The organism is Vreelandella lionensis (assembly GCF_002087295.1).
In the GTDB taxonomy this organism is placed as follows: Bacteria; Pseudomonadota; Gammaproteobacteria; order Pseudomonadales; family Halomonadaceae; genus Vreelandella; species Vreelandella lionensis.
Genome location: NZ_MWVI01000019.1, coordinates 1 through 57,671 on the forward strand (window position 1 = coordinate 1; position 57,671 = coordinate 57,671).

At 57.6% G+C, this 57,671-nt stretch carries 33 protein-coding genes, 2 tRNA genes and 19 pseudogenes (1 of these 54 running past the window's edge); 24 read left to right on the forward strand and 30 right to left on the reverse strand.

Going from position 1 to position 57,671, the window contains the following annotated elements:
• Positions 1–50 precede the first annotated feature (50 nt).
• Positions 51–1,251, reverse strand: a pseudogene (gene tyrS / locus B4967_RS02355) (tyrosine--tRNA ligase).
• Between the two features lie 116 nt (positions 1,252–1,367).
• On the opposite strand from tyrS, the gene B4967_RS02360 reads away from it, so the two are divergent.
• Positions 1,368–2,510 carry an anhydro-N-acetylmuramic acid kinase gene (locus tag B4967_RS02360; RefSeq protein ID WP_083023438.1) on the forward strand — a complete coding sequence of 381 codons (1,143 nt, stop codon included), beginning with the start codon at positions 1,368–1,370 and terminating at the stop codon, positions 2,508–2,510.
• A gap of 12 nt (positions 2,511–2,522) precedes the next feature.
• On the opposite strand, the pseudogene B4967_RS02365 reads toward B4967_RS02360, so the two are convergent.
• Both B4967_RS02365 and B4967_RS02370 read right to left on the reverse strand, forming a co-directional pair.
• Positions 2,523–3,666: pseudogene (locus B4967_RS02365) on the reverse strand (PilT/PilU family type 4a pilus ATPase).
• A 45-nt stretch (positions 3,667–3,711) separates the two neighbouring features.
• Positions 3,712–4,755, reverse strand: a complete 1,044-nt coding sequence (locus B4967_RS02370; protein ID WP_083023325.1) for a type IV pilus twitching motility protein PilT — start codon at positions 4,753–4,755, stop codon at positions 3,712–3,714.
• A gap of 33 nt (positions 4,756–4,788) precedes the next feature.
• On the opposite strand from B4967_RS02370, the gene B4967_RS02375 reads away from it, so the two are divergent.
• The 6 genes from B4967_RS02375 to B4967_RS02400 all read left to right on the forward strand — a co-directional run bounded on the left by B4967_RS02375 (position 4,789) and on the right by B4967_RS02400 (position 9,480).
• Positions 4,789–5,487: a YggS family pyridoxal phosphate-dependent enzyme gene (locus B4967_RS02375; RefSeq protein ID WP_083023327.1), complete on the forward strand. Its 699-nt coding sequence runs from the start codon at positions 4,789–4,791 to the stop codon at positions 5,485–5,487.
• 88 nt (positions 5,488–5,575) lie between these two features.
• Positions 5,576–6,403, forward strand: coding sequence for a pyrroline-5-carboxylate reductase (gene proC / locus B4967_RS02380; RefSeq protein WP_083023329.1), 828 nt, complete (start codon positions 5,576–5,578; stop codon positions 6,401–6,403).
• Between the two features lie 100 nt (positions 6,404–6,503).
• Positions 6,504–7,097: a YggT family protein gene (locus B4967_RS02385; RefSeq protein WP_062360581.1), complete on the forward strand. Its 594-nt coding sequence runs from the start codon at positions 6,504–6,506 to the stop codon at positions 7,095–7,097.
• Between the two features lie 73 nt (positions 7,098–7,170).
• Positions 7,171–8,367 carry a homoserine O-succinyltransferase MetX gene (gene metX, locus B4967_RS02390; RefSeq protein ID WP_083023331.1) on the forward strand — a complete coding sequence of 399 codons (1,197 nt, stop codon included), beginning with the start codon at positions 7,171–7,173 and terminating at the stop codon, positions 8,365–8,367.
• A complete protein-coding gene (gene metW / locus B4967_RS02395; RefSeq protein ID WP_083023333.1) occupies positions 8,367–8,963 on the forward strand; it encodes a methionine biosynthesis protein MetW in 597 nt (198 codons plus the stop codon). The genes metX and metW overlap by 1 nt, the downstream gene beginning before the upstream one ends.
• Positions 8,964–9,018: 55 nt before the next feature.
• Positions 9,019–9,480, forward strand: a complete 462-nt coding sequence (locus B4967_RS02400; protein WP_083023335.1) for a DUF4426 domain-containing protein — start codon at positions 9,019–9,021, stop codon at positions 9,478–9,480.
• Here the strand turns inward: B4967_RS02400 and sfsA are convergent.
• Positions 9,477–10,205 (reverse strand): DNA/RNA nuclease SfsA, encoded by a 729-nt coding sequence (gene sfsA, locus B4967_RS02405; RefSeq protein ID WP_083023336.1) that lies wholly within the window; start codon positions 10,203–10,205, stop codon positions 9,477–9,479. The genes B4967_RS02400 and sfsA overlap by 4 nt on opposite strands.
• Positions 10,202–11,362, reverse strand: a complete 1,161-nt coding sequence (locus B4967_RS02410; RefSeq protein ID WP_083023338.1) for an aminotransferase class I/II-fold pyridoxal phosphate-dependent enzyme — start codon at positions 11,360–11,362, stop codon at positions 10,202–10,204. The genes sfsA and B4967_RS02410 overlap by 4 nt, the downstream gene beginning before the upstream one ends.
• A 186-nt stretch (positions 11,363–11,548) precedes the next feature.
• On the opposite strand from B4967_RS02410, the pseudogene dksA reads away from it, so the two are divergent.
• From dksA to B4967_RS02460, 11 genes and pseudogenes are all read left to right on the forward strand, one after another.
• A pseudogene (dksA, locus tag B4967_RS02415) lies at positions 11,549–11,987 on the forward strand (RNA polymerase-binding protein DksA).
• 118 nt (positions 11,988–12,105) lie between these two features.
• Positions 12,106–13,005, forward strand: coding sequence for a tRNA glutamyl-Q(34) synthetase GluQRS (gene gluQRS / locus B4967_RS02420; RefSeq protein ID WP_083023340.1), 900 nt, complete (start codon positions 12,106–12,108; stop codon positions 13,003–13,005).
• Position 13,006: 1 nt separating this feature from the next.
• Positions 13,007–13,183 carry a hypothetical protein gene (locus tag B4967_RS18110; RefSeq protein ID WP_192859188.1) on the forward strand — a complete coding sequence of 59 codons (177 nt, stop codon included), beginning with the start codon at positions 13,007–13,009 and terminating at the stop codon, positions 13,181–13,183.
• A pseudogene (locus B4967_RS02425) lies at positions 13,173–16,117 on the forward strand (ATP-binding protein). Before B4967_RS18110 ends, B4967_RS02425 begins: the two are co-directional and overlap by 11 nt.
• Positions 16,095–17,479: pseudogene (locus tag B4967_RS02430) on the forward strand (sigma-54-dependent transcriptional regulator). The pseudogenes B4967_RS02425 and B4967_RS02430 overlap by 23 nt, the downstream one beginning before the upstream one ends.
• A gap of 894 nt (positions 17,480–18,373) precedes the next feature.
• Positions 18,374–19,762: a polynucleotide adenylyltransferase PcnB gene (pcnB, locus tag B4967_RS02435; RefSeq protein ID WP_083023342.1), complete on the forward strand. Its 1,389-nt coding sequence runs from the start codon at positions 18,374–18,376 to the stop codon at positions 19,760–19,762.
• A complete protein-coding gene (folK, locus tag B4967_RS02440; RefSeq protein ID WP_243470283.1) occupies positions 19,755–20,282 on the forward strand; it encodes a 2-amino-4-hydroxy-6-hydroxymethyldihydropteridine diphosphokinase in 528 nt (175 codons plus the stop codon). The genes pcnB and folK overlap by 8 nt, the downstream gene beginning before the upstream one ends.
• A gap of 152 nt (positions 20,283–20,434) precedes the next feature.
• Positions 20,435–21,225 (forward strand): annotated as a pseudogene (gene panB / locus B4967_RS02445) (3-methyl-2-oxobutanoate hydroxymethyltransferase).
• 21 nt (positions 21,226–21,246) lie between these two features.
• Entirely contained in the window at positions 21,247–22,107 is an 861-nt protein-coding gene (gene panC / locus B4967_RS02450; protein ID WP_083023346.1) for a pantoate--beta-alanine ligase, read from the forward strand.
• Positions 22,108–22,140: 33 nt separating this feature from the next.
• Positions 22,141–22,521: an aspartate 1-decarboxylase gene (panD, locus tag B4967_RS02455; RefSeq protein ID WP_083023348.1), complete on the forward strand. Its 381-nt coding sequence runs from the start codon at positions 22,141–22,143 to the stop codon at positions 22,519–22,521.
• Positions 22,522–22,731: 210 nt separating this feature from the next.
• Positions 22,732–23,932 (forward strand): annotated as a pseudogene (locus tag B4967_RS02460) (acetyl-CoA C-acetyltransferase).
• A 53-nt stretch (positions 23,933–23,985) separates the two neighbouring features.
• Here B4967_RS02460 and B4967_RS02465 read toward each other — a convergent pair.
• The 16 genes and pseudogenes from B4967_RS02465 to rlmE form a co-directional block, all read right to left on the reverse strand.
• Positions 23,986–25,155 carry an MFS transporter gene (locus B4967_RS02465; protein WP_083023349.1) on the reverse strand — a complete coding sequence of 390 codons (1,170 nt, stop codon included), beginning with the start codon at positions 25,153–25,155 and terminating at the stop codon, positions 23,986–23,988.
• Between the two features lie 88 nt (positions 25,156–25,243).
• Positions 25,244–27,408 (reverse strand): annotated as a pseudogene (gene pnp, locus B4967_RS02470) (polyribonucleotide nucleotidyltransferase).
• Positions 27,409–27,547: 139 nt separating this feature from the next.
• A pseudogene (gene rpsO, locus B4967_RS02475) lies at positions 27,548–27,805 on the reverse strand (30S ribosomal protein S15); the annotation flags it as partial.
• Positions 27,806–27,924: 119 nt separating this feature from the next.
• Positions 27,925–28,845 carry a tRNA pseudouridine(55) synthase TruB gene (gene truB, locus B4967_RS02480; RefSeq protein ID WP_083023353.1) on the reverse strand — a complete coding sequence of 307 codons (921 nt, stop codon included), beginning with the start codon at positions 28,843–28,845 and terminating at the stop codon, positions 27,925–27,927.
• On the reverse strand, positions 28,845–29,258 hold the full coding sequence (gene rbfA / locus B4967_RS02485; protein ID WP_083023355.1) for a 30S ribosome-binding factor RbfA: 414 nt from the start codon (positions 29,256–29,258) through the stop codon (positions 28,845–28,847). The genes truB and rbfA overlap by 1 nt, the downstream gene beginning before the upstream one ends.
• A 17-nt stretch (positions 29,259–29,275) precedes the next feature.
• Positions 29,276–31,824, reverse strand: a pseudogene (gene infB, locus B4967_RS02490) (translation initiation factor IF-2).
• Between the two features lie 27 nt (positions 31,825–31,851).
• Entirely contained in the window at positions 31,852–33,366 is a 1,515-nt protein-coding gene (gene nusA, locus B4967_RS02495) for a transcription termination factor NusA (protein ID WP_083023356.1), read from the reverse strand.
• A gap of 70 nt (positions 33,367–33,436) precedes the next feature.
• Positions 33,437–33,901 carry a ribosome maturation factor RimP gene (gene rimP / locus B4967_RS02500; protein ID WP_279384637.1) on the reverse strand — a complete coding sequence of 155 codons (465 nt, stop codon included), beginning with the start codon at positions 33,899–33,901 and terminating at the stop codon, positions 33,437–33,439.
• A 296-nt stretch (positions 33,902–34,197) separates the two neighbouring features.
• A tRNA-Met gene (locus tag B4967_RS02505) sits at positions 34,198–34,275 on the reverse strand.
• Positions 34,276–34,422: 147 nt separating this feature from the next.
• Positions 34,423–34,509 (reverse strand) — tRNA-Leu (locus B4967_RS02510).
• Positions 34,510–34,543: 34 nt separating this feature from the next.
• Complete coding sequence (gene secG, locus B4967_RS02515; protein ID WP_083023360.1) at positions 34,544–34,903, reverse strand: preprotein translocase subunit SecG; 360 nt, start codon at positions 34,901–34,903, stop codon at positions 34,544–34,546.
• Between the two features lie 4 nt (positions 34,904–34,907).
• Positions 34,908–35,658, reverse strand: a pseudogene (gene tpiA / locus B4967_RS02520) (triose-phosphate isomerase).
• Positions 35,659–35,787: 129 nt separating this feature from the next.
• Positions 35,788–37,137, reverse strand: a complete 1,350-nt coding sequence (gene glmM, locus B4967_RS02525) for a phosphoglucosamine mutase (RefSeq protein ID WP_083023362.1) — start codon at positions 37,135–37,137, stop codon at positions 35,788–35,790.
• A pseudogene (folP, locus tag B4967_RS02530) lies at positions 37,134–38,051 on the reverse strand (dihydropteroate synthase). The gene glmM and the pseudogene folP overlap by 4 nt, the downstream one beginning before the upstream one ends.
• Before the next feature lie 107 nt (positions 38,052–38,158).
• Positions 38,159–40,157 (reverse strand): annotated as a pseudogene (gene ftsH, locus B4967_RS02535) (ATP-dependent zinc metalloprotease FtsH).
• A 227-nt stretch (positions 40,158–40,384) separates the two neighbouring features.
• Positions 40,385–41,033 (reverse strand): annotated as a pseudogene (gene rlmE / locus B4967_RS02540) (23S rRNA (uridine(2552)-2'-O)-methyltransferase RlmE).
• A gap of 113 nt (positions 41,034–41,146) precedes the next feature.
• Between rlmE and yhbY the strand changes: the two are divergent.
• A pseudogene (gene yhbY / locus B4967_RS02545) lies at positions 41,147–41,474 on the forward strand (ribosome assembly RNA-binding protein YhbY).
• A gap of 102 nt (positions 41,475–41,576) precedes the next feature.
• Here the strand turns inward: yhbY and greA are convergent.
• The 3 genes and pseudogenes from greA to carA all read right to left on the reverse strand — a co-directional run bounded on the left by greA (position 41,577) and on the right by carA (position 46,502).
• Positions 41,577–42,053 (reverse strand): transcription elongation factor GreA, encoded by a 477-nt coding sequence (greA, locus tag B4967_RS02550; protein WP_083023363.1) that lies wholly within the window; start codon positions 42,051–42,053, stop codon positions 41,577–41,579.
• Positions 42,050–45,280, reverse strand: coding sequence for a carbamoyl-phosphate synthase large subunit (gene carB, locus B4967_RS02555; RefSeq protein WP_083023365.1), 3,231 nt, complete (start codon positions 45,278–45,280; stop codon positions 42,050–42,052). The genes greA and carB overlap by 4 nt, the downstream gene beginning before the upstream one ends.
• Before the next feature lie 75 nt (positions 45,281–45,355).
• Positions 45,356–46,502 (reverse strand): annotated as a pseudogene (gene carA, locus B4967_RS02560) (glutamine-hydrolyzing carbamoyl-phosphate synthase small subunit).
• A 564-nt stretch (positions 46,503–47,066) separates the two neighbouring features.
• Here carA and B4967_RS20640 point away from each other — a divergent pair.
• Both B4967_RS20640 and B4967_RS02565 read left to right on the forward strand, forming a co-directional pair.
• Entirely contained in the window at positions 47,067–47,462 is a 396-nt protein-coding gene (locus B4967_RS20640) for a solute carrier family 23 protein (RefSeq protein WP_340638671.1), read from the forward strand.
• Positions 47,426–48,424 carry an NCS2 family permease gene (locus B4967_RS02565; protein WP_340638672.1) on the forward strand — a complete coding sequence of 333 codons (999 nt, stop codon included), beginning with the start codon at positions 47,426–47,428 and terminating at the stop codon, positions 48,422–48,424. The genes B4967_RS20640 and B4967_RS02565 overlap by 37 nt, the downstream gene beginning before the upstream one ends.
• A gap of 199 nt (positions 48,425–48,623) precedes the next feature.
• On the opposite strand, the pseudogene dapB reads toward B4967_RS02565, so the two are convergent.
• Positions 48,624–49,430: pseudogene (dapB, locus tag B4967_RS02570) on the reverse strand (4-hydroxy-tetrahydrodipicolinate reductase).
• Positions 49,431–49,545: 115 nt separating this feature from the next.
• Positions 49,546–49,827: a DUF2218 domain-containing protein gene (locus B4967_RS02575; protein WP_083023366.1), complete on the reverse strand. Its 282-nt coding sequence runs from the start codon at positions 49,825–49,827 to the stop codon at positions 49,546–49,548.
• 172 nt (positions 49,828–49,999) lie between these two features.
• Between B4967_RS02575 and B4967_RS02580 the strand changes: the two genes are divergently transcribed.
• Positions 50,000–50,944, forward strand: a complete 945-nt coding sequence (locus B4967_RS02580; protein ID WP_083023368.1) for an HNH endonuclease — start codon at positions 50,000–50,002, stop codon at positions 50,942–50,944.
• A gap of 68 nt (positions 50,945–51,012) precedes the next feature.
• On the opposite strand, the gene dnaJ is transcribed toward B4967_RS02580, so the two are convergent.
• From dnaJ to grpE, 3 genes and pseudogenes are all read right to left on the reverse strand, one after another.
• Positions 51,013–52,167 (reverse strand): molecular chaperone DnaJ, encoded by a 1,155-nt coding sequence (gene dnaJ / locus B4967_RS02585; RefSeq protein ID WP_083023369.1) that lies wholly within the window; start codon positions 52,165–52,167, stop codon positions 51,013–51,015.
• Between the two features lie 109 nt (positions 52,168–52,276).
• Positions 52,277–54,209: pseudogene (gene dnaK, locus B4967_RS02590) on the reverse strand (molecular chaperone DnaK).
• A gap of 152 nt (positions 54,210–54,361) precedes the next feature.
• Positions 54,362–54,991 carry a nucleotide exchange factor GrpE gene (gene grpE / locus B4967_RS02595; protein WP_083023372.1) on the reverse strand — a complete coding sequence of 210 codons (630 nt, stop codon included), beginning with the start codon at positions 54,989–54,991 and terminating at the stop codon, positions 54,362–54,364.
• Positions 54,992–55,190: 199 nt separating this feature from the next.
• On the opposite strand from grpE, the pseudogene recN reads away from it, so the two are divergent.
• Positions 55,191–56,865: pseudogene (recN, locus tag B4967_RS02600) on the forward strand (DNA repair protein RecN).
• Between the two features lie 124 nt (positions 56,866–56,989).
• Here the strand turns inward: recN and fur are convergent.
• Positions 56,990–57,442, reverse strand: a complete 453-nt coding sequence (gene fur / locus B4967_RS02605; protein WP_083023440.1) for a ferric iron uptake transcriptional regulator — start codon at positions 57,440–57,442, stop codon at positions 56,990–56,992.
• A 72-nt stretch (positions 57,443–57,514) separates the two neighbouring features.
• Between fur and B4967_RS02610 the strand changes: the two genes are divergently transcribed.
• Positions 57,515–57,671: the 5' end (the start) of an outer membrane protein assembly factor BamE gene (locus tag B4967_RS02610; protein ID WP_083023374.1), read on the forward strand. The gene runs 308 nt beyond the window's last position; 157 of the gene's 465 nt are visible here — the first part of the coding sequence; the start codon lies at positions 57,515–57,517; its stop codon lies beyond the right edge, outside the window.

Below are 57,671 nucleotides of genomic sequence, written 5' to 3' on the forward strand. Positions count from 1 at the left end.
GATTCGCGGCCGGGTTGGCAAGAGCTAATGTGAAAAAGTTTTCAGAAAGTTCACACCAGGGTCACGCGAGCGTAACGCTTCTTGCCCGCTTGAATCACATACACTTTACCAGTGGTCAGCATGGTGTCTTGAGCAACGACCTCACCATCCACTTTGACACTGCCATTTTTCAGCATGTCTTTGGCTTGTGCGCTGTTCTTGGTTAACCCTGAGCGATTCAGAACCGTCGCAATCGGCGCCTGCTCACTGCCTTCAAAATCAACGTCTACTTCCGGCAGGTCTTCCGGCAACTCACCATCGGCCAACTGGTTACCCGCCGACTTGTGCGCATTCGCGGCGGCTTCATCACCGTGGTAGCGGGCGATGAGTTCGCGGGCAAGCTCCATTTTCACATCGCGAGGATTCGCACCCTGCTCCACACTCTGCTTCAACGCCTCAATCTCTTCGTTCGATTTCAGCGAGAGCAGTTCGAAGTAACGCCACATTAAGCTGTCGGGCATGGAGACAAGCATTATTGAACATGGAACCCGGTGCTTCATCCACGCCCACGTAGTTGCCAAGCGACTTGGACATTTTCTGCACGCCGTCCAAACCTTCTAGCAGGGGCATCGTGATGACCACCTGAGGCTCCTGGCCGAAGTGCTTTTGAATCTCGCGCCCCATGAGCAGGTTAAATTTCTGATCGGTGCCCCCCAGTTCGATATCAGCTTCTAGTGCGACGGAGTCATAGCCCTGCACTAGCGGGTAAAGAAACTCGTGAATCGCAATCGGCTGATTCGCTTTGTAGCGCTTCTCGAAGTCATCACGCTCCAGCATGCGAGCCACGGTGCTTTGTGCTGCCAGCTCAATCATTTTGGCAGCCGTTAACTCGCCAAACCATTCCGCGTTGAAGCGCACCTCGGTCTTTTCCGGATCGAGGATTTTAAACACCTGCTCTTTTTAGGTTTCCGCGTTCGCCTTGACGTCGGCTTCGGTCAGCGGCTTGCGGGTGACGTTTTTACCGGTCGGGTCACCTATGCGGCCAGTGAAATCACCAATCAAAAAGATAACGGTGTGACCAAGATCTTGGAACTGGCGCATTTTGGTCAGCAGTACGCTGTGGCCCCGGTGCAAATCAGGTGCTGTAGGGTCGAACCCTGCTTTAATACGCAGCTTGCGACCGGACGCGAGCTTTTTACGCAGCTCGTCTTCTACCAGGATTTCATGCGTACCTCGCGACAGCAGCGCTAACGCCTGATCCACCTCACTCATTGCCTCTCTCCATGTACTATGTGCCGTTAAAGGCGTTTAAATAATCAATAGTGGGCGATGTTATCACGCTCCACCGCCTTGGTTGAGCCTTCACCCCGTTTTGGATGACTCGCATGATGAAAACCGCTTCCTCCACACCGACGGCCTACTATATTGGGCTCATGTCAGGCACCAGCTTGGACGGCATTGATGCCGCCCTGGTCTCTATCACTCCTGGCACGCCGCCTAAGCTATTAGCCACGGCTGACGTTGCCATGCCCGATACGCTGCACGCGCAGCTACTGCACCTGTGCCACGCGCCAGCAGCACACTTTGCCGAACTGGCCGCCGCCGAGGATGCCTTTTGCCGCCTCCCGGCCCAGGCCGTTACAGCACTATTAACGGAACAGGGGCTCACCCCGGATCAGATTACGGCGATTGGCAGCCACGGCCAGACGATTGAGCACGCGCCGCAAGGTCACCAGGGTGGTCCGGCGTATACGCTACAGCTAGATAACCCGAGCCTGCTGGCAGAATTGACGGGGTGTACGGTGGTGGCCGACTTTCGCCGCCGGGACTTGGCCGCTGGCGGCCAAGCAGCGCCTTTAGCACCCGCCTTCCACCAAGCGCTGTTTGGGCAGCGCCCAGGCGAACAGCTCGTGCTGAATCTGGGCGGCTTTGCCAATCTTCCGTGGCTTCCTCAAGAGCAGGAGCGCGCCGTGGTGGACTTGGATACCGGCCCGGCGAACGTGCTGCTGGATGCCTGGTTTGCCAAGCATCACACCGGGCGATTTGATGAGAACGGCACTTGGGCGGCCAGCGGGCAAATCGACCAAGCGCTGCTCGCCCGCCTGCTGCAAGAACCCTTTTTTCATCAGCCACCGCCGCGCAGCACCGGGCGCGAACTGTTTCACTTAGCGTGGTTGAGCGACCACCTCACTGGCAACGAAGCCCCCCGTGATGTTCAGGCAACGCTAGCCGAACTGACGACGGTGAGTGTCGCGCAAGGGGTGGCCCAACTGCCGCTAAGCCAGCCCAGCGCCACGCTGTTGGTGGGTGGTGGCGGTGCTCATAACGCCTATTTGATGGAAAGGCTAGCCGCGCACCTTCCTAAGGTCACGCTGCTCTCCCCCGCCACGCTGGGCTGGCCGGAAGATTGGATTGAAGCAGGAGCCTTTGCTTGGCTCGCCCACCAACGCCTGCACGGGCTACCCGGCAACCTGCCTTCCGTGACCGGCGCCAGCGGCCCGCGGGTATTGGGCGGCATTTACGCCCCCTAGCGGCGAAGGCCATCAATAATCGTCACCGTCGCGCAGAGCAAGAGGAGACGGCACCTGCGCGTCTAACGGCTTACCGCTGGCAGCGGCGTCGCCCTGCTTGATCATCAGCCGCAGGTCGTTGGCGGAATCCGCATGGGCCAGCGCCACTTGCTGGCTGATTTGGCCCGCTTGATAAAGCGCATAAAGCGCCTGATCGAAAGTTTGCATCCCCGCGTCGCGGGAGCCTGCCATGGCCTGCTTCAATTCATCAATACGCCCTTTACGGATCAGATCCACCACCCGTGGCGACGAGAGCAGAATCTCAATCACCGCACAGCGGCCGCCCTGCTGAGTAGGCAGCAGCTGCTGCGCGACCACGGCACGCAGATTCAGCGACAAATCCATCAGCACCTGCTCGTGCCGCTCATGGGGAAAGAAGTGAAGGATGCGCTCCAACGCCTGGTTGGCGTTGTTGGCGTGCAATGTCGCCAGACAAAGATGCCCGGTTTCCGCGAAAGTGAGGGCGTGCTCCATAGTCTCGCGGGTACGCACTTCACCAATCAAAATCACATCCGGCGCTTGGCGTAGCGTATTTTTCAGCGCCACCTCGAAGGATTCCGTATCCACCCCCACTTCGCGCTGATTAACGATGCCACGCTGATGCGGATGCAAGTACTCGATGGGGTCCTCAATGGTGATGATGTGCCCACCGACTGAGGCGTTGCGCTCCTGAATCATCGCCGCCAGGGTAGTGGATTTCCCCGTTCCCGTGCCGCCCACCACCAGCACCAGCCCGCGTTTGGCATTGGCCAACGTCGCCAACTGGCTAGGCACGCCAAGCGCGCTAAGGGTCGGAATGGTCTGCGCAATACGGCGCACCACCATGGCGGGCTCGTTACGCTGTTGAAAGGCGCTTACCCGAAACCGCCCCGCACTCTCCAGGCTTAGGGCAAAGTTCGCCTCGTGCTCCTCATGAAATCGCTCACGCTGCTTCTCGGGAACCGCATTCAGCACCAGGCTGCGCACCTGGCTAGAGGAGAGCGGCTGACGCCCCAGCGGCATCAGCCCCTTGGGCGTTTTCAAGCTGGGCGGTGCGCCCACCGAAATCAGCAGGTCAGAGGCCTGCTGCTCGACCATGATGCCCAGCAGTTTGGTGCAGCCACTGGGTCGCGGTCATACCGCTGGCTGACTCACTCATCGCGTCTATTATCCTTGTGCCGCCTTACTCATCTTTTAACGTCAGCGTGCCTTTAGCCCTTGCTTGGGCTTCCCCCATCGTCACCACGCCCTCTTTAACCAGCTTGGCGAGCGAGGCATTCAGGGTTTGCATTCCCAGTGCACCGCCGGTCTGGATGGCGGAGTAGATCTGCGCCACCCTATCTTCGCGAATGAGGTTACGCACCGCTGCCGTGGCGACCAGGATCTCGTGAGCCGCCACGCGTCCGCCGCCCTGACGCTTCAACAGCGTTTGCGAGATGACCGCCTGGAGCGATTCAGACAGCATCGAGCGCACCATAGATTTCTCTTCGCCGGGGAATACATCAATAATCCGGTCGATGGTTTTCGCCGCGGAAGTGGTGTGCAAGGTGCCGAATACCAAATGCCCCGTTTCAGCAGCGGTGAGCGCTAAACGGATTGTTTCGAGATCCCGCAGCTCGCCGACCAAAATCACGTCCGGGTCTTCGCGCAGCGCGCTTCGCAGCGCCCCAGAGAAGCTGTGAGTATCGCGGTGAACCTCCCGCTGATTAATCAGGCAGCGCTTGCTGGTGTGCACAAACTCCACCGGATCTTCGATGGTTAGAATATGCTCGAAGCGCTGTTCGTTGATGTAGTCGATCATCGCCGCCAAGGTCGTGCTTTTCCCCGACCCCGTGGGCCCGGTCACCAGCACTAATCCTCTAGGTAGCATCGAAAGGCGCTGGAACACCTCGCCCATGCCTAAGGTTTCCATGGAAAGCACCTTATTGGGAATGGTACGGAACACCGCCCCCGCCCCGCGTGCCTGGTTAAAGGCATTGACCCTAAAGCGCGCCACGCCCGGCACTTCAAACGAGAAGTCCGCTTCTAAATGCTCTTCGTAGTCGCGGCGCTGCCGATCGTTCATGATGTCGTAGATCAGCCGCCGAACGTCGCTGTTCTCCATGGCGGGCACATTAAGCCGACGAATATCGCCATCAACACGTATCATGGGAGGCAGACCCGCCGAAAGGTGCAGGTCGGATGCATTCTGCTTTGCCGAGAATGCCAGCAGGTCGGTAATATCCATCTCTCTTTCCCAGCTGCGGTAAGGTGCTTGAGTATGACAGACAACGCGCTCCCCGAGTCACTTGCATCTGCGCGTGAACGCCTGCGCCGGGCGCTTGAGGATGCCGGACGCTCTCCCACCAGCGCCACCCTGCTGGCGGTGAGCAAAACCAAGCCCGCCGAGATGCTGCGCGAAGCGTGGCAGCACGGCCAGCGCGAGTTTGGTGAAAACTATCTGCAAGAGGCGCTGGATAAGCAGGCGGCGCTTGAGGATCTTGACGGCATTGTGTGGCACTTCATTGGCCCGCTGCAATCGAACAAGACCCGCGCTGTGGCCGAGCAGTTTGCCTGGGTACACAGCGTTGACCGATTAAAAATCGCCAAACGCCTGAGCGAACAGCGCCCGGAAGCATTACCGCCGCTGAACGTGTGTCTGCAGGTCAATATTAGCCGCGAGGCATCGAAATCCGGCGTGCTGCCCGAGGATGCCTTAGCGCTGGCCCAAGAGATTGCCACGCTGCCAGGCCTTTCCCTGCGCGGGCTGATGGCGATTCCCGCTCCGGCGGAGACGCTAGAAGAACAGCGCCAGCCGCTGGCAGCGCTGCGCCAGCTCTTAGAAGAGCTCCAAGCGGCACTGCCTGAGGCACCGCCGGATACGCTCTCGATGGGCATGAGCGACGATTTAGAAGCGGCTGTCTTAGAAGGCGCCACGCTGGTACGTTTAGGCACCGCCATTTTTGGCGCTCGGGGCTAACTACGGTTCACACTGCACGCGGCTCAAACAACACACGGTTTACTTCACACGCTGCAAGACGCAGCCATTTGCGAAAAAGGATACCCCCATGGCGAGCAAGATCACCTTCATTGGCGCAGGCAACATGGCCGGTGCCATTATCGGCGGCCTGATCGAAAGCGGTGTCTCATCTAGCGACATCACCGCCACGGCCCCCAACGAAAGCGAACTGGCTCCGCTGAAGGCGCGCCTGGGTATTCATACCCACACCGACAACAGTGCAGCGGTTAACGGTGCAGATGTGGTCGTGCTGGCGGTCAAACCGCAGATCATGCGCGGCGTTTGTGAAGCCCTGCGTGAAAGCGTTCAGCAGCAGGCGCCGCTGGTAATTTCCATTGCTGCTGGCCTGGATGCCAACACCATCGACCAGTGGCTGGGCGGCGGCAACGCCCTGGTGCGCTGCATGCCCAACACTCCGTCACTGGTCGGTATCGGCGCCAGCGGCCTGTACGCCAACGCGGCGGTCAGCGATGCCCAGCGCACTCTCGCCACGCAGCTGATGGAAGCTGTGGGCATTGTCGAGTGGGTCGAGGAAGAGCGTTTACTGGATGCAGTGACCGCGGTTTCCGGCAGCGCTCCGGCTTACTTCTTCTTGATGTTTGAAGCCATGGAAGAGGCCGCCGTGAAGCTCGGCCTGCCTGCTGAAACCGCCCGCCGCTTGGCCATTCAAACCGCCTTGGGGGCCTCCACTATGGCCCAGCGCAGCGACAAAGACCCGGCCACGTTGAAGCAGAACGTGATGTCACCGGGCGGCACCACCGAGCGCGCTATTGCGCATATGGAAGACGCGCACCTGCGCACGATCATTTCCGACGCCATGCAGGCCTGCGCCGCGCGCGCCGATGCCATGTCCAAAGAGCTAAGCGGTAACGATTGAGTCTTACGTAGACAACAGACCGTGAATCACGCCATAAGAACGGGATGAACTGCAGGCACGCCGCTCATCTCAAGAACGACATTTTTTAGGAGAAGCCGCAATGGGAAGTCAATTAGGCAGCGCCGGGTTAATGCTGGTTAACTCGCTGATCAATATTTATCTGTTTCTGTTAATGCTGCGCTTCTTGCTGCAGGCATCCCGAGCGGATTACTACAACCCGCTCAGCCAGTCGGTGGTGAAAATCACCCAGCCCGTCGTGGGGCTGTTCCAAGGCTTTTTAGGGCCAGTCGCCGGTCGCTTTGACCTTGCCACCCTGGCGGCCGGTTTCGTGCTGAAAGTCGTCAGTATGATTGCCATTTTCATGGTGATCGGCGTGGGTATGCCGCCCATTGCAGGGCTGCTGATTGCCGGGGTGGCCGCGCTGGCCAACGCCATCTTGAAGATCTACTTCTTTGCCATGATCGTGATGATCATTCTGAGCTGGGTCGCGCCGAATGCCAGCCACCCCGGCGCGCTGCTGGTGATGCAGTTGGTCGAGCCGATCATGGCTCCGGTGAGAAAAGTGATTCCGCCGCTAGGCATGATTGATCTTTCGCCGATCGTGGTCTTTATCGCCATTAACCTAGTAGACGGCTTAGTGGTTGGCTCGCTGATCCGCGCGGCGGGCATCTCGGGCGCACTCGTAGGCCTATAAAGGCCCTATCGACTCGACTATCGCCCCGAGCTTACTTTTTGCAGGACTTATTTTTGCAGGACTAGCGCTTTCGATGCCTGATTCAGACACTCTTGCTTATGACGACCGGCCAGCGGACTCCGTTGGCCTTGTGACCCCTCACGTGGTTAAGTTTGATACGCCGCTGCCGCTTGCCTGCGGCAAGACGCTGCCGGAGTACGAACTGATCTATGAGACCTACGGCACGCTGAACGCCGAGCGCTCTAACGCGGTGCTGATTTGCCATGCGCTGTCGGGGCATCATCACGCTGCGGGCTACCACACGGCCGAGGATCGCAAACCTGGCTGGTGGGATGCCCACATAGGCCCCGGCAAATCCATCGACACCAATCGCTTTTTCGTGGTGTCGCTGAACAACCTAGGCGGCTGCCACGGCAGTACTGGCCCGGTGAGCCATAACCCGGACACCGGCCGCCAGTGGGGTCCTGACTTCCCCGTGGTGACGGTGAGCGATTGGGTCACCAGCCAAGCGCGCCTCGCCGATCATCTGGGCATTGAGCGCTGGGCAGCGGCAGTAGGCGGCAGTTTGGGCGGCATGCAGGTGCTGCAGTGGACGATCACCTACCCCGAACGGGTCGCCAATGCCGTCGTCATTGCGGCCACGCCGCGCCTCTCGGCGCAGAACATCGCCTTTAACGAGGTCGCCCGCCAAGCCATCCGCTCAGACCCGGAGTTCTTCGACGGCTGGTACGCCGAGCACGACACCGTGCCCAAACGGGGGCTAAAGCTGGCCCGCATGGTCGGACATATCACCTATCTCTCCGAAGACGCCATGGGAAGCAAGTTTGGCCGCGACCTGCGCAGCGACGACCTGAACTTTGGCTTCGACGTCGAGTTTCAGGTGGAGTCTTACCTGCGCTATCAGGTCGATACCTTCTCGACCGCCTTTGATGCCAACACCTACCTGCTGATGACCAAAGCGCTGGACTACTTTGACCCAGCGGCCAACTGCGACGGCGATCTTGCCTGCGCCCTGGCACCGGCGCAGTGCCCCTTTTTGATCGTCAGCTTTACCACCGACTGGCGCTTCCCGCCGTCGCGCTCCCGGGAGTTGGTGGATGCGCTGACGCGCGCGGGCAAATCGGTGAGCTATGCCAATATTGAATCGCCCCATGGGCACGATGCCTTCTTATTGCCGGAACCGCGTTATCAAGCGCTGTTCAGCGCCTTTATGGGCCGCGTCGCACGAGAGCAGCACATCGACGCCGCAGGCGCGGAGGAAACACGCTAATGCGCACGGATCTTGAACTAATTTACGACTGGGTTCCTCAAGGTGCCCACGTACTGGACTTGGCCTGCGGCGACGGCATTCTGCTGGAGCGGCTGGCCCAAGAGAAAGGTGTGACCGGCTATGGGTTAGAGATTGACCCCGACGGCATCACCCAGTGCGTGGCACGCGGCGTCAACGTGATCGAGCATAACCTGGACGACGGCCTGGGCAGCTTCTGCGATAACAGCTATGACCAAGTCATCATGCCCCAGGCGCTGCAAGCGCTGCGCCGCCCGGATAAGATGCTCGATGAAATGCTGCGAGTAGCCGAGGAGGGCATCATCACCTTCCCTAACTTCGCCTACTGGCGTCACCGCATTCACCTGGGGCTGCGCGGCTACATGCCGGTGTCGAAATCGCTGCCCCACGCGTGGTACGACACACCCAACATTCACCTATCGACGTTTAACGACTTCGAGCACCTGTGCAAAGAGAAAGGGCTGGTGATTGTTGACCGCGCCGTGGGCGTTGGCGACCACAAGGGGCATTGGACCTCGAAGTGGTGGCCTAACCTGTTTGGTGAAATTGCCATTTTCCGGGTACGTCGACGCCCATAACGCACACTTACGCCTGTAACAGAGCCTTTACCTCACCCAAGAGAGGAGACACGCTATGGCTATTGCGACACTGCGACGCTTTCCACTTTTGCTGGTGCTGCTGGGGACGCTGCTCAGCGCCACCCAGGCAGCGGCCGAGCAGATGGTGGAAGTGGGGGATTACGAGATCCACTACAACGCCATTGAAACGCGCTTTCTTACCCCAGAAGTGGCGCAGGCGAACAGTATCCAGCGCAGCATCTGGCACGGTTTGGTGAATGTGAGTGTGCGCGAGCGTCAGCCGGATGGCACCACGCGGCCGGTCAACGCCAGCGTTGAAGGCTACGTTAGCGACCTCACCGCCCCCCGCGACCCGCTCAGCTTTCGCCCCGTGCACGATGGCGATGCCACCTACCATCTTGCCACGTTCACGCTACGCCAAGACGAGCCCATGCGCTTCAATCTCGACGTGCGCTACGACCGCAATGAAAACCCCGAGCCGGTGAGTTTTATCCAGCGCTTCTATATCGAACGCTAAACCCGTCCCGGTAGCGCCCGCGCCAGGCTGGCCGCTACCGGTACACTCTGCTGCCACTCCACCATCACGCCATACGCCACTACTTCCACACCCGCGTTCACCGCATCACTCAGCGCCGCCGCATAGGTGGGGTCGATATGCGTCGCCGCTGCCACGTCCGCAATCCCCTCATGCGCCACGCAAAACAGCAGCACTGCCCGCTCGCCCTGCTCGGCCAGCGCAGCCAACGTGTGCAAATGCTTGGTACCACGCACGCTCACGGAGTCGGGAAAGTAGCCGTGACCATCCTCCTCTTTCAGCGCGACTTGTTTGACCTCCACGTAGGCGGCACCCTTCTCAGGGTCATCCAAGCGAAAATCGAGCCGCGCGTCGCCTACCTTTACCTCACGCTTTAACGTTTGATAGTCCGTAAGAGGTGCTATCTCCCCTGCATTAATCGCTGCTTCGACCAAGCCATTCGCTCGCCCGGTGTGAACCGATGCCAGCGCCGTTCCACCATCTGGCTCGGGCAGCTCTATCCACTCCCAGGTCCAGGCCAGCTTGCGTTTGGGGTTATTACTGGGCGAGAGCCATACACGGCAGCCGGGCACGGTCACCGCCTTCATCGAGCCAGTATTCGGGCAGTGAGCCACCACTTCCTCACCGCTATCCAGACGCACATCGGCCAGAAAGCGCTTATAGCGGCGCAGCAGCGTGCCGAGCACCAGCCCTGGATAGGTCATCATAAGCGGCTCACAAAGCGCGCGATGCGCACCACCGCCTCCTGCAGCCGTGCCACGTCGTTGGTGAACGCGATGCGCACATGGTGCTCGCCGCCCTGTACGGCAAAGTCGATACCTGGAGTGATGGCGACGTTCTCCTCCACCAACAGGCGCTCGCAGAAGGCTTGGCTGTCGCGACTGTAGCGGGAGATATCCAGCCAGAGATAGAACGCCCCCTGGGGCGGTAGATCCGGCGCAAGCTCTAGCTCGTCCAGGCCATCCAGCAGCACTTGGCGACGCTGTTTGAGGGTGGCGCGACGGGTTTCCAGAATATCCCGGCACTCCGGGGTAAACGCTGCCAGCGCCGCATGCTGGGAAGGCGTCGGAGCAGCCAGAAACACGTTTTGCGCCAGTCGAGTCAGCGGCTCGACAGCCTGCTCCGGGGCGACCAGCCACCCCAAGCGCCAGCCGGTCATGCCGAAGTATTTGGAAAAGCTGTTCACCACAAAGGCGTCATCCGACAGCGACGTGGCCGACAGCGGCGCGTCATCGTAATTCAGCCCCTGGTAAATCTCATCGACAATGACATCACCGCCCTTGGCAGCTACCGTGTCGATCACCTTCGTAAGCGCCTCAGCATCCAGCGTATGCCCAGTCGGGTTTGAGGGGCTGGCCAGCATGGCTAAACGCGTCTTGGCCTGCCAGTGCTGCTCAATCAGCGGCGCGGTGAGCTGCCAACTGCTGTCACGCCCAACGGGCACGGTATCAATTTCCGCACCCGCCAGGGCCATAAAGTGGCGGTTACAGGGGTAGTTAGGGTCGGCCATTAAGACCCGGTCGCCGCTTTCGACCAACAGTTGGCTAGCCAGTAGCAGCGCGCCAGAAGCGCCGGGCGTGACCAGAATACGTGCAGGGTCCACCGTGGCATTGAAGTGTTCGGCATAGTGCCCAGCGATGGCTTCACGTAGCGACGCCAAACCGGCTGCGGGGGTGTAGCGCGTTTTTCCCTCGGCAAGCGCCTGCTGACCCGCCGCCACAATGGGTGCGGGAGTGGCAAAATCGGGCTCTCCCACTTCCAAATGAATCACGTCATGCCCAGCCGCCTCACGTGCCTGAGCCATTTCTAGTAAGTGCATCACGCGAAAAGGCGCAACGTGATCAACACGCGAATTCCAGGCCATCATGGCTCCTTCACCTAGTAGTAGATTAATCATGACCCTGGCCGCACACGATGTGGGACCATGGGCCAAAATGCACTATTATGCTTGCATCACGTGCAATTTTCAGCTAAACAAGCATCCCTTTGTCGTGAGCTCGTGACACGCGCTCATGGTCGATCAGCAGTCACATACGTAAGGGGCACTCCCATGCCAGTAGCGGAAAAGAAACCGGAAGCGTCCAAGTCCTTCATCCCGTATGAGCCGGCACCGGGTGAAGAGTATATGAACGAGAAGCAGCTCGCGCACTTCCGGCCAGCTGCTTCTGGACTGGAAACAGGCCCTCATGGAAGAGGTGGATCGTACCGTACGCCACCTGCAGGAAGATGCAAACAACTACGCCGACCCCGCCGACCGCGCGACGCAAGAAGAGGGATTTAGCCTTGAACTGCGCACCCGGGATCGCGAGCGTAAGTTGCTGAAAAAGATCAACGAGACCATCGAAAAAATCGATGAAGACGACTACGGCTTCTGCGAAGCCTGCGGCGTGGAAATTGGCATCCGCTGTTTGGAAGCACGCCCCACCGCCACGCTTTGCGTTGACTGCAAAACCCTGGCCGAGCTGAAAGAGAAGCAACTGGGCGGTTAAGTACCAAACGCCTCGTCATCCTAAGATGACAGCCAACGGGCACCCTTGAGGTGCCCGTTTTTGTTTGTCATCTTGTGCTCTTCTCATCGCTACGCAGTTTTCCAAACGACGGGTTGCCATGACCGCCACCGCTCACTATCGAGGCCGCTTTGCCCCCCCCCCTTCCGGGCCGCTGCACCTTGGCTCGCTGGTTGCCGCTTTAGGCAGCTATTTGGATGCCCGCGCCGCTAGCGGCCAGTGGCTGGTACGCATCGAAGATATCGACCCGCCACGCTGCCCAGAAGGCGCAGACAGCACTATTTTGCGCCAGCTAGAGGCCTTTGGACTAACGTGGGATGGGGAAGTGATATGGCAAAGCCATCGTCATGATGCCTACCAGCACGCGCTGGATCAGCTCGTTGAACAGGGGCTGGCGTATCCATGCAGTTGCTCGCGTAAGCAGTGGCAGGCCTTTGACATCTACCCCGGCTGGTGCCGAAACGGCGTGTGCGATGCCACCAAGCCGGTCGCATGGCGGTTGCGCAGCGACCTCGCCAAACGCCCCGTAGGTTGGAATGATCGGCTGTTCGGCGAGCAGCACTTCGACCCCGCCGAACTGGGCGACGTAGTGTTAAAGCGCAAAGATCAATTATGGGCCTACCAGCTCGCGGTGGTGGTGGATGACGCCCACCAGGGCATTACCAATATCGTGCGCGGGTACGACCTGCTGGATAACACGCCTTGGCAGCAGCAGTTACAGGCAGCGCTAAGCCTACCAACACCTCGTTACCTGCACCTACCATTAGTGGTAACTACGGATGGCCAAAAGCTCTCCAAGCAGAACCTAGCGCCCGCCCTAGCCGAAGAGAGCACCGGGATACGCCGCCAGCTCTTTCAGGCGCTGCAGCTACTCGACCAAGCGCCACCGCCAGCGCTTGTCGATGAATCGCCGGAAGCGCAGCTACGCTGGGCAATAGAGAACTGGTCGGTGTCACGCCTGGCACCGCTTGCCCATCGCCCCACTCCACCGGAGCAGTAAGATGTACGTCTACCGCATCATGCTATTTCTTGTGTTTGGCGGCTACCTGCTATCACCGCTGTTTATGGATGGCTGGGGCGACCCGAGCGTGGCCTGGTACCGCCCTTTTGCGATTTGGGGCGTCCTGATTGCCCTGACGCTATGGCTTGAGCAGAAGAGGAAGTTAGATGAACGCTGAGCTGATAGGCGTTGTATTACTGGGGCTTAGCTACCTTGGGCTGCTGTTTGGCTGCGGCATGGCCGTCGAGCGGGGCTGGGTGCCAGTGCGCATTACTCGCCACCCGATGGTGTATACCCTAGCGCTCGGCGTATACGCCAGCGCCTGGGCAATTTATGGCAGCATCGAATTAGCCGCGAATGCCGGGTTTGGCTACCTCGCTTACTACCTAGGGCCAGCGGGAGCTTTCTTACTCGCCCCTGTGCTGCTGGTACCGATTCAGCGCATTACCCGCACTTACCAGCTCTCTTCATTGGCGGATCTGTTCGCCTTTCGCTACCGCTCCCGCTGGGCGGGAACGCTCGTCACGCTGCTTAGCCTATTTGCCGTATTACCGCTGCTGGGCATTCAGGTGCAAACCTTGAGCGATGCCGTCCAACTACTGACCGGCAGTCGCTACAGCGCGGCGGTAGCGCTGCTATTCTGCGCGGTCATTGCCGGCTGCGCCGTGCTGTTTGGCGCCCGCCACAGCCATCGGCACCGCCACGATACGCTGCTGAGCGTGATTGCCTTTGAGTCGGTGATCAAACTGCTTGCCATGCTCGGGCTCGGTGCCATTGCCCTGTGGTGGGTGTTTGACGGGCCTCAAGATTTACAGCGCTGGCTAGAAGGCCCAGGGGCCGCTCTACAAGCTACCACCCCTCAGTTAGAAGCCCCCCAGTGGCGTACGCTTCTGCTGCTGTTTTTCGCGGCGGCCTTTATGATGCCGCACCTGTTTCAGATCACCTTTGCCGAAAGCCTCTCTCGCCATACCCTACTGCAGGCTAGCTGGACCCTGCCGCTCTTTTTGCTCTTGATGGCGCTACCGGTGCCGCTGATCTTATGGGCGGCGCAGTCGGCCAACGAGAGCGTGCCGCTCGCCGCCTACGCGGCGTATCTGATGACCGAGCACTGGTGGGTCGGTGCGCTGGCCTTTATTGGTGGGCTGGCGGCCGCCAGCGGCACCATGATGATGATCGCGCTCGCGCTCTCCGGCATGGTGTTGAATCACATTGTGCTGGTAGCCCGCCCTCCAGAGGCACGTAGCGACCTCTACGGCTGGCTGCTGTGGCTGCGCCGGGGGCTGGTCGGGGCCGTCATTTTCGGTGGCTGGCTGTTTGCCGAAAGCGTCGGGCGCTATCACTCCCTGACGAACCTCGGGTTGGCCGCCTTTGTAGGCATGGCGCAGTGTTTGCCGGTCCTTCTAGCGCTGCTCTATTGGCCGGGTGCCAACCGCAAAGGCATGATTGCCGGCCTTATCGGCGGTATTTGGGGCTGGGTATGGGGGTTATGGCTTCCGCTGCTGTTCGATATCCCCCCCCCTGCACTGCCGTTCACTCTGTTGATGCCCGCCGATGCACCCGCGTGGTACAACGCCACGCTGATCTCGCTGGCGGTGAATATCGTCTTGCTGATCGTGGTGTCGCTGTTTACGCGCATCTCCGAGGGCGAGCGCTCGGCGGCGGAAGCCTGCTCGGTGGATGCGGTCATCCGCTCGAACCGCCTACCGCTGGAAGCCGCTACGGCGGGGGATTTTTCCGCTCCCCCGGCCCCGGCGCTGGGCGATGAAGCCGCCAGCCGCGAAGTGGACCGCGCCCTGAAAGCGCTCAACCTGACCCCGCAAGAGCGCCGTCCCTATGCGCTGCGCCGTTTACGCGACCGCATTCAAGCCAACTTATCAGGGCTCATGGGGCCGTCGGTGGCGCGGGATATTGTGGATAGATACCTGCCCTACCGCCACGACGATGCTCCTGTTACCGACGACATCCACTTTGTAGAGAGCCGCTTAGAAGCCTACCGCTCGCGCCTCACCGGGCTTGCCAGAGAACTCGACGGGCTGCGCCGCCACCACCGTCAAACCCTGGCCTATCTGCCGGTGGGGCTGTGCGTTTTGGGCGACGACGATGAGCTTCTGATGTGGAACCAAGCGCTCTCCCAGCTCTCTGGCATCAGCGGCGAAAGCGTGATCGGCTCCCGGCGCGACAGCCTGCCCCCGCCCTGGCCCACGCTGCTGGGCAGCGTGCTGAATGCCAGCCAAACGCCGCTGTACAAACAGGCGGTCACGCTGCACGGCAAAGACTACTTTTGGACGCTGCACAAAGCGGTGCTCAGCGGCCACGATAGTCGTGGCGGCAGCGTCATTCTGGTAGAGGATCACACCGAGATGAAATGGCTGGAAGAGGAGCTAGTGCACGACGCGCGGCCCGCCTCCATTGGCCAGCTCGCCGCTGGTGTAGCCCACGAGATTGGCAACCCGATTACCGGCATCTCATCGCTGGCGCAAAACCTGCGCTACGACACCGAAGACCCGGCGTTGCTGGAAACCGCCGACCAAATTCAGCAGCTCACTCAGCGGGTGACTAAAATCGTCAACTCCCTGGTGGGGTTTGCCCATGGCGGACGGCCCGCAATCCCGCTTCCCGCCGCGCCAGCATCGCTGAAAACGGTCAGCGAAGATGCGCTGCCCTTGATCCATTTAGCCCGCTCAGGCGAGGATGTCACCTTTACCAACGCCTGCCCAAGTGACATTGTGGTGCGCGGTGATGCACAGCGCCTGACCCAAGTCATGGTAAATTTCCTGAGCAACGCCAAGGACGCCTGCCAGCCCCAGGGTACGGTACGTATTGAGGCAGGCACCCAGGCCAGCCACGCTTGGTGGCGCGTCGTCGATGACGGCCATGGGATTGATCCCAGCGTTAAACACCGCCTGTTCGAACCGTTCACCACCACCAAACCGGCGGGTGAAGGCACGGACTTGGGTTATCGTTGGCGTATCAAATTATCAATGAGCACCAAGGCAAAATAGAGGTCGCTTCACCACCTCCCGGAAAGCCTCGCGGCACGGCCATTACGCTATGGCTACCGCTTTACCAACAGGATGATCACTTGCCCCATGCCCAGGATACTGATTGTTGAAGATGAAGCGATTAGTCGCAGCGCGCTAAAGCGCTTACTGGAACGTCATCACCACAGCGTCAGCGAAGCGGCCAGCGCCGAAGAGGCCCGCACGCAGCCGCTCAGCGACTTTGACCTCATCATCAGCGACCTGCGCCTGCCGGGGGAGCCGGGCACGACGCTCATTGAGCTAGCGGCCCCCGCCCCGGTACTGATCATGACCAGCTACGCCAGCATGCGTTCGGCGGTGGATGCGCTCAAGCAGGGCGCCGTTGATTATGTCGCCAAGCCCTTCGACCACACCGAGCTACTGGAAACCGTCGAGCGTATTCTGCACAAGCAGTCGATGCAGCAGGGCACGCCGCCGGATGTCACCGACGAGGGCGGCGGCCGTCAAACCATGATTGGTGACTGTACCGCCATGCAGGAGGTGTACACGCGCATCCGCAAAACCGCGCCTGCGGACGTCACCGTGCTCATCCAAGGCGAATCAGGCACTGGCAAGGAGCTGGTCGCGCGCGCCATCCATCAGCAGAGCAAGCGCGCCAAAGCGCCGCTGATTTGCGTGAACTGCGCGGCGATTCCCGAAACGCTGATCGAATCCGAGCTGTTTGGTCACGAAAAAGGCGCCTTTACCGGCGCCAGCGCTGCGCGCACCGGCTTGGTCAAAGCCGCCGACGACGGCACGCTCTTTCTGGATGAGATTGGCGAGCTGCCCCTGGGCGCCCAGGCGCGATTGCTGCGGGTACTGCAAGAGGGCGAAATCCGCAAAATTGGCCCCGTGGAAACCCGCCATGTGAATGTTCGGCTGATTGCCGCCACTCACCGCGACCTGCGCGCGCTTTCCAAAAGCGGCGGGTTCCGTCTTGATTTGTACTACCGGCTGAACGTGATGCAGATTGCCCTGCCACCGCTGCGCGAGCGCGAAGACGACGTACTCAAAATCGCCGACATCCTGCTGGAAAAGGCCTGCAAGCGCCACGAACGCCCCGGGCTGCGGCTCTCTAGAGCGGCTCGTCAGGACCTACGCGACTACCCCTGGCCCGGTAACGTGCGCGGGCTTGAAAATGCTCTGGAGCGCGGAGTTATTCTCGCCGAAGGGCATTTGATTCCCCCCGATGATTTGGGACATGGCCCGGTGACTAACCAGACCTCACCCACCTGCCGTTAACCCTGTGGCTTCCACAAATGACGATGCCACGACTGCCGACGAAGACGACCTTTCCCTGGAAGATTACTTCCAGCACTTTGTGCTAGAGCACCAGGACCAAATGAGCGAAACCGAGCTGGCACAAAAGCTGGGCATTAGTCGCAAAAATTTATAGGGAGCGTCGCCAACGTTTGGGCATCCCACGTAAAAAGACCGCCCGCCGTCAAAGCTAGCTCATTGCTAGCTTTAACAAGGACGCTAGCCCTTAGCCGTAAGACTAACGTCTAATAGATTGATTTTCATAAGAAATATCCAAAAACCGTTACCCAGGCGCTGTTACCTTCCCACACAACGAAGCGAGCAACAGGGTCAAAAACGTGTAACACTTTCCTTCCCAATTCGTTCCCTGGCCTACCCATAAACCTCCAAACCATTGAAATACATAACGTATCAAATGAGTGGCACGGTGAGTGATATTTTACTAGACAAGAAGAACAAACTGGGCAGCGCGGTTAGTCGCTAACAAAAACAACATGACACCGCCCCGACCTGAGCCAAAACAAAAACAACAGGGCCAGGTAGAGATAACAGCACTAACAAGAACAATAGGCTTGAATCTCATTACTTGCATGCGCAGCACAAGGCCACCAAACGGAGCCCTGCAACAAAGCGCAGCGAACAATAACAACAGCCAGCAAGTGCCCAAATAAGGACGCGACGTACACAAGGTTCTGCACCCAAACAACAACAATAGCAGCATAGGTGTACACCCCCGGAGCCAATAACAACTCGCCGGGAGAGAAAAGTTCGCGGTTGGATTATTGTTTTGAATACGAGGCGGTCGGGATCAGAGTGGTTCTTATGCCTGCCGACTGCGGTGCGTATTCAGGGCGATGTGCCATCATGAATAAAAACAGCAGCATGGACGCTGATTGTCTGCTTTATAGGGGAGGCTCACGTAGCCTCCCCTTTCCGCGTTTATAGGGCTCGATGTTGTGGTCTTCTAGCAAACCTCTCCTCGGCGCTTTGCAAGCCAGAAGGGGTCGGATACACTCAATCCCTTACCGTCCTCCATACGGTTACGTTTTCGAACCCGTTTTCGCTACACTGCGAGTCGATATCGCCGCATGCTTAAAGGATTTACCCGTCTATTACATAGCACGAGAGAGCACTTGAAATCCCTGCTCGATTCCCCAGAGAGCGCCTCTGATGCGCTCAGTCCTCGTATTATTCCGCGCTCCGAGCATCCCGTCTCTCGTCAGCAAATCAGTGAAGCCGCGCTCAAGGTGCTGTACCGCCTCAATGGGGCTGGTTTCGATGCCTATCTTGTCGGTGGCTGCATTCGCGACGCGCTGCTCGGCAAAATGCCGAAAGACTTCGATGTTGCCACCAACGCAACGCCCGAGCAGGTGCGCGACCTATTTCGCAACTCACGCCTGATTGGCCGCCGTTTCCGCATCGTTCACGTGCGCTTTGGCCGCGAAGTCATCGAGGTAACCACCTTCCGTGGTAAACCCCAGGACGAGCACGGCGACCATATCGCTCACCAGTCGGACGATGGCCTACTGCTGCGGGACAACGTGCGGGGCAATATCGAAGAGGACGCGCTGCGCCGTGACTTTACCGTCAATGCGCTCTACTACAATATTGCTGACTTCACGATCCACGACTTTGCCAACGGCGCGCGGGATATTGAGTCGCGCACGCTGCGGCTGATCGGCGACCCTGCGACCCGCTACCGTGAAGACCCGGTACGGATGCTGCGCGCGGTTCGCTTTGCAGCCAAGCTCGACTTCACGATCGAGCCCGCCACCGAAGCGCCGATGTACGACTTGGCGCCGCTGCTGCTGCAAATTCCGCCTGCGCGCCTGTTTGATGAAGTGCTCAAGCTGTTTATGGCGGGCCGCGGATTAATCACTTTCCGCCTGCTCAGCCATTACAATCTGTTTGGCATGCTCTTCCCGGAATCAGAAGAAGCCATGGCCGATGCCGCTTGGGCAGAAGAGCTGATTGAACAAGCGTTGACCAATACCGATAAGCGTATTGCTGACGGCCGTCCAGTCACGCCAGCGTTCTTTTTAGCAGCTTTTTTTTGGGCACCTGTGGCCCATCGCCAAGCGGCGCTTGAGCGCGAAGGTATGCCCGCCGTGCCTGCATTACAAACAGCAGCGCAAGAGGTTGTCTCGCGTCAGCTGCAGCATATTTCGATTCCCAAGCGCTTTGGTATCCCCATGCGCGAAATCTGGGAGCTGCAAGCACGCTTGCCGATGCGCCGGGGCAAACGGGCTTTCCAAACCCGCGAGCATCCGCGCTTCCGTGCTGCTTATGACCTCTTGTTGCTACGTGAACAGGCGGGTGAAATTCCCCGTGGGCTAGGCGACTGGTGGACGGCGTTTCAGAAAGGCGATGAGCACGAACAGCTTCGCCTACTGCAAAAAGTCGGCAGCGACCCTGCCAGCCAAGGTGACCGCCGGCGCAAAAAACGCCGCAAGCCGCGGAAGGCGAACAGTGAATAACGCCGTTCGCAGTTACATCGGCCTTGGTAGCAATTTGGAGAACCCCAAAGGGCAGGTGCAGCAGGCGCTTCAAGAGCTAGCTGCCCTACCCTTGTCTCGGCTGGTGGCTAGCTCGTCACTCTACGCCACTCCCCCCGTAGGCCCTCAAGACCAGCCTGACTTTATCAACGCGGTCGCCTGCCTCGAGACGCATCTTTCGCCTTTGGCACTGCTGGATCAACTGCAGGCGTTGGAGCAGCGCCACCGTCGGCGGCGGCTGCGCCACTGGGGGCCGCGCACGCTGGATTTAGACCTGCTGCTCTACGGTGAACTCACACTTCATCAGCCGCGCTTGACCGTTCCCCATGGGCAGATGCACGCCCGCGCTTTCGTGTTAGTCCCGCTGGAGGAAGTCGCTTCAGCGCTTCAGCAGCCCATCATCCTGCATCAGCAGCCGCTTAATCACTGGCTAACAGCTGTAAATATGAGTGATATTCGGTGCTTAAATGATACCGACGTCACCGCGACTGCTACCATCTGACACAAATCTCGACACCACGCCCTCATTCAGGTAACAATTGCCGGTTACGCCACATCGCGCATGCAGGGACGCTGCGATAATAATGGCCGAGCAAAACAGGCGCGACACAACCCTGCCGCATCGGCCCCATAAAGATTGAATGAGAGCACGCCATGAAAACCGTCACCCTGAGCACTCTGCAGGCGTATAAGCGCGCTGGTGAAACGTTCAGTTGCCTGACTGCTTACGATGCCTCCTTTGCCCATACTGCTAGCGCGGCGGGTATTGATGTCCTATTGGTAGGCGACTCCCTGGGCATGGTTCTACAGGGCCATAGCAGCACCCTCCCAGTGACCATCGACGATATTTGCTACCCCACCCGCTGCGCTGCGCGCGGCAAAGGCCCCAGCCTGCTAATGGTCGATCTACCGTTTATGAGCAACGCCACCACCGAACGCTTAGTGGAGGATGGCGCGGCGCTGATGCGTGCGGGTGCAGAGTTGGTGAAAGTTGAGGGCGAAGCGTGGATGGCCGACGGCATACGCGAACTAACCCGCCGCGGCGTCCCTGTTTGCGCCCACTTAGGCTTAACGCCGCAAACCGTTTACCAGTTGGGCGGTTATAAAGTGCAGGGCCGCGAGGCCGAGCAAGCAGAAAAAATTATTCATGACGCCAAAGTGCTGGTCGAGGCAGGCGCATCGGTCTTTTTGTTGGGTGCGTACCCGCCAGTTTGGGCAAAGCGGTGACCGAGGCGCTGGACGTCCCCGTCATCAGTATTGGCGCAGGCCCGGATACCGACGGCCAGATTCTGGTAATGCACGACGTGCTGGGCGTTACCCACGGCCGCACACCGCGTTTTGTGAAGAACTTTATGGCGGACGCACACTCTATTCAAGGTGCGTTTGAGCAGTACCATGAAGCGGTCAAAACCCGCACGTTTCCCGCTCTGGAACACTGTTTTTAAGTGAGTGACAGCGAATCCCCTATGCGCACTTTGCGAGATATTAACGAGCTACGCGCCACTCTGCGCGACTATCGCCTAAAGGGCCAGCGCATTGCGCTGGTGCCTACCATGGGCAACCGGCACGCTGGGCATTTGGCACTCATTGCGACCGCCCGCCAGCATGCAGATGTGGTCGTCTCCAGTCTGTTTGTTAACCCAATGCAGTTTGGCCCTGGCGAAGATTTAGACGCCTACCCGCGCACGTTTGAAGCTGACCAGCGCCAGCTCACCGAAGCAGGCTGTGACCTTCTGTTTGCCCCCACAGTCAGCGCCCTCTACCCCAACGGGCTGGCAGCTCAAACCCGCGTCCACGTGCCCGAGGTCGGCGAAGGGCTTTGCGGTGGCTCACGCCCTGGGCATTTTGACGGTGTCTCCACCGTAGTGAGCATGCTGTTTAACCTAGTGCAGCCAGACGTCGCCTGCTTTGGTGAAAAGGATTACCAGCAGCTCGCGGTGATCCGCAAACTGGTGGCTGACTTGCACATGCCCATCGAGATTATTGGCGTGCCGATTGTGCGCGCCGACGCTGGCTTGGCGCTCTCCTCACGTAATGGCTACCTCAGCGAGCAGGAGCGCGCCAAAGCGCCCACGCTCTACCGTACGCTGTGCGAGCTACGCGATGCGCTGGCCCAAGGCGAATCCGCCGAACAGGTACTACAACGGGGTAAAACCGCGCTGTATGATGCCGGCTTTACGCCGGACTACCTTGAGCTGCGGGATGCCACCCTAAAACCTGTGGCGGCCTCCACGCGCCATGCCGTGCTCTTAGCCGCCGCCAAGCTCGGCCCAGCCCGGCTTATCGACAATCTCAGCGTGCAGCTTCCTAGCGCTGCCACTGACTAGCCCGTCAGGCTAGCTCTTTACCCAGGAGTTTCTATGCATACCATTATGCTCAAAGCCAAGCTGCATATGGCCCGTGTTACCCACGCCGTATTGAACTATGAAGGCTCGTGCGCCATCGACGGCGAACTGCTGGATATGGCCGGCATCCGCGAAAATGAACAGATTCAGATTTATAACGTGGAGAACGGCGAGCGCTTCACCACTTATGCCATTCGTGGCGAAGAGGGGTCACGTTTGATCTCGATCAACGGCGTAGCGGCGCATCTGGCCTCGCCAGGGCACCGCATCATTATTTGCAGCTACGCCCACTACTCAGAAGCCGAACTTGAAAACCATCAGCCTGCGCTGGTGTACCTCCAAGAAGGCAACCACGTTAGCCATACCAGCAACGCCATTCCGGTCCAATTGGCATAAGCTAATCATCTGAGAATGCGTTATTTAACGGGCCGTTGATCGGCCCGTTTTTATTTGCCAAAAAAAGCGTATGGCCGCAATGCACAACCTTCCCCTATGCTGATAGCCAAGCCTGTCAATACACGCTAATAACGATGTTAATAACAACGGATAGGCAGCGACGTCTATCTGCCATAGGAACGATGCAACACTTACTCAAGGAGTTATCGTATGCAAGACGTGGTCATTGTGGCGGCACGCCGCACCGCCGTAGGTAGCTTTGGTGGATCACTCGCTGGTATTCCTGCCAGCGACCCGGGCGCACTAGTGCTTAAAGATATTATTGCTTCCACCGGGGTGGCTCCTGCGCAAATCGATGAAGTGCTACTGGGCCAAGTGCTCACCGCAGGCGTCGGCCAAAACCCGGCAGGCCAGGCAGCTATTAAAGCGGGCCTACCTGACACCGTACCAGCCATGACGATTAATAAAGTATGTGGCTCGGGCCTTAAAGCACTGCATCTAGCGACCCAAGCCATTCGCTGCGGCGATGCAGAGATTATTCTTGCCGGCGGTCAGGAGAATATGTCTGCCTCTCCCCATATCCTCCCCAATTCCCGTAACGGCCAGCGCATGGGCGACTGGAAAGCCATCGACTCCATGGTTCATGACGGCTTGTGGGACGCGTTCAATAACTATCACATGGGGATCACTGCCGAGAACTTGGCAGAGAAGTACGGCATCACTCGGGAACAGATGGACGAATTTGCCGCTGCTTCCCAGCAGAAAGCAGCCGCTGCCATTAAAGAGGGCAAATTCAAAAGCCAGATCGTGCCGGTGGAAGTGCCCCAGCGTAAAGGCGACCCGGTGGTGTTCGATACCGACGAAAATCCCCGCGAAGTGTCTGCCGAGAAGCTAGGCGGCATGCGCCCCGCGTTCAAGAAAGATGGCGCCGTGACTGCTGGCAACGCCTCGTCGCTAAACGACGGCGCTGCGGTCGTCCTGCTCTGCTCGGCAGAAACCGCTAAAGAACTCGGCCTGGAGCCGCTAGCCCGCATCGCAGCTTACTCCAACGCAGGCGTCGACCCGGCCATTATGGGTATTGGCCCCGCCCCAGCAACACGCCGCTGCTTGGAAAAAGCAGGCTGGAGCTTGGATGACCTAGACCTCGTTGAAGCTAACGAAGCCTTCGCCGCCCAAGCGCTCTCGGTCAACAAAGAGCTTGGCTGGGACACCTCTAAAGTGAACGTGAACGGCGGTGCTATTGCCCTGGGCCACCCCATCGGTGCTTCTGGCTGCCGGGTTCTGGTTACGCTGCTCCACGAGATGATTGCCCGCGACGCCCAAAAAAGGCCTCGCTACGCTGTGTATCGGCGGCGGCCAAGGGGTTGCACTGGCGATTGAGCGTCCGTACCCCCTCTTAAGCGGAACGTAGAGAGAGTGCCCCCGCCACGCGGGGGCATTTTTTTCACTGGTCTTGCCAAGCCATTAGCGACGCTTCTCCCCCACAATGCGCGAGGGTGTGCGCCATACCAATAGCATCCCCAGCAGAAACAGCCCTGATGCCGCCCACATGTCCATGGGCAGGCTGGTGGTATCAACCACTTGGCCACCTACCATGGCTCCCAGGCCAATCGACATATTAAAGACAAATGCCATCAGCGCCGTAGCGGCTTCCGTATTGGGCGCTGTGCGCAGTATCCAGGTTTGAATACTCGCCGATACACTGCCAATGACTGCGCCCCAGACCATCAGCAGCATAACGCCGCTAATGGGCTGAACACCTAATAGTGGGAATAGCACCACGACCACCAGCAGTAGGCTGGGAATCGCCAGCACCGCACGGTAGGAATGTCGCCCAGCAAAGACACCCGCCGCGATATTGCCCAAAATCCCCGCCGCCCCGTAGAGCAGCAGCAAGCTTCCAACGTGACGCTGGGCAATACCGCTAATCTCCTGAAGGATCGGGCTGATAAAGGTATAAGCGGCAAAGTGGCCAACCACCACAAAGCCCGTGGTCAGCACCGCTACCCGCACGCCACGATTCTTTAGCTGTTGCGCAAGCATCCGTAACCTTACTGGCTCGCGGGGCGGCAGCGGCGGTAGCCAGAACCACAGTGCTAAGGCCGTGATCAGGCTCAAGCCACCCAAGGCACCAAACGCGACTCGCCAGTTGCTTAAATCGCCTAACAGCGTACCCAGCGGCACGCCTAAAACGGAGGCCGCCGCCACCCCGCCAAAAATTATGGTCATGGCTTTAGGCACTTGAGCACTCGGCACTAACCGCGGCGCAATACTGCCCGCAATCGCCCAAAAGCCACCAATGCTGATACCGACCAGCACACGAGCAGCCAACAAAAACACAAAGTTGCTTGCCATGGCTGACAGCACGCTGCCCAGCACCATCACCGCCATCATTAAGGTCAGCATAATTCGGCGATCAAGACGCCCGACCGCAACAGGCAAAAGCGGTGCTGAAAACGCCGCGACAACGCCCGGGACCGTTACCATTAAGCCCGCCATACCGGGCGTTACACCCATTGAATCTGCCACCTGCGATAACAGGCCAATAGGCAACTGCTCCGCAGTGACCAATAAAAAAATGCCGATCATCACGGCGACCACAGCCCACCAACGCGGCGATTCCTGCTGCTCCATGCTGTTTCCTCGATTCCTGGACCTATCAAACGACACCGCCCCCGCAGCCAGAGGCTGCGGGGGCGGTAAGTCGTACGCTGATCGCTACTTAGCTAGCGACATCCTCCTCGGCAGCTGCAAATGCGGCTTTCTCTTCTTCGGTGATCTCTTTGATCGAGAGCTTCACGCGATTGCGGTTGTCGATATCCAGCACTTTCACGATGACATCGTCGCCTTCGTTCAGGAAGTCGCGAACGTTGTTGACGCGCTCCTGGACGATTTGCGAGATATGTACCATACCATCGGTACCCGGCATGATGTTTACAAAGGCACCGAAGTCAGCGATGCGCACCACTTTGCCTTTGTAGAGCTTGCCGATTTCCGCTTCAGCGGTAATCGCCAGTACGGTATCGATGGCTTTTTTGGCCGCCGCTTTATCTTCTGCGTAGATGCGTACGGTGCCATCGTCGTCGAGGTCGATAGACGCGCCGGTATCTTCGCAAATCTTACGGATGGTCGCGCCGCCTTTACCGATAACATCACGAATCTTATCGGGATCGATTTTGATCGTCGCCATGGACGGTGCGTTTTCAGACACATCGGTACGGCTTTGACTGATCACGGCGTTCATCTGAGCCAGGATACCGATGCGCGCATCGTGGGCCTGCTGCAGCGCGGTCTCCATGATCTCTTCGTTGATGCCTTCGATCTTGATGTCCATCTGCAGGGCGGTCACGCCCTCTTCAGAACCGGCGACTTTAAAGTCCATATCACCCAGGTGGTCTTCATCACCTAGGATATCGGTCAGCACCGCGTAGCCGTCTTCGTCTTTGACGAGGCCCATGGCGATACCCGCCACCGGCGCTTTTAGCGGTACACCCGCATCCATCAGGGCCAGCGACGAACCACATACCGATGCCATGGAGCTAGAGCCGTTTGAATTCAGTAATCTCCGACACCACACGAATGGTGTAGGGGAATACGTCTTCAGACGGCAGCATGGCTTGGATACCGCGACGCGCCAAGCGGCCGTGACCGATTTCGCGACGCTTGGGGCCACCCATAAAGCCAGCTTCACCTACCGAGTAGGGAGGGAAGTTGTAGTGAAGCATAAAGCGGTCTTTACGCTCGCCTTCCAGCGACTCAATCAGTTGAGAATCGCGCAGCGTGCCCAGTGTGGCCACGGCAATCGCCTGGGTTTCACCACGGGTAAAGATGGCAGAGCCGTGAGTTTTCGGCAGCACGCCTACTTCAATGGCCAGCGGGCGCACGGTGACGTTATCGCGGCCATCGATACGCGGCTCGCCTTTGACAACGCGTGAACGCACGACACGCTTCTCAAGCGCTGCGAACGCGCCCTTCACGTCATCTTTGCTGAACTTGCCTTCTGCTTCTTGTCCTTCAGCGGCCACTACCTGCTCAACGGCCTCGTCTTTCAGCGCAGCCAGCGCGTCCTGGCGAGCCATTTTGTCGGTGATGCGGTACGCTTCGCCCACTTTGGCTTCAAAGGCGTCGGCCATGGCGGTTTTCAGCGCCACGTTCTCAGCCGGAGCCTGCCATTCCCAGCGCGGCTTACCGGCTTCAGCGACCAGTTCTTTAATGGCGTTGACTGCTACCTGCATCTCCTGGTGGCCAAACAGTACCGCCCCCAGCATTTCATCTTCGAGCAGTTCTTGCGCTTCTGATTCCACCATCAGTACGGCGTTTTCCGTACCGGCAACCACCATATCCAATTCAGACGTGGTCAGTTCTTCAACCGTGGGGTTCAGGAAGTAGCCCTGCTCTGCGTTGAAGCCAACGCGGGCAGCGCCAATCGGGCCGTTAAACGGCACGCCAGAAATGCTCAGCGCCGCAGAGGTGCCCAGCATGGCCGCGATATCCGGATCATGATTACGGTCAGTCGACAGAACGGTGCAGATCACCTGCACTTCGTTCATAAACCCTTTGGGAAACAGCGGACGGATCGGACGGTCGATCAAACGCGAGGTCAGGGTCTCTTTTTCAGTCGGGCGACCTTCACGCTTAAAGAAGCCGCCGGGGATTTTACCAACGGCGTAGGTCTTCTCTTGGTAGTGAACCGAGAGCGGGACAAAGGGCTGGCCTGGGTTGACGTCTTTCTTCGCCACCACCGTACACAGTACGACGGTCTCGTCCATGGTAACCATTCCGGCACCTGGTGGCTTGGCGAGCGATACGCCCAGTTTCTAGGGTGACGGTTCTACGACCGTATTGAAACGTTTTTTTGACCGGATTCACGGCTACTTCCTTTAACATTAATAGCTGCTTGTCTTTTCGCGTGGGTCGTTTTGACTCGCCACCATTCTAGGCGTTGATGCGCCTTACGGCTACCACAAACAAAAAAACGGGCAGCTCACAAGGAGCTGCCCGTTTCGAATCATTGCCGTTACAAAGCTTAGCGGCGCAGACCCAGACGCTGAATCAGAGACTGATAGCGCTCGAAATCTTTACGCTTCCGGTAGGCCAGCAGCTTACGACGCTGGTTTACCATGCGGATCAGACCACGACGAGAGTGGTGATCCTGCTTGTTGGTTTTGAAGTGGTCCTGCAGGCCGTTGATGTTAGCGCTCAGCAGTGCAACCTGAACTTCAGGGGAACCGGTGTCGTTGTCGCCGCGGCCGTATTCGTTTACGATCTCGGCCTTTTTCTCAGCGGGTTAATGCCATCTGTCTCTCCAGTAAGCAATATGCCTAAAAATGAATGGGTGAGACCACGCATATTTGCAGTCTCAAGCTACTATTTTCCCGCAAATCGCCGCTTCCTTGCAACGTTTTACGAAATGGCGACTGTACTTAACAGCCGCTTGGGCGCTACTTCCTCAGGCCCTTTTACAACGCCAAGGCCGATAAACGTCTCAGCGTAATAAAGTCGTGTTAGCGCATCCGGTGATAACTCACCCGCGGCTAAGTAGGCAGACTGCCCATGGGCAAGACGCCCATAAGAGGCTTCGTCGACACTCAGCGAAGGTAGATGGTCAACCAGCACATCCGCAGGCATTAATTCTGCTTCCCGGCTGGCTTGGTCTGCCAAGGCTTCCAACGCTTCTAGCGTCCACATGGCGTCGCCGTTAAACGGTCCCGTTTTAAGCCTGCGCAGCTGGCTAATGTGGGCACCACAGCCTAGAGCATGGCCAATATCTTCAGCCAACGTGCGGATGTAAGTGCCTTTACTGCAGCTTACTGCCAGCTCGAACGCGGTGCCCTCAAAAGCAAGCAGGCGCGCATCATACACGCTAACCCGCCGCGCTGCACGCTCTACGTGCTTGCCCTCACGGGCCAACTCGTAGAGCTTTTTGCCTTGATGCTTGAGGGCCGAATACATCGTCGGAACTTGCTCAATCTCACCGCGAAACTGCGTTAAGACCGACTCCACCGCCTCAGCCGGGAGTGATGGAACCTCACGCTGCTCAATGATCGTGCCTTCTGCGTCGCCGGTATCGGTGATCACACCCAGCTCGATGCGGGTGCGATACATTTTGTCGGCTTCCAGCAGATGCGCGGAGAACTTGGTGGCCTCCCCTAGGCAAATAGGTAGCAAGCCTGTCGCCATAGGGTCGAGCGTGCCGGTGTGCCCGGCTTTTTGCGCCTCAAAGAGACGGCGCACACGCTGCAGCGCGTGGTTGCTGGAAATGCCTTTCGGCTTATCCAGCAGCAGCACGCCATTCACCGGTAATCCACGACGGCGACGAGCCATTAACGCGTCTCCTCACCTTGCTCTTCACTGCCGCCCTCGTCATCCGCTTGACGAGCACGGTCCGTGGAGACCGCTTCGTCAATCAGCGATGAGAGGTGCTGACCGCGCACCACGCTTTCATCAAAATGAAAGCGCAGCTCTGGGACGTGCCGCAGCTTAATACGCTTGGCAATTTGGCTTCTTAGAAACCCTGAGGCGCGCTTAAGCACTTGCAGGTTCTCCTTGATACGCTCAGGCTCCTGTTCACCCAGCAGGGTGACATAGATATCGGCGTAGCCAAGATCGCGGCTAACGGTCGCACCGCTGACCGTGACCGTGCCCAAACGCGGGTCTTTCACTTCGCGTTGGATCAGTACCGCCAGCTCCTTATGGAGCTGGTCGGCTACTCGGTCGGTACGCTTAAATTCGCGCATGCTTGCTCCTCGCGGCCTTACAGGCTGCGCTCGACCTTCACTTGGTCAAAGACTTCGATCTTGTCGCCGACCTGGACATCGTTGTAGTTCTTCACGCCGATGCCACACTCCATACCGTTACGTACTTCTTGTACGTCGTCTTTGAAGCGGCGCAGCGATTCGAGCTCACCTTCGTAGATCACCACGTTGTCGCGCAGAACGCGGATACGCTTGCTGCGTGACACCGTGCCTTCGACGACCATACAACCGGCAACGGCACCAATCTTCGGAGCGCGGAATACGTCGCGAACTTCGGCCACACCGACGATCTCTTCTTTCCACTCGGGCGCGAGCATACCGCTCATCGCCTGCTTCACTTCGTCGATCAGCTGGTAGATAACGCTGTAGTAGCGCAGATCCAGGCCTTCACGCTCGATGATCTCGCGGGCAGCCGCGTCAGCACGTACGTTGAAACCAACCACAATCGCTTCAGATGCCAGCGCCAGGTTGGCGTCAGTTCCGGTAATACCACCCACACCAGAGGAGACCACAGCCACTTGTACTTCTTCAGTGGAGAGCTCTTCCAAGGCGCCTTTGATCGCTTCCAGCGAGCCTTGTACGTCGGCTTTGAGGACGATGTTGACCTTGGCCACTTCGTCTTGGCCCATCTGGCTGAACATGTTCTCCAGCTTGGCGTTCTGCTGACGCGCCAGGCGTACTTCGCGGTATTTACCCTGACGGAAGTTAGCCACTTCGCGGGCTTTCTTCTCATCGGCGACTACCATGAAGTCATCACCGGCATCCGGCGTGCCGTCGAGACCCTGGATCTCTACCGGCATGGCGGGGCCAGCGGTATCGACCTGCTTACCCAGCTCGTTGGTCAGCGCACCGACGCGGCCATAGTGCAGGCCAGCCAGGACGATGTCGCCCTTCTTCAGCGTACCGTTTTGAACCAGCACGGGTGCAACCGGACCGCGACCTTTGTCCAAGCGAGACTCAACAACAACACCTTTACCGGGTGCCGACGGAACGGCTGTCAGCTCAAGTACTTCGGAGGCCAGCTGGATCGCTTCCAGCAGGTCTTCCATACCTTCACCGGTTTTGGCAGACACGTGAACAAACTGCGTGTCACCGCCCCACTCTTCAGAGATAACGCCGTGCTGGGACAGTTCGTTACGAATGCGGTCAAAATCGGCACCCGTTTTATCGATCTTGTTCACAGCAACGACCATGGGAACTTCAGCCGCTTTCGAGTGCTCAATCGCCTCGACGGTCTGAGGCATCACGCCTTCGTCAGCTGCGACCACCAGGATAACCACGTCGGTGGCTTTTGCACCGCGGGCACGCATGGCGGTGAACGCCGCGTGACCAGGGGTATCCAGGAAGGTCACACCGCCGTGGTCATCTTCCCCGTGGTAAGCACCGATGTGCTGAGTAATACCGCCCGCTTCGCCAGTGGCGACTTTGGCGCGACGGATATAGTCCAGCAGCGAGGTTTTACCGTGGTCAACGTGCCCCATAACGGTCACAACCGGTGAACGGGTGATCTCTTCGCCTTCGTAGGAGATGCCTTCCAGCATTTCCGTTTCCAGCGCGTCGTCTTTCACCAGTTTGACTTTGTGGCCCATCTCTTCCACCACGATGGCCGCTGTATCCTGGTCAATCGTCTGTTTGATGGTTACCGCCGCACCCATGGTGAACATAGCCTTGATGACTTCGTTGGCCTTGATCGACATTTTGTCGGCTACCTCAGCAACGCTGATGGACTCAGGAATCGAGACTTCACGCACGATCGGCTGAGTCGGCTTCTGGAAGCCGTGCTTGCCGTTGCCCTCTGGCTTGCGCCACCGCGACGTCCGCCACGGCGTTCGGCACGCTTCACTTTCTTGCCACCGCCACGCTTACGCTCTTCGCGATCGCCACGATCATCGTCGTCATCACGACCTTTCTTCTTCGCAGCTGCCTTTTTGGGCGGTGCGGTACGACGGTCGGTACGGCCTTCTTTCGGCGGTGCAGGCGGCAGATGGTCGCCGGTTGGCGTATCGTCGATCCCAAGCTCAGGCACTTCGATGTCCGGCACTTCCGCCGCTTTTGCTGCTTTTGCCTTGGCCTTCTCTTCTGCTTCTTTACGTGCAGCTTCTTCCGCAGCTTTGGCTTTCGCCGCTACCACTTTTTCTTCCGCTGCACGGGCATCACGCGCTTTGCGCTCTGCTTCAGCTTCGGCCATATCGCCCACTAACTGGCGCGGGCCAGAATGCTTGGGCTCAGGTGCTTTCGGCTTTTCGTCTTCAGCGCTTTTAACGTAGGTTTTCTTCTTGCGAACCTGTACTTCAATCGTTTTACCACGCTCACCGGTTTTGATGCGGCTGCGGGTTTTACGCGTCAACGTAATACGGTTTTTGCTCGGCTCGCTATCACCGCCGCCATGGCTTTTTTTCAAAAAGCTCAGCAACGTCTGCTTGTCGTCTTCAGACACAGCGTCACCTTCAGAAGCATGCTTCAAGCCTGCTTCTTTCATCTGTTCCAATAGGCGGGGCACATCGCGGCCCACTTTTACTGCAAAATCTTTAACTGTCATATCTGACATAGTGACCCTCCTAAACCCGTGACCTGTTTACTGTGTGTTTGAATCCGATGCGTCATCGACTTCAAACCAGGGCGCACGGGCAGTCATGATCAGTGCCGCTGCGCGCGCTTCGTCCAACTCCTCGATATCGACCAGATCGTCGACAGACTGCTCGGCGAGATCTTCCATTGTGACGATACCGCGGCTGGCCAGGATGAAGGCCAAGTGGCGCTCCATGCCGTCCATCTCCAGCAGATCTTCTGCCGGCTGGGCACCGTCTAGCGCTTCTTCCGAGGCAATCGCCATCGTCAGCAGCTCGTCTTTCGCACGTGCACGCAACTCTTCCACCAAATCTTCATCGAACTCTTCGATTTCGAGCATCTCTTCCAGCGGCACGTAGGCAACTTCTTCCAGGGTGGTAAACCCTTCTTCCACCAACAGGCGAGCAACGTCTTCGTCCACACCCAGGTGTTGGACAAAGGAGTCTACCAAGCTGTCGATTTCCTGCTCGCGCTTGGACTCCGCTTCATCTTCAGTCATGACGTTGATACGCCAGCCAGTCAGCTCAGACGCCAAGCGAACGTTCTGGCCACTGCGGCCAATCGCCTGCGCCAGGTTGTCCTGGGCAACCGCTACGTCCATGGCGTGAGCATCTTCGTCCACTAGGATAGACCCCACATCGGCTGGCGCCATGGCGTTAATCACTAGCTGGGCGGGATTTTCGTCCCACAGAACGATATCTACACGCTCGTTTTGCAGCTCAGACGATACCGCCTGAACCCGTGAGCCACGCATACCGACGCAGGCACCGACCGGATCAATGCGGCGGTCGTTGGTTTTCACTGCGATCTTGGCACGTGAGCCGGGGTCGCGGGCGGCACCTTTGATTTCAATCAGCTGCTCGGCGATTTCCGGCACTTCAATTTTGAACAGCTCAATGATGAATTCAGGGCAGGTGCGTGAGAGCTGCAGCTGCGCACCGCGAGCGTCCGGGTCAACCTTGACCAGCAGCGCGCGAACACGCTCGTTCATACGGTAGCGCTCGCCATGGATCATTTCGTTACGCGGCAAAAACGCTTCGGCGTTTTCGCCCAGATCAATGATCAGGCCGTCACGGGTGGTCTTTTTCACGATACCCGCGACCAGTTCGCCTTCACGGTCGGCGTATTGACGCACGACTTCGGCGCGCTCGGCTTCACGTACTTTCTGTACGATAACCTGCTTGGCGGTTTGCGCGGCAATACGACCAAACACGGCGTTTTCGATTTTTTGCTCGACAACATCGCCCAGCTTCAGCGGCGGATCGCGCTGCTCGGCAATGGTCTCTTTGATTTCGTAGTCTGGCGTTTCGAATTCGTCATCTTCGACCACGGTCCAGTAGCGGAACGTATCGTAGTCACCGGTGCGGCGATCAATATGAACGCGCACATTGGCTTCTTCGTGCTCAAAACGCTTACGCGACGCGCTGGCCAGCGCGGCTTCTACCGCTTCGAAGATGACATCGCGGGGGACGCCTTTTTCATTAGAGATCGCGTCCACGACCATTAAAATTTCTTTACTCATGCGTTTGCCTCGCCAGAAAACCTGTCCTTTTGTGCATCATCCCGGCGCCTGCCGGAAGCCGCGACCCGTGTTATTCGTCGAACTGCGGGACATCGTGCGCAGAATCGATGCTTTCGATAGGAAAGCAGTACTCTTCGCCTTCCAGTTGCAGCAGCACTTCATCACCCTCGACACCTGCGAGGAGCCCTTGATACTTGCGTCGCACATCGAAGGCAACGCGCAGCTTCAATGCCACGTGATGGCCTTGATAGCGAATAAAGTGATCCAGGGAGTAGAGGGGACGTGCCATGCCGGGTAACGAGACCGCCAGGCGGTATTCGCCGGGAATGGGGTCTTCCACATCCATAACGGCACTGACTTGACGGCTAATATCAGCGCAGTCTTCCACGCTGACACCGCTCTCGCGCTCGATGTAAATTACCAGCCGCGAATGCTTGCCCTGGGAAATATGGTCGATACCCCATAGGTCGAAGCCCATGGCGGCAACGACAGGTTCGATCAGCGCGTGAAGCGCAGCGTGGTTTTGTGGCCACAGACAAAGCTCCTATAGCCGTTGCATCAGGCACCTGGGCAGGAGTCATAAGAAAAGCTAGGTGGCTGATTGGCATTACCTGGGAATGTGTCTCTGGCTACTCGGACAACATCCGCTCGTGAGACACTCTTGGCTCGCAAAAATCTATTTATAAAAAGCTACTAACAAAAAGCCCCTTCACAGGAAGGGGCTTTTTGAAAGAAACCTGTAGTACCATTTTAGCAACATGTCGCGGTTTTTTCGCTGCCTTGAAGCACAATGTAGAACGCTTTTAGGCTTAAACAGTATTACTAAATAAATGGTAGCGGAGACCGGATTTGAACCGATGACCTTCGGGTTATGAGCCCCGACGAGCTACCAGACTGCTCCACCCCGCATCAATCTAGGTCGACGATAATAGACACTTGAAAGGCTTACGTCAAGAACTCATTACAAGAACTTGTTTCAAAAACTTTTTCAAATGCGTCTTTCGTCTCAGGTGCCAATCCTGACATTCTGGGAAGCTGGTAAACCAGCGAAACAGATGGTGCCGAAGGCGGGACTTGAACCCGCACGACCATACGGTCACTACCCCCTCAAGATAGCGTGTCTACCAATTCCACCACTTCGGCATCAGGGGAGGCTAAAGAAAGCGACATCAAGCGGTTACTCGCTGCTTTCCTCTAGCACTGGCGCGGTATTATCCATACTTGCAGGAGAGTCGTCAAGCGTTGGAATGTTTTGCTGTTGTTCGATCATCTGCGCATCAGGAATACCCGCTTCCGGCGCTTGGCCTGCCTGGGTCGCGAAGTACGCAAGCGCCGTGGAGGTGACAAAAAAGCCCGCCGCAAGAATACCCGTTGTGCGGGAGAGGAAATTACAGCTACCCCGCGAGCCAAACACTGTTTGCGACGCACCGCCACCAAAAGCAGCGCCTGCTTCGGCACCCTTACCCTGCTGAAGGAGGATGAGTACAACCAAGGCGACCGCAATCACCACGTGAACCATAAGAATTGCAACTTGCATGGAGTTATCCTGCTGACTGACAAATGGCGTAGACATCGTCGGTTTTAAGCGAGGCACCGCCCACTAACCCGCCGTCGATGTCCGGCTGGGCGAGCAGCTCAGCCGCGTTACTTGCGTTCATGCTACCGCCGTAAAGCAGTTTCAGCTGCTCGGCAAGCGACGCATCAAACCCTGCCTGATAGGCACGAATGCCTGCCATGACCTCTTGCGCCTGCTCTGGCGTGGCCGTACGGCCGGTACCTATCGCCCACACAGGCTCGTAGGCAATAACGATTTGCAGACGCTGTTCTGGCGCTAAGCGAGCCATGATATAGCCTACTTGGCGCAACACAACGTCCATCGTGCGGCCTGCATCGCGCTCTTCCAGCGTTTCACCCACGCATAGAATAGGCGTCAGCCCAGCATCAAGGGCTGCCAGCAGACGGTCAAACACCTGCTCGTCGCTTTCGCGGTAAAGCTGGCGGCGCTCAGAGTGCCCCACCAACACGTAGGCCACACCAAACTCTTTGAGCATGCTACCGCTCACTTCCCCGGTATGCGGCCCCGGAGTGATGAGGATTAAGCGTTTGCGCCCCTAGCTGCAGCGGCGTGTTGCTGAACGCATGGCGCGCAGCGTCGAGATAGGGAAACGGCGGAATGACCACCACGTCGATATTGGCGGGCAGCGCAGCAGAAGCAAACGTTTTGCCAAACGACTCAATCAACGCCGCAGAACCGTTCATTTTCCAGTTACCGGCGATTAATGGCGTACGCATGGATAATCCTCACTCAAGGTGGAGCGAAATGGTATAGGAGCCGCCTTGTCAAGACAACCGCTGTTGCAAGCCCAATGACAGGCACGATGCGCTTTGCCGAGCAAGGACGGCTATGCACGACCCAGCATGCTAGCCGAGTAGCGCCTGCACTTGACCTGCCAGCTTATTGGCTAGGCGATCCGCATCCAAATGAGCGCGCCCTTCCACCATTACGCGGATTAATGGCTCGGTGCCGGATGGGCGCAGCAGCACCCGCCCTTGGTCCCCTAATTCAGCCTCCAATGCAGCAACAGCATCCAACAGCGGTTGGGCAGCCATAACCTCTTTGGCATTCGACCCTGCGGGCAAGCGCACATTAACCAGTGATTGCGGCACTTTTTCCAGCCCTTTCAGCAGCGATGGTAACGGCTTTTGCTCCCGCACCATTAACCCCAGCACCTGCAAGGCTGACACAATACCATCGCCGGTCGTTTGTACGTGGCCACAGACAATGTGTCCCGACGCTTCGCCGCCCAGCTCCCAGCCGTTGGCTGCCACCATTTCCATCACGAAGCGGTCGCCTACTTTGGCACGCTGGAACGGGATACCGAGCCGGTCTAATGCCATCCCCAGGCCGAAGTTACTCATCAGCGTGCCGACCACGCCGCCTTCCAGAAGGCCGCGCTCAAAACGGTCACGGGCGATTAAGTACAAAATATCGTCGCCATCGACCTCACGACCATCCGCATCAACGAGCAGTACACGGTCGCCATCGCCATCGAAAGCAATGCCTAAATCCGCCCCTTGCTGAATTACCGCCGCCCGCAGCGCTGCTGGGTGTGTCGATCCCACATGGTGGTTGATATTTAATCCATCTGGCGCGGTGCCAATCACGCTCACTTCCGCCCCTAGCTCGCGAAAAACGCTGGGCGCGATATGGTAAGTGGCACCGTGGGCGCAATCCAATACCACTTTCAGTCCGTGCAGACTAAGTCGATCCGGCAGGGTGGATTTACAGAACTCAATATAGCGGCCTGCGGCATCGTCAATGCGTGCCGCCTTACCTAGCTGCGCCGCATCGGCGGTGGTCAACGGGGCTTCCAGCATCGCTTCAATGCGGTCTTCCACGTCATCCGGCAGCTTTTTGCCTTCTGCGGAGAAAAACTTAATGCCGTTATCGGCAAACGGATTATGAGAAGCTGAAATCACAATGCCCGCATCCGCCCGGAAGGTACGTGTGAGATAAGCGATCCCAGGCGTGGGCATCGGCCCTAACAGGGAAACATCCACACCTGCAGCCGACAGCCCCGCTTCCAGCGCCGACTCAAACATATAGCCGGAAATACGCGTATCTTTACCAATCAATACCCGAGTGCGGCCCTTTTCACGGCGCAGCACCTGCCCAGCGGCCCACCCCAACTTGAGCATAAAGTCAGCAGTAATCGGTGACTGCCCAACGGTACCGCGAATACCGTCAGTGCCAAAATAGCGTCGTGTCATAACGAGAGTTCCTTATCAACGGGCGGCTCACAGCCCTCTTGTAGTACCGCCCAAGCCATATTCACAGCATCCACTGTAGGCCCAACATCATGCACTCGTAGAATGCTCGCCCCACGCTCAACCGCCATAGCCGACAAAGCCAAGCCGCCAGCTAAACCGTTCTTCTACCGGACGACCCAGTACTTTGCCAATCATGCTTTTACGTGACATGCCTACCAATATCGGCAGATCAAGCGCGAGCAGCGACTCCATATACTTGAGCAAACGCAGGTTATGCTCGACGGTTTTGCCAAACCCAAAGCCAGGGTCGATCAAAAGCCGATGACGGCGCAGCCCTGCCGCTTCACAAGCATCGATACGCTCGGATAAATACGCCGCGACCGCACGCTCTACGGGCTCGCTGTACTCAGGAGAGTGCTGCATGTTCTGCGGCTCGCCCTGGCGGTGCATCAGACACACAGGCAAACCGCTGCTGGCAGCAGCTGCCAGTGCGCCCTCGCGCTCTAGCGCACGCACATCGTTAATCATCCCCGCCCCTAAGGCGCTGGCTTCACGAATCACCGTGGCGCTGCTGGTATCCACCGATACCAACGCATCTAGTTCGCGCACCAGCGCTTCCACTACGGGTGCGACACGGTCTAGCTCTTGCTGCTCAGAAACCGCCATAGCGCCTGGACGGGTCGATTCGCCGCCCACATCAATCAAGGCAGCGCCTTCGGCCAGCATGCGCTCGGCGTGGCGTAGCGCATCGTCTAAGGCAACATGCTGACCACCATCGGAGAACGAATCAGGCGTGACGTTCAAAATACCCATCACCCGTGGAACCGAAAGATCAAGCGTATGGCGCCCACACGCAGCTGCAAAGCACTCTCTGCTTGGCGCGAAGGCGATGAAGGGTCAACGTTCGGTGTCATGCTACCGCCTAAAAATAGAAAAGAAACGTAACTGCTATTGGCCCACAGCATAACAAAAAGGCGCCCCAATATGGGACGCCTTTGCTAACACCAGCAGTATGGCTTGATTAAGGACCTGCAGGGCCACCTAGCGGGTCAGATGGACGACGGCGCGGCTCATCGTCATCCTCTTCGCCTTCATCGCTTGACGCGTTAGGCGCTTGGTCATCCGCTTTCGCTTCTGGCTTATCATCGCTGACGCGCATTCCACCACCGGAGGAGTCACCGTCGTTCCAGCCTTCCGGCGGACGCGGGTCACGTCCTTCCATGATGTCTTTAAGCTGGCTGGCGTCGATGGGTTTCAAACTTCATCAGCGCTTCTGCCATGGCATCCAGCTTATCGCGGTTGTCATGAAGAATCTGACGCGCCTGCTCGTAACACTCATCGATAATCTTGCGCACTTCTTTATCAAGACGCGTGGTGGTTTCGCCAGATTTCAGCTTACCGCCGCCCTGACCAGGGCCACCGAGGAACTGGTGAGACTCGTCCTCATCGTACATGATCGGGCCCATCTCATCCGAGAGACCCCATTTGGCCACCATGTTGTGAGCCAGCTCAGTGGCACGCTTGATGTCGTTAGATGCACCAGTGGTCACACCGTTAGCACCCAGCGTCATCTCTTCGGCAATACGGCCACCAAACAGCGAGCAGATCTGGCTGATAATTTGCTGGCGCGACAGGCTGTAGCGATCCTCTTCCGGCAGGAACATCGTCACACCCAGCGCGCGGCCACGAGGAATAATCGTCACCTTGTAGACAGGGTCGTGCTCAGGCATGACCAAGCCAATAATCGCGTGGCCTGCTTCGTGATAAGCGGTATTGAGCTTCTCTTTATCGGTCATGACCATGGATTTGCGCTCAGCGCCCATCATGATCTTGTCCTTGGCAAGCTCCAGCTCTTCCATGCTAACCAAACGCTTATTACGACGTGCGGCAAACAGCGCGGCTTCGTTCACTAGGTTGGCAAGATCCGCACCGGAGAAGCCCGGCGTACCGCGTGCGATCAGCAGCGGTTTCACATCATCCGACAGCGGCACTTTGCGCAGGTGAACGCCAAGAATGTGCTCACGACCACGAATGTCGGGTAAGCCAACGGTCACCTGACGATCGAAACGGCCTGGGCGCAACAGTGCCGGGTCAAGAACGTCCGGGCGGTTGGTGGCGGCGATGACAATAATGCCCTCGTTGGCTTCAAAGCCGTCCATTTCCACCAGCAGCTGGTTCAGCGTCTGCTCACGCTCATCATTACCTCCCCCCATGCCGGTACCGCGCGAGCGGCCAACAGCATCGATTTCGTCGATAAAGATAATGCAGGGCGCCTGCTTCTTGGCCTGCTCGAACATGTCACGAACGCGGGATGCACCCACACCAACGAACATTTCAACGAAGTCAGAGCCTGAAATAGAGAAGAAAGGCACTTTGGCTTCGCCCGCAATGGACTTGGCCAGCAACGTTTTACCGGTACCAGGCGGGCCCACCATCAGTACGCCGCGGGGAATGGTGCCACCCAGGCGTTGGAACTTGGTGGGGTCGCGCAGGAAGTCGACCAGCTCTTCTACTTCCTCCTTCGCTTCGTCGCAGCCTGCGACATCTGCAAAGGTGGTTTTGATCTGATCCTGGGAGAGCAGCTTCGCCTTGGATTTGCCAAAGCTCATCGGGCCGCCTTTACCGCCACAAGCGCCGCCCTGCATTTGGCGCATAAAGAACATAAAGATGGCCAGGATCAGCAGAATCGGGAAGCTGGCAATCAGCAGGCGCGTCCAGATGCTTTGCTGCTCTGGCTCTTTACCCACGACCGTCACGTTATTGCTGAGCAGATCATCCATCAGCTTCGGATCTTCCGCCGCCGGACGAATGGTCTGGAACTGCGAACCATCCGTGCGCTCACCGTTGATGGTATAGCCATCAATCGTGACGCTGCGGACCTGCTGATTTTGCACCTGCTGCACAAACTGGGAGTAGTTAGTGGTTTGTGGTGCGCTTTCCGTACTGAAATTATTGAACACTGTCAGTAGAACGGCCGCGATGACCAACCACAGAATCAGGTTCTTCGCCATATCGTTCAAGGGGCTACCCTCATTACAAGAATCCGTCAGTTAACCGCTAATACTCTGACCTTACCCTCGAGCTTAACGTTCAACCATTGCCAAAGCACATTTGGCTTTGGGCCATCTGTGTCACGTTCGTCCAATGTACATAATGTGACACACCTTACGCTTGCCTGTCTGGCAATCGTGGTGATAAATCTTTGCTATAACACTTGCCCATACCACCAGGGCCGAGCCAGCACTGGCTAACCGCGAAAGCCCTCCGCCAAAAAGTAGACTTCTCGGGAGCGCGCCCGAGAGGCATCCGGTTTGCGGGTAACCACGCGGTCAAAACTGCCACGCAGCTCTTTTAGGTAGGCCTCAAAGCCTTCCTCCTGGAATACCGTTTACCAAAAACCGCCCTTTGGGCGAGAGCGTTTCACGGGCCAACTCCAACGCCAGCTCGACAAGATACATCGCTGGTGGCTGATCGATGGCTGCCATACCACTCATATTGGGGGCCATGTCCGACATAACAAGGTCTACCGGACGATTCCCCAGGCGCTCAAGAATCGCGTTAAGTACGCTCTCCTCGGTAAAATCGCCCTGAATAAAGTCCACCCCTGCCAGCGCATCCATCTCCAGAATATCAGAGGCGATGACCACGCCCTCTGGCCCGACTTTTTCGGCGGCGATTTGGCTCCATCCACCAGGGGCTGCCCCCAGATCAATGATCGTCATACCATTACGAAACAGTTTATCCTTCTCATCCAGCTCTAGCAGCTTATAGCTCGCCCGGGAGCGGTAGCCATCCTGCCAGCTCTGTTTTACGTACTGGTCGTCAAAATGTTCTTTCTTCCAGTTATTGCTGGTTTTGCTCACTGAATGTTTACGGCTTGGGGGCTTTTGCTGCATGTGGGAATCTGACACTGGAATAAGAGATGGGCGCGTTCACGTGATTGCTTTCACTTAGCGGCATTTCACCGTAAGATGGAACGTTAAGCGCTAACCGGGATACCGCAAGATACATTAGCTTGTCACAGGCACAAAAGAAACCATTTCGTAGCATTGGCCACCATTTGAAACCAGTGGTCACCGTTTCTGAGAACGGCGTCTCCGAAAATTTGCTCGCAGAACTCAGCCGCGCGCTCAATGATCACGAGCTGATTAAAGTGAAACTCGCTCTGCCCGAACGGGATGACCGCGCTGCGATGATCAACGAGCTGCTGGCTGACAGCACCGCCGAGCTGGTGCAAACCATTGGCAAAAATGGCGCTGCTTTATCGCCGCAACCCAAAGGCTAACCCCAAGCTCTCCAACGTTACCCGCTTCGAGAACCATCACGGGCGGCACTAAAGCACACAGTACTATGCTGACACGGCGCCAAGCGCCGCTAAGCTAAAAGGCCCGAAGCAGCTACCTGCATCGGGCCTTTTTTATGGCGCTATCCGCACAACATTAGAGGTGTTCAACACTCTCAATTTCGTACTCAACGTCGCCGCCGGGCGTTTTGACCACCACCAGATCGCCCTCTTCTTTACCAATCAGCGCGCGCGCAATGGGTGAAGTGACCGAAATACGCCCCGCTTTAATGTCGGCTTCATCTTCGCCAACAACGCGATAGGTAACGCTGGCATCACTATCCAGGTTCAAGAGCGACACAGTCACCCCAAAAATCACCTTGCCAGTTTTCGGCAGCTTGGTGACATCAATCACCTGGGCGCCAGAGAGCTTGCTCTCGATTTCCTGAATACGGCCTTCAATAAACCCCTGTTGTTCACGGGCGGCGTGGTACTCGGCGTTCTCCTTTAGGTCGCCGTGTTCACGCGCTTCAGCGATGGCCGCAATCACCTGAGGGCGAGCTTCGCCCTTCAAGTGGTTGAGCTCTTCGCGAAGGCTTTTTTCTCCCGCTACCGTCATCGGGACCTTGTTCATTGACTTGCTCCTGCATGCAGATCCTGAAGGCGCCGCACCGTAATCTCCCTACCGTACTCTAGCGCCATGCAAACAGCATTAGCGCCCGCCAAGGTGGTCGCATAGGGCACCTTGCGCGCGAGAGCAGTACGGCGAATGATCGAAGAGTCGTTAATTGCCTGACGACCTGCGGTAGTGTTCACGATGTAGGCGATTTCGTCGTTCTTCAGCAGATCGACGATATGGGGACGGCCTTCGTAGACTTTATTGACGTGCTCCACGGGTAGCCCAGCGGCTTCAATCGCTGCTGCCGTGCCGCGTGTTGCACAAAGTGTGAAGCCCAATGTTAGCAGAGAACGGGCCACTTCGATAATCCCCTGCTTGTCAGGTTCGCGCACTGACAGGAACGCTTTACGGTCGCCATCCAGCGCTGGGATCGCTTCACCCGCGCCTAGCTGCGCCTTGAAGAAGGCTTCCGCGAAGGTATCGCCGGAGCCCATCACTTCACCGGTGGATTTCATTTCCGGCGAGAGAATCGGGTCAACGCCCTGGAACTTGTTGAACGGGAAGACCGCTTCTTTGACGCTATAGAAGTGCGGCACGATCTCACGTTCGAAGCCCTGCTCGGCCAGCGTCTTACCAGCCATGCAACGCGCGGCAATCTGGGCCAGCGAGGTGCCGATGCACTTGGAAACAAACGGCACAGTACGGGATGCGCGGGGGTTGACCTCGATCACGTAGATCTCGCCATCCTGCCACGCGAGCTGCACGTTCATCAGACCTTTTACGCCCAGCTCCACGGCCATTTTCTTGACCTGCTCGCGCATCTCGTCCTGCACATCAGCGGGCAGCGAGTAAGGCGGCAGCGCACAGGCGGAGTCGCCAGAGTGAACGCCCGCTTGCTCTACGTGCTGCATGATACCGCCGATCACGACCTGCTGGCCGTCTGAGACCGCATCGATATCTACTTCCACCGCGGCGCTCAGGAAGTGATCCAGCAGTACCGGCGAGTCGTTAGAGACTTTCACCGCGTTGGTCATGTAGTTTTCAAGCTCGGAGGCGTCGTAGACGATCTCCATCGCCCGGCCGCCCAGAACGTAGCTCGGGCGTACCACCAAGGGGTAGCCGATTTTTTCGGGTTTGGCGAAGGCATCTTCGAAGCTGCGCGCAGTGGCGTTGGGCGGCTGTTTCAGGCCGAGCTTGTCGATCATCACCTGGAAGCGCTCGCGGTCTTCGGCACGGTCGATGGCGTCCGGCGTGGTACCGATGATCGGCACGCCTGCGGCTTCCAGCTCGCGAGCCAGCTTCAGCGGGGTTTGGCCACCGAACTGTACAATCACGCCCACCGGCTTCTCTTTATCAGCAATTTCCAGCACGTCTTCCAGCGTGACGGGCTCGAAGTAGAGGCGATCAGAGGTGTCGTAGTCTGTAGAAACGGTTTCCGGGTTACAGTTGACCATGATGGTTTCGTAGCCATCGTCGCGCATCGCGAAGGCGGCGTGAACGCAGCAGTAGTCAAACTCGATACCCTGGCCGATACGGTTCGGGCCACCGCCCAGCACCATGATTTTCTGACGATCAGAAACGTCCGCTTCGCACTCTTCCTCGTAGGTGGAGTACATGTAGGCGGTATCCGACGCAAACTCAGCAGCACAGGTGTCCACGCGCTTGTACACCGGGCGAATGCCTGCTGGCTGGCGGGTTTTGCGGAACTCTTTTTCCGACACGCCCAAGAGCTTGGCTAAGCGCGCATCACCAAAGCCTTTACGCTTGAGCTGATAAAGCTCACGGGCAGAGAAATCAGCCAGCGCACGCTTAGCAACAGCGTTTTCGGTTAGCACCAGATCTTCAATCTGCACCAGGAACCAGCGGTCGATGTTGGTCAGCGCAAAGATCTCTTCCACGCTCATACCAGCGCGCATAGCATCAGCCACAAAGAAGATACGCTCGGCACCCGCTGCCTGCAGCTCGCCCTTGATCTGGGCCATCGTTTCATCGGTGAATTCGGTCACGATCGGGTCGAGGCCGTCGTTACCGGTTTCCATACCGCGCAGCGCTTTTTGCAGCGACTCTTGGAACGTGCGGCCAATCGCCATCACTTCACCCACCGACTTCATCTGGGTGGTCAGGCGGTCGTTCGCTTGGGGGAATTTCTCGAACGTAAAGCGCGGAATTTTGGTCACGACATATTCGATGGACGGCTCAAACGACGCCGGTGTTTGACCGCCAGTAATATCGTTCTGCAGCTCATCCAGGGTGTAACCCACCGCCAGCTTCGCGGCGATTTTAGCAATCGGGAAACCGGTGGCCTTCGATGCCAGCGCAGGCGAGCGCGACACACGCGGGTTCATCTCGATCACGACCAGACGACCGGTTTTCGGGTCCATACCAAACTGTACGTTGGAGCCGCCGTTTTCCACGCCGATTTCACGCAGTACCGCGAGGCTCGCGTCCCGCATGATCTGGTACTCTTTATCGGTCAGCGTTTGTGCAGGCGCGACAGTGATGGAGTCGCAGGTGTGGACGCCCATGGGGTCGAAGTTCTCGATCGCGCAGACGATGATGCAGTTATCGTTTTTGTCGCGCACCACTTCCATTTCGTACTCTTTCCAACCCAGCAGCGACTCATCAATCAGCAGCTCGTGGTTATTGGAAAGCTCGAAACCGCGGGTACAGATCTCTTCGAACTCTTCCTTGTTGTACGCCACACCGCCGCCGGAGCCACCCATGGTGTAGGAAGGACGAATAATTGTTGGGAAACCTAGCTCTGCCTGAATTTCCCACGCCTCGTCCATGGTGTGCGCCACTTGCGCATTCGGGCACTCCAGGCCAATGCGCTTCATGGCTTGGTCGAACAGGTCGCGGTCTTCCGCCATATTAATGGCGTCGGCGTTGGCGCCGATCATCTCAACACTGTACTTAGCAAGTACGCCATGTTTTTCAAGATCCAGCGCGCAGTTCAGCGCGGTTTGGCCGCCCATGGTGGGGAGAATGGCGTCCGGGCGCTCGACTTCGATAATTTTCTCAACCGCCTGCCAGGTAATCGGCTCGATGTACGTGGCATCGGCCATGGCGGGGTCGGTCATGATGGTGGCCGGGTTAGAGTTGACCCAAAAAACCCGGTAACCCTCTTCGCGCAGCGCTTTACACGCCTGAGCGCCAGAGTAGTCGAATTCGCAGGCCTGGCCGATGACAATCGGACCAGCGCCAATGATAAGAATGCTATTGATATCGGTACGCTTAGGCATAACGGTTCCCGCAAAAAGTGGTGACGATGAGCATCAAAACGGCGTAACTAGGCAATGAGAGGCAGCGCGGCTAACTTAGCGGCGCGCCTGCATCATGGCGATAAAGCGATCAAACAGCGGCGCTACATCGCGCGGGCCAGGGCTGGCTTCCGGGTGGCCCTGAAAGCTAAACGCCGGGCGGTCGGTACGCTCAATGCCCTGCAGGGTGCCATCGAACAGCGAGCGGTGCGTGGCACGTACGTTGCTCGGCAGGGTCGCTTCATCGGCGGCAAAGCCGTGGTTCTGGCTGGTGATCATCACCGTGCCGGTATCTAGGTCTTGTACCGGATGGTTAGCACCATGGTGGCCGTGGCCCATCTTGACGGTTTTGGCACCGGAGGCCAGCGCCAGCAGCTGGTGGCCCAAGCAAATGCCGAACACCGGAGTGTCGGTTTCCAACACTTCCTGGATCGCTTTGATGGCGTAGTCACAGGGCCAGGGTCTCCGGGGCCGTTAGCCAGGAACACGCCATCCGGGTTCATCGCCAGCACCTCTGCCGCAGGCGTTTGCGCCGGCACCACGGTCAAGCGGCAGCCGCGCGCCGCCAGCATACGCAGGATGTTGAACTTCACGCCGTAATCAAACGCCACCACATGGTAAGGGCGCTCGCCCTGGGTGGTATCCGCGTAGCCTTCGCCCAAGGTCCACTCACCTTCTGACCACTCGTACGCTTCTTTGCACGAGACTTCCTTGGCTAAATCCATGCCCTTCAGGCCTGGGAACGCCTTCGCCGCCGCCAGCGCCCGCTCTACGGCATCCTCACCTTCTGCATCGGCACCCGCCAGAATCGCACCGTTCTGGGCACCTTTATCGCGCAAAATACGCGTCAGGCGGCGGGTATCGATATCCGCAATACCCAGCACGTTTTGGCTTTTCAGGTAATCAGAGAGGGTTTGCTCAGAACGGAAGCTGCTGGCCAGCAAAGGGAGATCGCGAATTACCAAGGCCAGCTGCCGCAATCGAGGCGGACTCTACATCTTCGGAGTTAATGCCAGTGTTGCCGATGTGCGGGTAAGTCAGGGTGACGATTTGGCGGGTGTAAGAGGGGTCGGTGAGGATTTCCTGGTAGCCGGTCATGGCTGTATTGAACACCACCTCACCGCTTGTGACTCCATCCGGCGCCAATGGCAGTTCCATGAAACACACTGCCATCTTCCAGGGCCAATATCGCGGGTTTGCTCAATGCGGGGTTATTCAAGACAAGTTCTCCCATGCTGGTGGGAGCCTGTGGGCGCAGGCTCGGCGATCCGGTTGTCGGCGTTTGCGTGCAAACGTCGGGTCGTAAAAAAGCGGGACGAAGCCGACAATAAAAAATCGGTTTCATCCCGCTTGTTGTTCTCTTTCCTTGGCCTTCATAACGGTGTTAGCCATGGCGCAGCATTTAGCTGACTACTTTTCCCACTTAACGGCCAGTGCAACAAGCGCGGTGCTCTCTCTACAGCTCTTCACTGTAGATATTTTGCTGCTTTTTGCAGCCACTGGGCCAAAATTTTTGGAATGTTACAGGATTTCTCGACTTTCGGCTAGCCCCAAAACTACCGATGACGTTATGCATAACGTTTTACTTTCGCAATCAGCATGTCATGCCCGTTAGGCCGCTAATACGTTCCGAAAGCATTTTCGTATACGAAATTAATATATTTGGTTGTCCTCCTACTATTTTTTTGTCTACGCTTCCTACAAGCTGACCAAGTGGTCAAACTGTACTGTCGATAGCTCATCCAATAAATACAAAGAGAATATCCTCATGCCACAAAGCCCTACGCCGTATTCCGGCTCACCACCCACTCAGGCTACAACCAGCCTGGATCATTACTTCAATGTCAGCCGCCGCGGCTCCTCGGTGAAGACCGAAGTGCTGGCAGGCATTGCGACGTTCCTGGCCGGGATGTATATCATCGTGGTCAATCCAGCCATCTTATCTGATGCTGGCATCCCTTTCTCTGCGGCCCTATCCGCCACAGTCGTTATCAGCTTTTTCAGTAGCTTAGCGATGGGCCTTTACGCTCGTAACCCGATTCTGGTCGCCCCTGGCATGGGCATGAATGCTCTTTTCACCTATACCTTGGTGCTTGGCGCAGGGCTGTCGTGGGAGGTTGCTCTAGGATGCGTATTTTGGTCGGGGTGTTGTTCGCGGTTCTAGCGCTATTTAACGTTCGCGAAGCGACTATCGAGGCCATTCCTGCCTCATTACGCTATGCCATTACCTGCGGCATAGGCCTATTCATTACCTTTATCGGGCTCAAGAATGCTGGGTTTATCGTTGCTAATCCAGCAACCCTGGTTAGCCTCGGTGAATTAGATGCAAGTCTCATCACCTTCTTTATCGGCCTGATGGTCACGGCAATATTGGTAATACGCGGTTTCAATGGTGCGCTGATTTTAGGCATCGCCTTAACCACTTTGCTGGCAGCCCCTATGGGGCGTTTGTGGAGTGACGAAGTATTAGTGGTTTGGCAAGGCCTCGCCTCATGGCCGGACTTCTCAGCGGTCATGAAGGTCGACATTTTAGGCGCCCTCAAGGTGGCTTACTTGCCTTTCATTTTCGTGATGCTGTTCACTAACTTCTTCGACTCACTCTCCTGCTTCATGGCCCTATCCGAGTCTGCTGATCTCAAGGACGCCAACGGCAATCCACGCAACCTTAAGCGCTCCATGACGGTGGATGCTTTCGCCTCAATGATTGCAGCCCCACTCGGCACCAGCGCTGCGCAGACCTTTATCGAATCTGGAGCGGGCGTCGCCCAGGGGGGCCGTACAGGACTCACCGCCGTGGTTATTGGCGTCCTGTTTCTACCCTTCCTGTTTCTCTCACCGCTGCTGTCTTTAGTCCCCAGTATCGCTACGGCGCCAGCCCTGGTGCTGGTTGGGCTGTTTATGATGGCGCCCATTGGAAAGATCGACCGGAGCCGCCTCGAAGAAGCCTTCCCCGCATTTCTGGCCATCATATTAATGCCGCTGACCTACTCCATCACACTTGGCATTGCCTTTGGCTTTATCAGCTTTGTACTGATCCGGCTGGCTACCGGCAAGCTAGACGAGATTAAGCCTGCCATGTGGGCCTCAGCCCTGCTTGCGGTGGTTATGCTGCTAACCGCACAGTAGCTAGCGCTTCAAACTACTGTTAGCTCAGCCAAAAACAGCACTCTGTCCTGTTCGCAGCCACATTTAGACTAAAAGCCCATTCAAAAATAACGGTGAGTCCATACGACTCAACCTGCGCGCAGGCTCAGAGGCAATCCATAACGTTACGCTCTGCAGCCAGCACTACGCATATCGAGAGGCTACGTGCCGTCCTACCTCATTACTCCAAGCCCAATACATCTTGCATGTCGTAACGGCCGCGGGGCTGATTAGCCACCCAGCGAGCAGCCCGTACCGCACCCTTGGCAAACGTCATCCGGCTAGACGCCTTATGGGTGATTTCGATGCGCTCGCCTTCGGTGGCGAACATGACGGTATGCTCACCGACGATATCGCCTGCGCGCACGGTAGCAAAACCGATCTCTTTATCGGTACGCGGGCCGCACTGCGGTACCCGCTCGAATACGCCGTGCTCTTTCAAGGTACGGCCGAAACTATTCGGCCACCACTTCACCCATTTTAATCGCCGTACCGGAAGGCGCGTCGACTTTATGGCGGTGGGGGGGCTCAATCACCTCAATATCGTAGCCTTCATCACCCAGCGCCTTGGCCCCGTTTCCAGTAGTTTGAGCGTCAGGTTCACGCCCACGCTCATGTTGGGAGCAAACACCATGGCCACCTTATCGCGGTAGCTATCTAGCTCGGCCAGCTCTTCATCGTTCATACCGGTGGTGCCGATCACGATGCGCTTACCGTGCTCGGCGCAGAATGCCAGATTCGCCAAGGTGACTTGGGGCGCAGTGAAGTCGATCAGCACGTCGAAGTCATCCACAATGGCGTCGAGCGAATCCACGGCGGCCACACCACGCTTACCCACCCCTGCCAGCTCGCCGATATCTACGCCCGCCAGGGAGCTACCCGGCTCCACAATACCGCCTGCAAGCGAGGCATCAGCCTGTTGCTCAACGGCGTTAACTAACGTGCGGCCCATGCGGCCAGCTACGCCTACAATGGCAATTCGGGTCATGGAAACTCCTACGCGTGCGCTATTTGGCATCAACTAGAAACAAAAAGAGGTGGCCGCGATTATAGCAGACCACCCTTAGCGATGCGGCGCTAACGGCAGCGCCCTTCATGCACTTTCAATTCTCCCAGACAATCTCCAGCGACTCGTCTTTCGCCATACGCATTAGATGGCTCTCGACCACGCCCTCTAGCTGGTCCAAGTGCTCTTCTTCCAGGGTTTCGATGGAGACCAGTAGCCGATCAGGTGCGGCGTGCATCAGGCAAGTACCGCTGGCAAACACGATCTTGGCGTCCTGCTTACTGTGCTCCACCTCAAGCTTATGCGCCCAGTGTTTACACAGGCGGTTGATCAACCGCGCGCCGGATGGGGTGGCAATTTCTGCTCGGGATAAAGGCATGCGGCTCTCTCCAATTTAATAGGAGCGATTACCTACTAGCCTAATCCTCACAGCGAAAAGAGCCAAGCAGCGAATGAGAATTCGTTGCGACGGTGTGTTCGGCGACTCACTGCCCTTACTATCAAAAGCCGTGGTAATCTCCAACCAAGCCTAAGCAATTTTAGAGACAACAATGACAGATGAGACACTAAAATGCCTGACCGCCCTACGGGTAGGCCACAGCCGAGGCCGACTAGCAGCGAATAAGCCCTGCTTACTGCGGGCGATTATTTGTGAAATACAAAACGGGCACATTAACACGCCGACGGTTGCCATTGATGACCGGCTACTAGCGCGTTATTTCGATTTGTATGAAGCCGCCACCGGTGACCGTCAGTCGGCTAACCCTCACCTGCCACTTTGGCACCTAAAGGGCGACCAAGGCGTTTCTGGCGCACTTTGGGAGCCGGTGTTTGATAACAGCATCGCTCGCGTTGCCAATAGCTTAGGCCAGCCTAAATCGCTTAAGGGCTTAAAGGCACTCTTCACACAGGCAGTGCTAGATAGCGCTCTATTTAGTGCCTTTCAGAATAAACAAATGGCTCATAACGCCAGCGCACTGATCGTAGCTCACTATTTCGCTGAAGAACCTCAGCAGCACGCGCTGAACACCTATTTAGCCAATGCGCTAGAGAGCGGCGATTACGAAAAGCACCCCGATAGCTTAGTGGGCGACGTTAAGGAGACACATCAACAGCAGGCACGCTCAGCCGCTTTTCGCACTCTGGTATTGGAAGCCTACGACTACCGCTGTGCCGCCACTCGTTTGCGCTTTATCACGCCAGACTACCGTTATCTGGTAGAAGCCGCCCACTTAATTCCTTTCGCCGAAAGCTACGACGACCGCCCTACAAATGGCTTAGCACTGACGCCCAATTTACACTGGGCGATGGATAACCGATTGATCGCGCCGGGGCCGGACCATAAATGGCATGTCAGCCCAACTCTTGATGACTTTATGCCAGATAACGCATGGCTTCAGCAGTTGCATGGTCAAGCGGTGGTGCTGCCCCGAGCCAAACGCTGGCAGCCCAATCAACAGGCCTTAGCGTGGCGAATGGATCACCTTTTGCGCTGAAGCAGATACAAAAACGCCCCAGCACACTGAAGTGCTGAGGCGCTTTGCGTAGTGGCGCTATACCGCCCTTACGGCTTCATCTCTTCAAAGAACTTCTTCACGCTGTCGAAGAAGCCAGTCTTCTTCGGCGAGTGGCTATGACTATTGCTGTCATCAAAGCTCTTTTGCAGCTGGCGAAGCAGGTCTTTTTGCTCGTCGTTGAGGTTGACGGGCGTTTCCAACACTACTTTGCACAGCAGGTCGCCGGGGGCACCGCCGCGTACCGGCTTCACGCCTTTACCGCGCAGGCGGAAGAGCTTGCCGGTTTGGGTTTCCGGCGGGATCTTCAGTTTCACGCGACCATCCAGCGTGGGCACTTCCAGCTCGCCACCTAACGCTGCATCAACAAAGTTGATCGGCACGTCACACTGCAGGTGCTTACCATCGCGTTTGAAGATGTGGTGCGGCTTGATGGCGACCTGAACGTACAAATCGCCCGCTGGGCCGCCGTTGACGCCGCTCTCACCTTCGCTATTGAGGCGAATGCGGTCACCGGTATCCACGCCCGGCGGAATCTTCACCGAGAGAGTGCGGGTTTCACGCACGCGGCCTTCGCCGTTACATTTATGGCACGGCACCTTGATGTGCTGGCCACTGCCGTGACAGGTGGGGCAGGTTTGCTGGACCGCAAAGAAGCCCTGCTGCATACGTACCTGACCGTGGCCATGGCAAGTGGGGCAAGTCTCTTTGGTGGAGCCTGGCTCGGCGCCACCACCGTCACAGCGGTCACACTCGATATGGCGCGGGACGCGAATATCCACCGTGGTGCCCGCCACCGCGCTCTCTAGATCCAGCTCTAGGTTGTAGCGCAGGTCGGAACCGCGGGCGGGTGCGTTGGGCCCACGACGACGGCCACCGCCGCCACCGAAAATATCGCCAAACACATCGCCGAAGATGTCGCTGAAATCGCCAGCGCCACCGCCGCCGAAGCCACCACCTCCAAAGCCGCCGCCCTGGCCATCCACACCGGCGTGACCGAACTGGTCGTAGGCCGCGCGCTTCTCGCCATCGCTCAAGACTTCGTAGGCTTCCGACACTTCACGGAATTTTTCCGCTGCGGTGTTATCGTCCGGGTTTCGATCAGGGTGGAATTTTTGCGCCAGACGGCGATAGGCCTTTTTGATCTCTTTCTGATCGGCCCCTTTTTCGACACCCAGGACTTCGTAATAATCGCGTTTGGACATGGGTCCTACGCCTCCTGGTTAGCTACGCACTATAGGCGTCTCGGCCGCGGAAACAGCAACGCGGGAGTTGCCTCCCGCGTCACCACTTTCCTTGGCAGAAAGAGGTGGGTTACTGCTTCTTCTTGTCGTCGTTGACTTCTTCGTACTCGGCGTCAACCACGTCATCGTCCTGCTTGGTGTTGGCTTCTTCAGCGCCTTCCCCCACCCGCCTGGGCCGCTTCTGCCTGCTCGGCGTGCATCTTCTGTGCCAGCTGGCCGGAAACTTCGGTCAGTGCATCCAGCTTCTTCTGGATGTTATCCTGGTCATCGGTTTTCACCGCTTCTTCCAGCTCGGCGATGGCGGTTTCGATGGCCTGTTTCTCGTCATCGGTCGCTTTGTCGCCCGCTTCTTGAACGGTCTTGCGAGTGGCGTGAATCATGCCATCCGCTTGGTTACGCAGCTGCACCAGCGCTTCGAACTTTTTGTCTTCGTCCGCGTGGGCTTCGGCATCACGTACCATTTGCTCGATCTCTTCATCGGAGAGGCCGCTGGACGCTTTGATGACGATGGACTGCTCTTTGCCAGTCGCCTTGTCTTTAGCAGACACGTTCAGGATACCGTTGGCGTCCAGGTCGAAAGCAACTTCGATCTGCGGTACACCGCGCGGTGCCGGCGGAATGTCGGCGAGGTCGAAACGACCCAGCGACTTGTTCTGCGACACTTGCTTACGCTCACCCTGTACGACGTGAATGGTCACGGCCGTCTGGTTATCATCCGCGGTCGAGAAGGTTTGCGTCTTCTTGGTCGGGATGGTGGTGTCCTTGTCGATCAGCGGCGTCATCACGCCACCCAGGGTTTCGATACCCAGGGTCAGAGGGGTAACGTCAAGCAGCAGAACGTCTTTTACGTCGCCACCCAATACACCGCCTTGAATCGCAGCGCCCACGGCAACCGCTTCATCCGGATTCACGTCTTTACGTGCTTCTTTGCCGAAGAAGTCAGCCGCTTTCTTCTGAACCATCGGCATGCGGGTCTGACCGCCGACCAGGATCACTTCGTCGATTTCAGAAGCAGACAGGCCTGCATCTTTCAGCGCCATTTTGCACGGCTCAAGCGAACGCTGAACCAGCTCTTCTACCAGCGACTCCAGCTTGGCACGGGTCACCTTCACATTGAGGTGTTTCGGGCCAGTGTTGTCGGCAGTGATGTAGGGCAGGTTCACATCGGTCTGCTGCGCGCTGGAAAGCTCGATTTTGGCTTTCTCGGCGGCTTCTTTCAGACGCTGCATGGCTAGGTTGTCGCCAGACAGGTCGATGCCGCTGTCAGACTTGAACTGGTCAACCAGGTAGTTGATCAGCGCCAAGTCAAAATCTTCACCGCCCAGGAAGGTGTCGCCGTTAGTAGCCAACACCTCAAACTGGGTCTCGCCATCAACGTCGGCAATTTCAATGATTGAGATATCGAAAGTACCGCCACCCAGGTCGTAAACCGCGATGGTTTTATCACCACGGGTCTTGTCCATACCATAGGCAAGCGCGGCAGCAGTCGGCTCATTGATGATGCGCTTAACGTCTAGACCGGCAATACGACCCGCATCTTTAGTGGCCTGACGCTGGCTATCGTTAAAGTAAGCCGGAACAGTGATGACCGCTTCAGTGACCGGCTCGCCGAGGTAGTCTTCGGCGGTTTTCTTCATTTTCTTCAGCACTTCCGCGCTTACCTGCGGCGGTGCCATTTTTTTGCCTTTTACTTCTACCCACGCATCGCCGTTATCAGCTTCAGCGATTTTGTACGGCACCATTTTGATGTCTTTTTTTACAACGTCGTCTTTGAAGCGACGACCAATCAAACGCTTGATGGCGTAAAGGGTGTTTTCCGGGTTGGTAACGGCTTGGCGCTTGGCGGCCTGGCCTACCAGGGTTTCACCATCGTCGGTGTAAGCAATGATGGAAGGCGTGGTACGACCGCCTTCGGCGTTTTCAATGACTTTAGCGCTGTCACCATCGAGCACGGCCACACAAGAGTTAGTGGTGCCCAGGTCGATACCAATAATGCGTCCCATAGCAAAAACCTCGAATTCGGTTGAAACAAAACTGATGTTTTACGCCGCTGTTACTTACTTGGCGTCTGCGGGTTTTCCCGCGGGTTGCCCTTTATTTGGGGGCCGCTTGCAGCATTTCAAGGGCTTTTTTTACTGCGTTGCGTCAACGCGGCTTAATTCGCTTTTTGACTGACGACCACCATGGCCGGGCGCACGAGGCGTCCGTTCAGTAGATAGCCTTTCTGCATTACTTCCATAACCGTGTTGGGATCTAGCTCTGGGTTCGGCACCATCGCCATGGCTTCGTGTACCTGCGGGTCGAAGGGCTCGCCGTGGGGCTCAATGCTCTCGACGCCAAACTTGCTCAGCACGTCTAGCTGCATTTTTAGCGTCATGGAGACACCTTCAAGGTGCACCTCGGCGGCATCGCCTTGCATGCTTTCCAGGGCTTTCTCCAAGCTATCCACCACAGGCAGCAGCTCTTTGACGAATTTCTCAAGGGCAAACTTGCGCGCTTTCTCGGCTTCTTGCTCAGCCCGGCGGCGTACGTTTTGAGCTTCAGCTGCCGCGCGCAGCGCTTGGTCTTTGGCTTCCGCTAGGCTCTGCTCCAGCTCTTCTACCTGGGCGGCTAGCACATCGGCTTCGGGGCTACCGACACTGCCTTCTAGCGGGGCATCGTCGTCAATCAGTCCTTCCAGTTCGCCTTCTACCAAACGCTCTTCTGCAGACTGATCCGTTACTTCTGCTTCCTGCTCTTGGCGTGCCAGCTCATCTTCCAACGGGGTTTGCGGTTCTTTTGCCATGCCTTGCTCCTGAAATAAGTAGCGGTGCCGGTGGCGGCCACCTGAGTTAAGTAGCGGGTATTAACCACGTATGCAGCCTATATGGGGGCCATAAAAGCCACCTCAAGAGGGGCATTGAAGTGAGTTATCGACTACTGTATAAAACAACAATTATTGGATAAGTATCCAGCTTCTGTGCCGCACCGCCTCAGGAGGCCTTATGCTTACGCAGCTAGCGATCCAAGACTACGCTATCGTTGACCGCCTTGAACTCGACCTAACCCGTGGCATGACCGCCATTACGGGCGAAACTGGGGCGGGTAAATCCATTTTGCTGGGTGCCTTGGGCCTCTGCCTGGGTGAGCGCGCCGATGCTAGTAGCGTGCGCCATGGCTGTGAGCGCACCGACCTCTCTGCCCGTTTCGATATCCAGCCCCGGCCCGCCGCTACCGAATGGGGCTGTGGCCCGCGAACTGCCCGCCGACGAGTGCCTGCTGCGCCGAGTGGTGACCGCTAACGGGCGCTCCAAAGCATGGATTAACGGCCATCCAGTGACTATCGCGGATTTAAAATCCCTGGGTGAGCAGCTGATTCAAATTCATGGCCAGCATGCCCACCAAGCCTTAATGCGCGAAGAAACGCATTTGGCGCTACTGGATGACTACGCCGGTTTACGCGAACGCAGCCAACAGCTTGCTGAAACATTCCGTGAATGGCGCAACGTTCGGCGGCGGCTGAAAAAGCTCAGCGAAGAGGGCAGCGAAGTAGAAGCCAAACGCCAGCTGCTGCGCTATCAGGTTGAAGAACTCGATCAGTTAGGCTTGGCAGAAGGAGAGCTGCAAACCCTCGAAGAGGAGCAGCACACGCTGGCCCACGCTGAAGAAACACTGCGCGAAACCCAGTTTGCCGCCGACTGCTGTGAAAGCGATGAAGGCGGTGCGCTATCGCTACTCAACCAGGCCTACGCCCACCTCAGCGCCCTACCCGGCAGCGATAAAGGCACGCTTGCCAATACGCTCACCATGCTCAGCGACGCCCGCATTCAGGTAGAAGAGGCCGCCAGCGAGCTGCACCGCTTAGCCAGCACCACTGAATTAGATCCTGAGCGCTTGGCGTGGGTGGAAGAGCGCATGGGCGATGTACACCGCATTGCCCGCAAGCACCACGTCGCCCCAGAGGAGATTTGCGCGCTGCACGCCCAGCTCAAACAAGAAGTGGCACAGTTGGAAGCCAGCGACGATGATTTAGAAGCCCTCAGCAGCCAGGTGGCTGAGTACCGTGAGCGTTATCGCAGCGAAGCCAAACAGCTCACCGAAGCACGCCAAAAGGCCGCTGTTCGCTTGGGTAAAGAGGTGCAGCAACAGCTAGCCTTTCTTGGCCATGGGCAAAGCGCGTTTTGAAGTGGACGTTACCCCACGCGAAACGCCCTCACCGGAAGGGTTAGACCGTGTTCAGTTTCTGATCAGCGCCAACCCTGGCCAGCCCGCACGACCACTAACGAAAGTTGCCTCTGGCGGTGAGCTGTCGCGCATCAGCTTGGCCATTCAGGTAGTGGCAGCTTCGCATTCGACGATTCCAAGCCTAGTGTTTGATGAGGTCGACGTGGGCATCTCAGGGGCAACGGCAGAAATTGTTGGGCAACTGCGACGCAAGCTAGGAGAAAACGGCCAGGTAATGACCGTGACCCACCTACCCCAAGTGGCCGCCCAGGCGCACCAGCACTTACATATTGAAAAACACGCCAAGCGAGACACCACGCTGACCCATATGGCGCTACTGGACGAGCGCGGCCGTATCAGCGAACTGGCGCGAATGCTGGGGGGCGAACGCTTTCCGACCAAACGCTGGCCCACGCGCGGGAAATGCTGCACGCCAGCCAGTGCCTGCCCCACTGATCCACCAAACGGGCGCGCCCTACCCCAAAGCCCCCGTTGAATACAAAACGCCCCCAGAGCGCCAGTGAGTATTCGCTGGCACCCTGGGGGCGTTTTTTACGCGGCTATTCGCTTTAACGACTCACTATTTGCGATTCGTTGGGCCGCTATCCTGGCGTGTAACGTCAGACCCGCGAGGGCGTACGTGCAGCACCAGAGCATGGTCCACTAGCTCGTAGCCGTGCTCTTCGGCGATCTCTTGCTGGCGACGCTCGATGATGCCATCGACAAACTCGATGATCTCACCGCTTTCCAGACACACCATATGGTCGTGGTGGTCTTCTTGGGTCATCTCGAATACTGCATGGCCACCGTCAAAATTGTGACGAATCACAAGGCCCGCTGATTCAAACTGAGTCAGCACGCGGTAGACAGTTGCAAGGCCAACATCCTCGCCCGCATCAATCAGTGTTTTATACACTTCTTCTGCGCTAAGGTGGTGTTGACCCGAAGCATTTTCAAGAATCTGCAGGATCTTGACGCGCGGCAGGGTCACTTTCAGCCCGGCTTTGCGTAGTTCATGGTTCTGATCGGCCATGGTTGCTCGTCGCAGTAACAGGTTAGGTCGGGTATCATCGACCGAAACCACGATAGTGAAGAACAGGCTCAAATGCAAAAATTGACTCGTATCATTACCCTTTCCGTCGCCCTGACCGTTGTCAGTGGCTGTAGCTATGTCGGCGTTTATAAGCGCGACATCCCCCAGGGCAACCTGATCACCCAGGAGATGGTCAGCCAGCTCCAGCCGGGCATGACTCAAGAGCAGG

Coding starts and splice junctions, on each gene's coding strand:
- B4967_RS02360 (WP_083023438.1), top strand. CDS start 1,368: ATGAAAACCGCTTCCTCCACACCGACGGCCTACTATATTGGGCTCATG.
- B4967_RS02370 (WP_083023325.1), bottom strand. CDS start 4,755: ATGGATATTACCGACCTGCTGGCATTCTCGGCAAAGCAGAATGCATCC.
- B4967_RS02375 (WP_083023327.1), top strand. CDS start 4,789: ATGACAGACAACGCGCTCCCCGAGTCACTTGCATCTGCGCGTGAACGC.
- proC (WP_083023329.1), top strand. CDS start 5,576: ATGGCGAGCAAGATCACCTTCATTGGCGCAGGCAACATGGCCGGTGCC.
- B4967_RS02385 (WP_062360581.1), top strand. CDS start 6,504: ATGGGAAGTCAATTAGGCAGCGCCGGGTTAATGCTGGTTAACTCGCTG.
- metX (WP_083023331.1), top strand. CDS start 7,171: ATGCCTGATTCAGACACTCTTGCTTATGACGACCGGCCAGCGGACTCC.
- metW (WP_083023333.1), top strand. CDS start 8,367: ATGCGCACGGATCTTGAACTAATTTACGACTGGGTTCCTCAAGGTGCC.
- B4967_RS02400 (WP_083023335.1), top strand. CDS start 9,019: ATGGCTATTGCGACACTGCGACGCTTTCCACTTTTGCTGGTGCTGCTG.
- sfsA (WP_083023336.1), bottom strand. CDS start 10,205: ATGATGACCTATCCAGGGCTGGTGCTCGGCACGCTGCTGCGCCGCTAT.
- B4967_RS02410 (WP_083023338.1), bottom strand. CDS start 11,362: ATGGCCTGGAATTCGCGTGTTGATCACGTTGCGCCTTTTCGCGTGATG.
- gluQRS (WP_083023340.1), top strand. CDS start 12,106: ATGACCGCCACCGCTCACTATCGAGGCCGCTTTGCCCCCCCCCCTTCC.
- B4967_RS18110 (WP_192859188.1), top strand. CDS start 13,007: ATGTACGTCTACCGCATCATGCTATTTCTTGTGTTTGGCGGCTACCTG.
- pcnB (WP_083023342.1), top strand. CDS start 18,374: ATGCTTAAAGGATTTACCCGTCTATTACATAGCACGAGAGAGCACTTG.
- panC (WP_083023346.1), top strand. CDS start 21,247: ATGCGCACTTTGCGAGATATTAACGAGCTACGCGCCACTCTGCGCGAC.
- panD (WP_083023348.1), top strand. CDS start 22,141: ATGCATACCATTATGCTCAAAGCCAAGCTGCATATGGCCCGTGTTACC.
- B4967_RS02465 (WP_083023349.1), bottom strand. CDS start 25,155: ATGGAGCAGCAGGAATCGCCGCGTTGGTGGGCTGTGGTCGCCGTGATG.
- truB (WP_083023353.1), bottom strand. CDS start 28,845: ATGGCTCGTCGCCGTCGTGGATTACCGGTGAATGGCGTGCTGCTGCTG.
- rbfA (WP_083023355.1), bottom strand. CDS start 29,258: ATGCGCGAATTTAAGCGTACCGACCGAGTAGCCGACCAGCTCCATAAG.
- nusA (WP_083023356.1), bottom strand. CDS start 33,366: ATGAGTAAAGAAATTTTAATGGTCGTGGACGCGATCTCTAATGAAAAA.
- secG (WP_083023360.1), bottom strand. CDS start 34,903: ATGCAAGTTGCAATTCTTATGGTTCACGTGGTGATTGCGGTCGCCTTG.
- glmM (WP_083023362.1), bottom strand. CDS start 37,137: ATGACACGACGCTATTTTGGCACTGACGGTATTCGCGGTACCGTTGGG.
- greA (WP_083023363.1), bottom strand. CDS start 42,053: ATGAACAAGGTCCCGATGACGGTAGCGGGAGAAAAAAGCCTTCGCGAA.
- carB (WP_083023365.1), bottom strand. CDS start 45,280: ATGCCTAAGCGTACCGATATCAATAGCATTCTTATCATTGGCGCTGGT.
- B4967_RS20640 (WP_340638671.1), top strand. CDS start 47,067: ATGCCACAAAGCCCTACGCCGTATTCCGGCTCACCACCCACTCAGGCT.
- B4967_RS02565 (WP_340638672.1), top strand. CDS start 47,426: ATGCGTATTTTGGTCGGGGTGTTGTTCGCGGTTCTAGCGCTATTTAAC.
- B4967_RS02575 (WP_083023366.1), bottom strand. CDS start 49,827: ATGCCTTTATCCCGAGCAGAAATTGCCACCCCATCCGGCGCGCGGTTG.
- B4967_RS02580 (WP_083023368.1), top strand. CDS start 50,000: ATGACAGATGAGACACTAAAATGCCTGACCGCCCTACGGGTAGGCCAC.
- dnaJ (WP_083023369.1), bottom strand. CDS start 52,167: ATGTCCAAACGCGATTATTACGAAGTCCTGGGTGTCGAAAAAGGGGCC.
- grpE (WP_083023372.1), bottom strand. CDS start 54,991: ATGGCAAAAGAACCGCAAACCCCGTTGGAAGATGAGCTGGCACGCCAA.
- fur (WP_083023440.1), bottom strand. CDS start 57,442: ATGGCCGATCAGAACCATGAACTACGCAAAGCCGGGCTGAAAGTGACC.